The 56993-nt window shown below is 71.4% G+C and carries 51 protein-coding genes and 3 pseudogenes (1 of these 54 running past the window's edge); 27 read left to right on the top strand and 27 right to left on the bottom strand.

The window, feature by feature from the left end; genetic code table 11:
- The 3 genes and pseudogenes from E0504_RS34895 to E0504_RS34905 form a co-directional block, all read right to left on the bottom strand.
- Positions 1–202: pseudogene (locus tag E0504_RS34895) on the bottom strand (FadR family transcriptional regulator); the annotation flags it as partial.
- A 669-nt stretch (positions 203–871) separates the two neighbouring features.
- A complete protein-coding gene (locus E0504_RS34900) occupies positions 872–1411 on the bottom strand; it encodes a carboxymuconolactone decarboxylase family protein (protein WP_131626657.1) in 540 nt (179 codons plus the stop codon).
- The gene (locus E0504_RS34905; RefSeq protein WP_131626658.1) at positions 1411–1974 is read right to left on the bottom strand and encodes a peroxiredoxin; all 564 of its coding nucleotides are present in this window, start codon (positions 1972–1974) and stop codon (positions 1411–1413) included. The genes E0504_RS34900 and E0504_RS34905 overlap by 1 nt, the downstream gene beginning before the upstream one ends.
- A 110-nt stretch (positions 1975–2084) precedes the next feature.
- Here E0504_RS34905 and E0504_RS34910 point away from each other — a divergent pair, with 110 nt between their 5' ends.
- From E0504_RS34910 to E0504_RS34925, 4 genes are all read left to right on the top strand, one after another.
- Positions 2085–3047 carry a LysR substrate-binding domain-containing protein gene (locus E0504_RS34910; protein WP_071066807.1) on the top strand — a complete coding sequence of 321 codons (963 nt, stop codon included), beginning with the start codon at positions 2085–2087 and terminating at the stop codon, positions 3045–3047.
- 886 nt (positions 3048–3933) lie between these two features.
- On the top strand, positions 3934–6531 hold the full coding sequence (locus E0504_RS34915) for a carboxylate--amine ligase/circularly permuted type 2 ATP-grasp protein (RefSeq protein ID WP_112105392.1): 2598 nt from the start codon (positions 3934–3936) through the stop codon (positions 6529–6531).
- Positions 6532–6900: 369 nt separating this feature from the next.
- Entirely contained in the window at positions 6901–8682 is a 1782-nt protein-coding gene (locus E0504_RS34920; RefSeq protein ID WP_112105393.1) for an N-acetylglutaminylglutamine amidotransferase, read from the top strand.
- Positions 8683–11001 (top strand): prolyl oligopeptidase family serine peptidase, encoded by a 2319-nt coding sequence (locus E0504_RS34925; protein ID WP_112105394.1) that lies wholly within the window; start codon positions 8683–8685, stop codon positions 10999–11001.
- Positions 11002–11059: 58 nt separating this feature from the next.
- Here E0504_RS34925 and E0504_RS34930 read toward each other — a convergent pair whose 3' ends face one another.
- Positions 11060–11692, bottom strand: coding sequence for a GNAT family N-acetyltransferase (locus tag E0504_RS34930; protein WP_241832008.1), 633 nt, complete (start codon positions 11690–11692; stop codon positions 11060–11062).
- Positions 11693–11952: 260 nt separating this feature from the next.
- Between E0504_RS34930 and E0504_RS34935 the strand changes: the two genes are divergently transcribed.
- From E0504_RS34935 to E0504_RS34950, 4 genes are all read left to right on the top strand, one after another.
- Positions 11953–12378 (top strand): GNAT family N-acetyltransferase, encoded by a 426-nt coding sequence (locus E0504_RS34935; RefSeq protein WP_041255763.1) that lies wholly within the window; start codon positions 11953–11955, stop codon positions 12376–12378.
- Between the two features lie 508 nt (positions 12379–12886).
- Entirely contained in the window at positions 12887–14185 is a 1299-nt protein-coding gene (locus E0504_RS34940; protein WP_112105395.1) for a histidine kinase, read from the top strand.
- A 31-nt stretch (positions 14186–14216) separates the two neighbouring features.
- The gene (locus E0504_RS34945) at positions 14217–14954 is read left to right on the top strand and encodes a response regulator transcription factor (RefSeq protein ID WP_200835208.1); all 738 of its coding nucleotides are present in this window, start codon (positions 14217–14219) and stop codon (positions 14952–14954) included.
- Entirely contained in the window at positions 14947–15723 is a 777-nt protein-coding gene (locus E0504_RS34950) for a DUF4097 family beta strand repeat-containing protein (protein ID WP_112105396.1), read from the top strand. The genes E0504_RS34945 and E0504_RS34950 overlap by 8 nt, the downstream gene beginning before the upstream one ends.
- Positions 15724–15789: 66 nt before the next feature.
- On the opposite strand, the gene E0504_RS34955 is transcribed toward E0504_RS34950, so the two are convergent.
- On the bottom strand, positions 15790–16764 hold the full coding sequence (locus tag E0504_RS34955; RefSeq protein ID WP_235013779.1) for a pectate lyase: 975 nt from the start codon (positions 16762–16764) through the stop codon (positions 15790–15792).
- 842 nt (positions 16765–17606) lie between these two features.
- Between E0504_RS34955 and E0504_RS34965 the strand changes: the two genes are divergently transcribed.
- Positions 17607–18185 (top strand): TetR/AcrR family transcriptional regulator, encoded by a 579-nt coding sequence (locus tag E0504_RS34965; RefSeq protein WP_112105398.1) that lies wholly within the window; start codon positions 17607–17609, stop codon positions 18183–18185.
- 77 nt (positions 18186–18262) lie between these two features.
- Positions 18263–19045 carry an oxidoreductase gene (locus E0504_RS34970; RefSeq protein ID WP_071066815.1) on the top strand — a complete coding sequence of 261 codons (783 nt, stop codon included), beginning with the start codon at positions 18263–18265 and terminating at the stop codon, positions 19043–19045.
- Between the two features lie 190 nt (positions 19046–19235).
- On the opposite strand, the gene E0504_RS54495 is transcribed toward E0504_RS34970, so the two are convergent.
- Entirely contained in the window at positions 19236–19604 is a 369-nt protein-coding gene (locus tag E0504_RS54495; RefSeq protein ID WP_116430197.1) for a Tn3 family transposase, read from the bottom strand.
- Here E0504_RS54495 and E0504_RS34980 point away from each other — a divergent pair.
- Positions 19508–19978, top strand: a complete 471-nt coding sequence (locus E0504_RS34980; RefSeq protein ID WP_241832011.1) for a DUF3995 domain-containing protein — start codon at positions 19508–19510, stop codon at positions 19976–19978. The genes E0504_RS54495 and E0504_RS34980 overlap by 97 nt on opposite strands.
- Positions 19979–20040: 62 nt before the next feature.
- Here the strand turns inward: E0504_RS34980 and E0504_RS34985 are convergent.
- Together E0504_RS34985 and E0504_RS34990 are read right to left on the bottom strand one after the other, a co-directional pair.
- Positions 20041–20791: pseudogene (locus E0504_RS34985) on the bottom strand (nucleotidyltransferase domain-containing protein).
- Between the two features lie 99 nt (positions 20792–20890).
- Positions 20891–21670, bottom strand: coding sequence for a sporulation protein (locus E0504_RS34990; RefSeq protein ID WP_071066817.1), 780 nt, complete (start codon positions 21668–21670; stop codon positions 20891–20893).
- A 335-nt stretch (positions 21671–22005) separates the two neighbouring features.
- Here E0504_RS34990 and fdhD point away from each other — a divergent pair, with 335 nt between their 5' ends.
- Positions 22006–22866: a formate dehydrogenase accessory sulfurtransferase FdhD gene (gene fdhD / locus E0504_RS34995; protein ID WP_020459906.1), complete on the top strand. Its 861-nt coding sequence runs from the start codon at positions 22006–22008 to the stop codon at positions 22864–22866.
- 94 nt (positions 22867–22960) lie between these two features.
- Positions 22961–23533, top strand: coding sequence for a hypothetical protein (locus tag E0504_RS35000; RefSeq protein WP_112105400.1), 573 nt, complete (start codon positions 22961–22963; stop codon positions 23531–23533).
- Between the two features lie 64 nt (positions 23534–23597).
- On the opposite strand, the gene E0504_RS35005 is transcribed toward E0504_RS35000, so the two are convergent.
- Complete coding sequence (locus tag E0504_RS35005; RefSeq protein ID WP_112105401.1) at positions 23598–24632, bottom strand: aldo/keto reductase; 1035 nt, start codon at positions 24630–24632, stop codon at positions 23598–23600.
- A 686-nt stretch (positions 24633–25318) separates the two neighbouring features.
- Between E0504_RS35005 and E0504_RS35010 the strand changes: the two genes are divergently transcribed.
- From E0504_RS35010 to E0504_RS35020, 3 genes are all read left to right on the top strand, one after another.
- Positions 25319–26923 carry a TerD family protein gene (locus E0504_RS35010; RefSeq protein WP_131626659.1) on the top strand — a complete coding sequence of 535 codons (1605 nt, stop codon included), beginning with the start codon at positions 25319–25321 and terminating at the stop codon, positions 26921–26923.
- Positions 26924–27019: 96 nt separating this feature from the next.
- Complete coding sequence (locus E0504_RS35015; RefSeq protein WP_071066821.1) at positions 27020–27697, top strand: AIM24 family protein; 678 nt, start codon at positions 27020–27022, stop codon at positions 27695–27697.
- A 29-nt stretch (positions 27698–27726) separates the two neighbouring features.
- A complete protein-coding gene (locus E0504_RS35020) occupies positions 27727–28746 on the top strand; it encodes an AIM24 family protein (RefSeq protein WP_112108449.1) in 1020 nt (339 codons plus the stop codon).
- A 53-nt stretch (positions 28747–28799) separates the two neighbouring features.
- Here E0504_RS35020 and E0504_RS35025 read toward each other — a convergent pair whose 3' ends face one another.
- The 5 genes from E0504_RS35025 to E0504_RS35045 all read right to left on the bottom strand — a co-directional run bounded on the left by E0504_RS35025 (position 28800) and on the right by E0504_RS35045 (position 34199).
- On the bottom strand, positions 28800–29687 hold the full coding sequence (locus tag E0504_RS35025) for a DMT family transporter (RefSeq protein WP_112108451.1): 888 nt from the start codon (positions 29685–29687) through the stop codon (positions 28800–28802).
- A 297-nt stretch (positions 29688–29984) separates the two neighbouring features.
- Positions 29985–30848, bottom strand: coding sequence for a PfkB family carbohydrate kinase (locus E0504_RS35030; protein WP_160144339.1), 864 nt, complete (start codon positions 30846–30848; stop codon positions 29985–29987).
- On the bottom strand, positions 30842–32152 hold the full coding sequence (locus tag E0504_RS35035) for a TIR domain-containing protein (protein ID WP_131626660.1): 1311 nt from the start codon (positions 32150–32152) through the stop codon (positions 30842–30844). The genes E0504_RS35030 and E0504_RS35035 overlap by 7 nt, the downstream gene beginning before the upstream one ends.
- A gap of 305 nt (positions 32153–32457) precedes the next feature.
- Positions 32458–33216, bottom strand: coding sequence for an ABC transporter permease (locus tag E0504_RS35040; RefSeq protein WP_235014677.1), 759 nt, complete (start codon positions 33214–33216; stop codon positions 32458–32460).
- Positions 33216–34199, bottom strand: a complete 984-nt coding sequence (locus E0504_RS35045) for an ATP-binding cassette domain-containing protein (protein ID WP_112108450.1) — start codon at positions 34197–34199, stop codon at positions 33216–33218. Before E0504_RS35045 ends, E0504_RS35040 begins: the two co-directional genes overlap by 1 nt.
- Positions 34200–34281: 82 nt before the next feature.
- On the opposite strand from E0504_RS35045, the gene E0504_RS35050 reads away from it, so the two are divergent.
- Positions 34282–34986 (top strand): TetR/AcrR family transcriptional regulator, encoded by a 705-nt coding sequence (locus E0504_RS35050; RefSeq protein ID WP_112108445.1) that lies wholly within the window; start codon positions 34282–34284, stop codon positions 34984–34986.
- A gap of 187 nt (positions 34987–35173) precedes the next feature.
- The gene (locus E0504_RS35055) at positions 35174–35638 is read left to right on the top strand and encodes a flavodoxin family protein (RefSeq protein WP_112108444.1); all 465 of its coding nucleotides are present in this window, start codon (positions 35174–35176) and stop codon (positions 35636–35638) included.
- Between the two features lie 137 nt (positions 35639–35775).
- On the opposite strand, the gene E0504_RS51495 is transcribed toward E0504_RS35055, so the two are convergent.
- Positions 35776–36471: a hypothetical protein gene (locus E0504_RS51495; protein WP_207974636.1), complete on the bottom strand. Its 696-nt coding sequence runs from the start codon at positions 36469–36471 to the stop codon at positions 35776–35778.
- Positions 36472–36644: 173 nt separating this feature from the next.
- Positions 36645–37619, bottom strand: coding sequence for an LLM class flavin-dependent oxidoreductase (locus E0504_RS35070; protein WP_131626663.1), 975 nt, complete (start codon positions 37617–37619; stop codon positions 36645–36647).
- An 84-nt stretch (positions 37620–37703) separates the two neighbouring features.
- Here E0504_RS35070 and E0504_RS35075 point away from each other — a divergent pair, with 84 nt between their 5' ends.
- Entirely contained in the window at positions 37704–38483 is a 780-nt protein-coding gene (locus tag E0504_RS35075; protein WP_112108441.1) for a helix-turn-helix domain-containing protein, read from the top strand.
- Positions 38484–38599: 116 nt separating this feature from the next.
- Here E0504_RS35075 and E0504_RS35080 read toward each other — a convergent pair whose 3' ends face one another.
- Together E0504_RS35080 and E0504_RS35085 are read right to left on the bottom strand one after the other, a co-directional pair.
- Positions 38600–39064, bottom strand: a complete 465-nt coding sequence (locus E0504_RS35080; protein WP_131626664.1) for an SRPBCC family protein — start codon at positions 39062–39064, stop codon at positions 38600–38602.
- 241 nt (positions 39065–39305) lie between these two features.
- Positions 39306–40601 (bottom strand): annotated as a pseudogene (locus E0504_RS35085) (APC family permease); the annotation flags it as partial.
- Between the two features lie 954 nt (positions 40602–41555).
- Here E0504_RS35085 and E0504_RS35095 point away from each other — a divergent pair.
- Entirely contained in the window at positions 41556–43700 is a 2145-nt protein-coding gene (locus tag E0504_RS35095) for a diguanylate cyclase domain-containing protein (protein WP_243657761.1), read from the top strand.
- A 455-nt stretch (positions 43701–44155) separates the two neighbouring features.
- Here the strand turns inward: E0504_RS35095 and E0504_RS35105 are convergent, their stop codons facing one another.
- Both E0504_RS35105 and E0504_RS52530 read right to left on the bottom strand, forming a co-directional pair.
- Positions 44156–45517 (bottom strand): hypothetical protein, encoded by a 1362-nt coding sequence (locus E0504_RS35105; protein ID WP_131626667.1) that lies wholly within the window; start codon positions 45515–45517, stop codon positions 44156–44158.
- A 166-nt stretch (positions 45518–45683) separates the two neighbouring features.
- Positions 45684–45902, bottom strand: coding sequence for a hypothetical protein (locus E0504_RS52530; protein ID WP_243657762.1), 219 nt, complete (start codon positions 45900–45902; stop codon positions 45684–45686).
- Positions 45903–46134: 232 nt separating this feature from the next.
- Here E0504_RS52530 and E0504_RS35115 point away from each other — a divergent pair, with 232 nt between their 5' ends.
- Both E0504_RS35115 and E0504_RS35120 read left to right on the top strand, forming a co-directional pair.
- Entirely contained in the window at positions 46135–46527 is a 393-nt protein-coding gene (locus E0504_RS35115) for a nucleotidyltransferase domain-containing protein (RefSeq protein ID WP_071066835.1), read from the top strand.
- Between the two features lie 3 nt (positions 46528–46530).
- The gene (locus E0504_RS35120) at positions 46531–46953 is read left to right on the top strand and encodes a DUF86 domain-containing protein (protein WP_112108434.1); all 423 of its coding nucleotides are present in this window, start codon (positions 46531–46533) and stop codon (positions 46951–46953) included.
- Here the strand turns inward: E0504_RS35120 and E0504_RS35125 are convergent.
- The gene (locus tag E0504_RS35125) at positions 46929–47513 is read right to left on the bottom strand and encodes an LLM class flavin-dependent oxidoreductase (RefSeq protein WP_112108433.1); all 585 of its coding nucleotides are present in this window, start codon (positions 47511–47513) and stop codon (positions 46929–46931) included. The two genes, E0504_RS35120 and E0504_RS35125, sit on opposite strands and share 25 nt — an antisense overlap.
- A 125-nt stretch (positions 47514–47638) precedes the next feature.
- Between E0504_RS35125 and E0504_RS35130 the strand changes: the two genes are divergently transcribed.
- Positions 47639–47983 (top strand): helix-turn-helix transcriptional regulator, encoded by a 345-nt coding sequence (locus E0504_RS35130; protein ID WP_112108432.1) that lies wholly within the window; start codon positions 47639–47641, stop codon positions 47981–47983.
- A gap of 237 nt (positions 47984–48220) precedes the next feature.
- Here E0504_RS35130 and E0504_RS35135 read toward each other — a convergent pair whose 3' ends face one another.
- Together E0504_RS35135 and E0504_RS35140 are read right to left on the bottom strand one after the other, a co-directional pair.
- A complete protein-coding gene (locus E0504_RS35135; protein ID WP_131626668.1) occupies positions 48221–49390 on the bottom strand; it encodes a YncE family protein in 1170 nt (389 codons plus the stop codon).
- 385 nt (positions 49391–49775) lie between these two features.
- Positions 49776–50705: a class I SAM-dependent methyltransferase gene (locus tag E0504_RS35140; RefSeq protein WP_131626669.1), complete on the bottom strand. Its 930-nt coding sequence runs from the start codon at positions 50703–50705 to the stop codon at positions 49776–49778.
- Positions 50706–50850: 145 nt separating this feature from the next.
- On the opposite strand from E0504_RS35140, the gene E0504_RS35145 reads away from it, so the two are divergent.
- Complete coding sequence (locus tag E0504_RS35145; RefSeq protein ID WP_112108429.1) at positions 50851–52248, top strand: histidine kinase; 1398 nt, start codon at positions 50851–50853, stop codon at positions 52246–52248.
- Between the two features lie 13 nt (positions 52249–52261).
- Here E0504_RS35145 and E0504_RS35150 read toward each other — a convergent pair whose 3' ends face one another.
- Positions 52262–52918: a response regulator transcription factor gene (locus E0504_RS35150; RefSeq protein ID WP_243657763.1), complete on the bottom strand. Its 657-nt coding sequence runs from the start codon at positions 52916–52918 to the stop codon at positions 52262–52264.
- 210 nt (positions 52919–53128) lie between these two features.
- Here E0504_RS35150 and E0504_RS35155 point away from each other — a divergent pair, with 210 nt between their 5' ends.
- Positions 53129–54013, top strand: coding sequence for a sigma-70 family RNA polymerase sigma factor (locus E0504_RS35155; protein WP_112108427.1), 885 nt, complete (start codon positions 53129–53131; stop codon positions 54011–54013).
- A gap of 43 nt (positions 54014–54056) precedes the next feature.
- Here the strand turns inward: E0504_RS35155 and E0504_RS35160 are convergent, their stop codons facing one another.
- Positions 54057–54515, bottom strand: a complete 459-nt coding sequence (locus E0504_RS35160; protein ID WP_131626671.1) for a carboxymuconolactone decarboxylase family protein — start codon at positions 54513–54515, stop codon at positions 54057–54059.
- A 173-nt stretch (positions 54516–54688) separates the two neighbouring features.
- On the opposite strand from E0504_RS35160, the gene E0504_RS35165 reads away from it, so the two are divergent.
- On the top strand, positions 54689–54988 hold the full coding sequence (locus E0504_RS35165) for an NAD(P)-binding domain-containing protein (RefSeq protein ID WP_235014670.1): 300 nt from the start codon (positions 54689–54691) through the stop codon (positions 54986–54988).
- 4 nt (positions 54989–54992) lie between these two features.
- On the opposite strand, the gene E0504_RS35170 is transcribed toward E0504_RS35165, so the two are convergent.
- On the bottom strand, positions 54993–55520 hold the full coding sequence (locus tag E0504_RS35170; RefSeq protein WP_112108425.1) for a TetR/AcrR family transcriptional regulator: 528 nt from the start codon (positions 55518–55520) through the stop codon (positions 54993–54995).
- An 81-nt stretch (positions 55521–55601) separates the two neighbouring features.
- Between E0504_RS35170 and E0504_RS35175 the strand changes: the two genes are divergently transcribed.
- A complete protein-coding gene (locus E0504_RS35175) occupies positions 55602–56516 on the top strand; it encodes a TIGR03564 family F420-dependent LLM class oxidoreductase (RefSeq protein ID WP_112108424.1) in 915 nt (304 codons plus the stop codon).
- 202 nt (positions 56517–56718) lie between these two features.
- Here E0504_RS35175 and E0504_RS35180 read toward each other — a convergent pair whose 3' ends face one another.
- Positions 56719–56993 carry the 3' end of a hypothetical protein gene (locus E0504_RS35180; RefSeq protein WP_112108423.1) on the bottom strand. 613 nt of this gene lie beyond the right edge of the window, so 275 of the gene's 888 nt are visible here — the last part of the coding sequence; the start codon falls outside the window, past its right edge; its stop codon occupies positions 56719–56721.

Below are 56993 nucleotides of genomic sequence, written 5' to 3' on the forward strand. Positions count from 1 at the left end.
CGACGAGCTCGGCGGTCTTGGGTACGCGGACCTGCTGACCGACCTTGTTCTCGGGGAGCAGCGGGATCCGCGGTGGGCCGGCGGATCCGGCGCCGGATCCGCCGGACGCGGCCGTGACGGCACCCTCGCCGCCGCGCCGTGGCACCCGCAGCGCGTGCCCGCTGCGGGACGTGCTCACATTTGCCGGATTCAGTAACGCCATGATGATGGTCCCCCAGTTCCTCAAGCTGCCGGTGCCCGCTCGTTGTCGCGGCCGGCGGCATCCGTGTTGCCCTTGTCCACGCTCGTCGTCGGCGGTCGGCTCCGCCGGGAGGACCCGTCGGTGCCCGCCGCTGCCCGTCGGTGAGGCGATCCCGGTTGACCTGGCACCGTTGCGACCTGCGACTGTTGCTCAACTCCGACTACAAGGCGTGCTTGCGAAGTTGCATTGTGGCATCAGATGGACTGCCTGGTTGGGCTGGGAGGAATCAGACCACGGTGTAAACCAAAGATGGCTTGGCTCAATGGGGCGTCATGGTTACTCAAAGTGCTGAAGTGAGGATGCTCAGACCTTGTCGCCGCCGCGCCGGTGGGAGTCCGGTCAGCGGCCGGATCTGCGTGTTCTCCGGCCGTGGCGGTGCGATCCGGTGCCGGGGCGGTGTCCCGCGGCCCGTGGGCGGGAGTCTCTCGCGATCACGCTCGGTCGCCGGTCGGCAACCAGGGAGACCACGGCGAGTCGCGGCCGTCGCCGGCCGCGGGTGGCCCCGGACATGAGGTTGGCCCGGTGCCGCGGTCGGGGGGACCGCGACACCGGGCCTCGGTGAATATCAGCTGGGGGATGGCGGGCAGGGTGGGCGGGCGTCCGCCCGGCCCGCTCGACGGGGCAGGGGGCTCAGGCGGTGGCCGGCACCTGCTCGTGGCTCTCGATCGTCACGGCCACCGCGTGCACGACCGAGGCGACCCGGATCGCGTCCTGGATGACCTCGCGCGACACCCCCCGCCCACGCAGCTCGTGCTCATGGGCGGTCAGGCACATGCCGCAGCCGTTCACCGCCGACGCGGCCAGCGACCAGAGCTCGAAGTCGGCCTTGTCGACGCCGGGGTTGGCGATGGCGTTCATCCGCAGCCCGGCGCGCATCCTGGAGTACTCCTTGTCCTCCAGCAGGTGCAGCGTCCGGTAGTACACGTTGTTCATCGCCATCAGCGCGGCGGCCGTGCGAGCCGCCTTGGCGGCCTCGGGGCTGAGGTGCTCCAGCGCCTCGGCCTCGAGCTCGGTCAGGGTGGTCGCGCCGCGGCTGGCGATCGCCGACGTCAGAACGGTGCCCCACAGCTGCTGGTTGTTCAGCTGCGACTGGGAGGTCACCGAGCCGAGGTTGAGGCGCAGGTCCTTGGCGTAGTCGGGAAGCAGCTCCCGCAGTCGGGCGACTCCCATTACGCCGCGACCTCCGCCGGGGCCGGCGCCGCCGCACCCAGGGTGGCCTCTCCCTTCTGCCAGTTGCACGGGCACAGCTCGTCGGTCTGCAGCGCGTCGAGTACGCGCAGCACCTCGGCCGGGTTCCGGCCGACGCTGCCGGCGGTGACCATGACGAACTGGATGACGCCGTCCGGGTCGATGACGAAGGTCGCACGCTGCGCGACACCGTCGTCGCCGAGCACCCCGCAGGCCACGGCGAGCTCGCGCTTGATGTCGGACAGCATCGGGAAGGGGAGCTCACGCAGGTCGGAGTGGTTCTGCCGCCATGCGAGGTGGACGTACTCGTTGTCCGTCGAGACGCCGAGGATCTGCGCGTCGCGGTAGGCGAACTCGGAGTTGAGCCGGCCGAAGGCGGCGATCTCGGTCGGACAGACGAAGGTGAAGTCCTTCGGCCAGAAGAACACGACCCGCCACTGACCGGTGCGGCTGGTGGAGGTCTCCTGGACGAACGCGGTGTCGGGGTCGCTCGACACGACGCCGGTCAGGTCATAGGCGGGGAACACGTCGCCGACGGTCAGCACCTGGATGATCTCCTTTCGGTGTGCCCCGGAGTGGGACACGGGCTCCACTCTCGCGATCGGGGACTCAGAAGAGAAATCGAAAGATTCGGCAAGTCTGATAGCTTCTCTCTATGACTCAACCTCAGCCCACGCTCGCTCAGCTACGAGCCCTCGTGGGTGTCGCGGATCACCGGCACTTCGGTCGGGCCGCGACCTCGCTGCACGTCAGCCAGCCGACGCTGTCGAGCGCCGTCGCCGCGCTGGAGCGCACCCTGGGCATCCAGCTCGTCGAGCGGACGACCCGCAGCGTGCTGCTGACGCCGGTGGGGGAGGAGATCGTCCAGCGGGCGCGCGGGGTGCTCGGGGCCGTCGACGACATCGCCCAGCTCGCGGTGCGCGCGCGGGCGCCGCTGTCGGGCGACATCCGGCTCGGCGTCATCCCCACGGTGGCGCCCTACCTGCTGCCCCAGCTGCTGCCGTCGCTGCGGGCCCGCCGGCCGGAGGCGCGGCTGCGGCTGCGCGAGGCGCAGACGTCCGCGCTGCTGGAGGAGCTGCGCGGCGGCTCGCTGGACCTGGCGCTGCTCGCCCTGCCGACGGACGAGCCCGGGGTGGCCGAGCTGCCGCTCTACGACGAGGACTTCGTGCTCGTGACGCCCGTCGACCACCCGATGGCCGGCAGCGCCGCGCTGCCGGTCTCCTCCCTGTGCGGCCGGGACCTGCTCCTCCTCGAGGACGGCCACTGCTTCCGGGCGCAGGCCCTGGACGTCTGCCGCGAGGCCGGGGCACGCGAGCGCAGCGCGCTGCGCGCGGCGAGCCTGTCCACGATCGTGCAGATGGTCGCCGGCGGCCTGGGGCTGACGCTGATCCCGGCGGCGGCGGTGGGCGTCGAGGTGGGGGAGGGGCGCGGCCTGGCGACGGCGACCTTCCGTGACCCGGCGCCGCGCCGGCGCATCGGCCTCGCCTACCGGACGACCTCGGCCCGGGTGGCGGACTGGACCCTGCTCGCGGCCGAGATCCGCGAGGCGCTGCCCGGCACGGGCCTGGAGGTCACGCCGGTGCCCGCACCCGAGCGGACACCGGCTCCCGTCGGCTGACCCGGCCCGCCCGGGGGTCGACCGCGGCTGCTCTCCGTGACACCCGGCACGCGGCCGAGGCCCGCCCGCCGCCGCCCGCCCGGCCGCGCTCCGCCGGGCCTCCGCCCCGCCATGCCTCGCCCTCCGCGCGGTCCCAATCGGGATGGGAAACGTTGTGATCTCCGTGCCTGAATACCGTTTCCGTGGCCTGGAGCCGTTGCCGCGACGGTAAATCGGCCCGCGTTTGCGCGGGCGGTGGCTATTCGCCGGAATCGTCTCGCGTACCGCGCGTGGCCGGGTCAGCCGGTGCCCGCGCGGGCCGGATCGTCCGGTATCCGAAACCGGCCGGTGGCCCCGCGTCCGGGCGCCCTGGCGATCCGTGGCCGTCCGGTGGCCGATCCGTGGGCTGCTCCGTGGCTGATCCGTCGCGACACCCGTGGCGATGGAATGTGTGCCGCGGTGACCCCGGCGGAACCGTCGCGCGGGGTTCGGCCGGGTGCGTACCCGGCCGCCCGGAACATGCGCCGCGAGCAGGCAGGACGTGCTGCCCATGGGTGTTTCATCACGGTTTTAACAGGTTCCCTGTGGGTACCACAGCCGTGCCGGCCCAGGGGTGGACGCGTGCTCCGGCCGGCGCGCAGGGCGTTGCCCGCTCCCGGCCCCGGCCGCGTGAGCGGTGGCCGTCCGCGGATTCGGCCTGCATGGAACCGCCATGCGCGGCCGACCGCGCAGGATGAGGTACGGAGCCGACGTGAACATCGAGGACGGCGGCGCGGCCGCGGCGCGGGCGATTTCCGTGCCGGGCGCGGCACCATCGGAGACCGCTCCCGAAGAATTCCGATTCACGGCGACCTGTGACACACTCAGGACATATCGCCGTAACCCCTCGGGCCTAGTGTAGGTATTCATGAGCGACGCGCGGATCGCGGCCGTCGGTGTTGAAGAAGAATTCCACATTCTCGATCTCGCTACCAGACAGCTGGTACCCCGCGCGGAGGAGATTCTGCGCGGCCTCCCCGACGATCAGTTCTCCCCGGAGCTGCTGCGCTCCGTGGTCGAAACCAACAGCCGGCCCTGTACCGACCTCTCCGACCTCCGGGCGGACCTGCTCGACCTGCGCCGCCGCCTCGCCGCGGTCGCCGAGCCGCTGGGCCTCGGCCCCGCCGCGGCGGGAACGGTGCCGATCGTCGACATGTCCGTCCTCGACGTCTCGCGGGACGCGCGCTACATCCAGATGACCGAGGAGTACCAGCTCCTCGCGCGCGAGCAGCTCATCTGCGGCGCCCAGGTCCACGTCGACGTCGCCGACCGCGACCTGGCGATGGCCGTCACCGCCTGGGTGGCGCCCTGGCTGCCGATGCTGCTGGCGCTGTCGGCGAGCTCGCCGTTCTGGCGCGGCGCCGACAGCGGCTACGCGAGCATGCGGACGATGGTCTGGCAGCGCTGGCCGACCGCCGGCGTGGCCGGGCCGTTCCGCACCGCCGCCGAGTACGACCAGCTCGTGGCGGACCTGGTGAAGTCCGGCGTCATCAGCGACCCGGGCATGGTCTACTTCGACGTCCGGCCGTCCGCGCACCTGCCCACCGTCGAGCTGCGGATCTGCGACGCCTGCCCGGACGTCGACAACGTCATCCTGATCGCCGGCCTGTTCCGGGCGCTGGTGTGCCGGGCGATCGAGGCGGTCGAGGCGGGCGCACCGGCTCCGCCGCCGCGCGCCGAGCTGCTGCGCGCGGCGACCTGGCGCGCGGCCCGCTCCGGCATCGAGGGCGACCTCGTGGACCTGTCGGGCACCGGCAGCGTGCCGGCCGAGGAGCTGCTGCGCCGGCTGCTCACCGAGGTCCGTCCCGACCTGGAGAAGGTCGGGGACTGGGACCTGGTGCGTGACCTGGCCGAGGCGGCGGTGGGGCGGGGCAGCGCCGCGTCCCGCCAGCGCCGGGCTTTCGCCCGCCGCGGCCTGCTGACCGACGTCGCGGACCTCGTGCTGGCCGAGACGCGCGACTCGCCGGCGTCGGCGGTCCACCCGCCGGGCACCGTCCCGTCGGTGGGCGCGGGGGCAGCGCTGCCGCCGCTGCTGGACCGCTACCAGCCGTCCGGGTTCGACGAGGTCATCGCCGAGGGCGGTGGCGTCCGGCCGCACTACCGCGGTGTGGTGCGCACCCTGGACCGCCTCGGCCCGGCGGTGCTCGCCGAGCGCGGCGAGGCCATGCAGGCCGAGCAGATCGAACGTGGCGTGGTCTTCCGGGTGAACGGCGAGTCCGAGCGGCGCCCGTTCCCGTTCGACCTGGTTCCGCGGGTCGTCACCGCGGGCGACTGGGAACGCCTGCAGGCCGGGCTCACCCAGCGCGTGCGGGCACTGGAGGCGTTCCTGCGCGACACCTACTCCGAGCGCGCCGCGGTCGCCGACGGGGTGATCCCGGCCTGGCTGGTGAACGACTCGCCGGGGCTGCGCCACTCCGGTCGGGTCCTCTCCGGCGACGGGTCGCCGCGCTCCGGCGGCGTGCGGGTGACGGTGGCGGGCATCGACCTCGTCCGCGGCGCCGACGGCAAGTGGCTCGTGCTGGAGGACAACCTGCGGGTGCCGTCCGGGATCGCCTACGCGATCGAGGGCCGGCGGCTGACCCGGTCGGCGCTGCCTGAGCTCAACCCGCCCGGCGCCATCCTGGGGGTGGACGCGGTGCCGGCGCTGCTGCACGAGGCGCTGGTCGCGGCCGCCCCGCCGGCGGTGCGCGGCGAGCCCGCCGTCGCCGTCCTCACCGTCGGCGAGGAGGACTCCGCCTACTACGAGCACGCCTTCCTCGCCGAGGAGATGGGGGTGCCGCTGCTGACCCCGGCCGACATCCTGGTCGACGACGACGTGCTCTACGCCGTCGACGGCGGGCGGCGGCGCCGGATCGACGTCCTCTACCGGCGGGTGGACGAGGACGAGCTGACGGGACTGCCGGGCGCTGACGGGCTGCCACTGGGCCCCGGGCTGCTGCGCGCGGTGCGGGCCGGCACGCTCGCGCTGGCGAACGCGCTGGGCAACGGGGTCGCCGACGACAAGGTCGTCTACGCCTACGTCTCCCGGATGATCACCTACTACCTGGGTGAGCAGCCGCTGCTCGACGACGTCCCGACCTATGTGTGCGGTGACCAGGAGCAGTGCGCGCACGTCCTGGAGCACCTCGAACAGCTCGTCGTGAAGCCGGTGGACGGCTACGGGGGCTCCGGGGTGGTGATCGGCCCGCAGGCCGAGCCGTTCGAGCTGACCGAGGTCCGCGAGCGGATCCTGGCCGACCCGCGGGGCTGGATCGGCCAGGAGATGGTCGCCCTGTCGACCCATCCCACCTGGGTCGACGGTGAGCTCCAGCCGTGCGCGGTCGATCTGCGGGCCTTCGTCTACGCCGGCCGCGAGACGGCGGTGGTCGCACCGGCCGCCCTGAGCCGGGTCGCGCCGCCGGGCAGCCTGATCGTCAACTCGTCCCGGGGTGGCGGGTCGAAGGACACCTGGCTGCTGCGTCCCTGAGCGTGCCCGACGGCCGGCGGTCCCCTGGGCCGCCGGCTGTCGGCGTTCTGGCGGCACCCGCCGTGCGGCCGCGCGTCGGCGTGCGAGCGGGCGGGGGCGGGCCGCCGGGCACGTGGGTGTAGCCGGTTGTGGCGGTTGGTGGCGGATTGGCAGGTTCCGCGACCGGCGCTGTCGCGCACCGCAACATCCTTGTCATTGTGGTGAAACCTTGGCCGTCGAATGTGGTCCTCGGCATGGCACCGCGCCACCCGTCGTCATCGCGGGGCATCCGCCCCGTCGGTCCCGGCGGGTCCCCGGAACCGGGTGGGCGGACGTCGTCGAGGAGGGGAAGAACGGCCGTCTGACCAACCGATCGACGGGAGCTGGACCATGTGCGGGCTGAGCGGGGAGCTGAGGTTCGACGGCCGTGAGGCGGACGTCGCCGCGGTGGGGCGGATGACCGCCGCAATGGAGGCGCGGGGCCCGGACGGGGTCGGCCTGTGGGCCACCGGCCCGGTGGCGTTCGGCCACCGTCGGCTGAAGATCATTGATCTGTCGGAGCGGGGCGCCCAGCCCATGGTCGACACCGCGCTCGGCCTCACCGCGGTGTTCAACGGTTGCATCTACAACTACCAGGAGCTGCGCGACCGGCTCGTCGACGCCGGCTACCGCTTCTTCTCCACCTCCGACACCGAGGTGATCCTCAAGGCGTACCACCACTGGGGCCCCCGGTGCGTCGACCACTTCGCCGGCATGTTCGCCTTCGCCGTGTACGAGCGCGACACCGGCCGGCTCGTCCTCGTCCGCGACCGGCTCGGGATCAAGCCGCTCTACGTGACGCGCGACCCGCACCGCCTGCGGTTCGCCTCGACCCTGCCGGCCCTGCTCGCCGGCGGCGGGGTGTCCTCCGACATCGACCTGGTCGCCTTCCACCACTATCTGTCGTTCCACTCGGTGGTCCCGCCGCCGCACACGATCCTGGCCGGCGTGCGCAAACTGCCGCAGGCCACCATCCGGACCGTCGAGGCGGACGGCACGACCCGCGACGAGGTCTACTGGCGGCCCGACTCCACCCGTCAGGAGGAGCACGCCTCCTGGACGGCGGACGACTGGCGGGACGCGGTCGGCGAGCGGCTGCGCACCGCCGTGCGCCGGCGCATGGTCGCCGACGTCCCGGTCGGGGTGCTGCTCTCCGGCGGCCTGGACTCCAGCCTCATCGTCGCGCTGCTCGCCGAGGCCGGCCAGCGTGACCTCGCCACGTTCAGCGTCGGTTTCGAGGCCGCCGGCGGCGAGTCCGGCGACGAGTTCCACTACTCGGACATCATCGCCCGCCGCTTCGGCACCGACCACCACCAGATCCGCGTCCCCGGCGACCGGCTGCTGCCGGCGATCGACGCGGCCGTCGCCGCGATGAGCGAGCCGATGGTCAGCCACGACTGCGTCGCGTTCTACCTGCTCTCGCAGGAGGTGGCCCGGCACGTCAAGGTCGTGCAGTCCGGCCAGGGCGCGGACGAGGTCTTCGCCGGCTACTCCTGGTACCCGCCGCTGGCGACCGTCCCGCGCGGCGACGCCGTCGACGCCTACCTGCGGGTGTTCGCCGACCGGCCGCACGCCGATCTGCCGGCGATGGTCGAGTCGCACCACCTCATCGAGGGTGACGCCAGTCGGCACTTCGTCGCCGAGCGGTTCGCCGAGCCCGGCGCCGAGACCTCGGTCGACGCCGCGCTGCGCATCGACTCCACGGTGATGCTGGTCGACGACCCGGTGAAGCGGGTCGACAACATGACGATGGCGGCCGGCCTGGAGGCCCGCACGCCCTTCCTCGACCACGAACTCGTCGAGCTCGCCGCCGCGTGCCCGCCCGAGCTGAAGCTCGCCTCCGGCGGCAAGGGCGTGCTCAAGGACCTCAGCCGGCCGCTGATGCCGGTGGACGTCATCGACCGGCCGAAGGGGTACTTCCCGGTGCCGGCGATCCGCCACCTCGACGGCCCGTTCCTCGCCCGGGTCGCCGACGCGCTGACCGACCCGGTCGCCCGGAGCCGCGGGCTGTTCCGCAAGGACTGGGTCGACGAGATGCTCGCCGACCCGAACTCGAACCGTACGACGCTCGGGGCGAACGCGCTCTGGCAGGCCGCCCTGCTCGAGATGTGGCTGCAGACACAGGGGGTGTGAATGATCCGTCCGGTCGAGTCGGCGCTCACCGGCATCCCGTCCCGGACCGCCGCGGCGCGGTCTGAGACCACCGCGGCACCGGCTGGCGCCCTGCCGGCCGGTGCCGTCCCGGTCCAACCGGTGGACTCGCCGGTCCTGGGAGCGGCCGAGCCGCCGCTCCCGGCACCGCGGGACCTGGTGGACGAGTGGGCCGCGCCGCCGAGCGTGCGCGGGCCCTCACCCGGCCCGGACGGCTCGATCGTCTTCGTCGGGGACGCCACCGGACGCCCGGCCCTGTGGGTCCGCGCGGCCGACGGGACGGAGCGGGTCCTCGACACCGGCCCGGCGCACGTCCGGTCGGCGCTGTGGTCCCCGGACGGCGCCTGGATCGCGATCACCGTGGCCCCGGGCGGCGGGGAGCACACCGAGGTCCACCTTGTCCGCCCGGACGGCACGGCGGCGCACCGGCTGGCCGGTGGCGTCCGGCCCGGCACGGCGGGAGCCGTGGAGGCGTGCGCGGCCACGGTCTCCCGGTGGGCGGCGGGCGGCCGGCTGCTCGTGGTCACCGAGTCGGCCCGCTCCGGGCTGACCCACGCGGTCGCCGTCGACCCGGCCGGCCACCGCCGCCACCTCGCGGTGGGGCTGGCCCTGCAGGTCTGCGCCGTCCACGAGACCGCCGACCGGTGGCTGCTGCTCCTGCGGGAGGGCCCGCGGGGCGCCCGGCGTGTGCTGGTGGCCCGGGTGGACGCGCCCGACCCGCTGGCACCGGCCGCCGCCCCGCTCGAGGCGTTCCCGCTCAACGACGAGATGGCCGGCGGAGCGGCCGGCAGCGGGGGGACCGCCGGAGGGGTCGCGACCGAGGCGTTCGAGGTCGCGGGCGGCACCGCCACGGCCGTCTCAGGCACCTTCGCCGCGGACGCCTCGCGTGCCCTGCTCGCCTGCGACCTGGGCCGCGAGCGGCCGGGCCTGCTCGAGGTGCCCCTGGACCCGCACGGCCGGCCGGGGCCGACCCGACTGCTGGCCGGCCGGGACGACGCGGACCTGGAGCGCTTCCTCCTCCTCGCCCCGGCCACGGCCGTGCTCGGCTGGAACGTCGGCGGGCGCACCGAGCTCGCCGTCCACAGCCTGGACGACGGGACGTCGCGGGCCCTGCCGCCGCTGCCGCGCGAGGTGGTCACCGGCCTGCTCCCCGGGCCCGGCGGGGCGAGCCTGCTCCTGGCGCTGGACGGCTCCACCGTCCCCGGCGAGGTGTGGACCTGCGACCTGACCGGCACCGCGGCGGGCATTCCGCCCGGCACCGCGTCGGACGCCCCGGACGGCACCTCGGCGGGCACCTCGGACAGCGGCGTGCCGGCCTACCGCTGCCTGGTCTCGCACACGCCGACGGCGTACCCCACCGTCGAGATCACGGCCGTGGCCGCGAGCGGGACGCACACTGCGGGCCCGGGTCCGGGCCCGGACCCGGCGGGGGCGCCCGAGGTGCCCGGCGGGACGGAGGACGTGGGCTACCGGTTCGTCCGCCCGATCGCGCGCCGGTTCCTCGCGCACGACGGCCTGGAGCTCACCGGCTGGTGGTACCGCCCGCGGGTGGCCCCGGGGCCGGTGCCCACCCTGCTCTACTTCCACGGCGGCCCGGAGGCGCAGGAGCGCCCCGTCCTCAACCCGCTCTTCCACGCGCTGCTCGCCCGCGGCATCGCCGTGTTCGCGCCGAACGTGCGCGGCTCCACCGGGTTCGGTCGCTCGTTCGAGGAGGCCGACCACCTGGCCGGCCGCTTCGCCGGCATCGCCGACGTCGCGAGTGCCGTGACGCACCTGGTCACCGAGGGTCTGGCCGCGCCGGGCCACATCGGCGTGGCCGGCCGGTCCTACGGCGGGTACCTGACGCTGGCCGCGCTGGTCTGCCACCCCGAGCTGTTCGCCGTCGGTGTCGACGTGTGCGGGATGGCCGATCTGGAGACCTTCTACCGGCACACCGAACCGTGGATCGCCGCGCCGGCGGTCACCAAGTACGGCGACCCGGCGACCGACCGTGACCTGCTACGGGCGCTGTCGCCGCTGCACCGGATGGATGCGCTCGCGGCCCCGCTGCTGGTCGTGCACGGGGCCAACGACACCAACGTCCCCGTGTGTGAGGCCGAGCAGACCGTCGCCGCGGCCCGGGCCCGCGGGATCCCGTGCGAGTACCTGCTCTTCGAGGGCGAGGGTCACGAGGTCGCCGAGCGCGCGAACCGGCTGGTGTTCGTCCGCGCCGTGGTGGAGTTCGTCGCGGCCCGCCTGACCGGCGCGCAGACGCCGGCGGACACCCACGGCGAGGCCGTCCGACCGATCGAGGCCGTCTGACCGAATCGAGGCCGTCTGACCGATCGCGCCCGCGGCGGTCGGCAGCGGTTGGCGCCGGTCAGCGGCGGACGGACGGGCCGGTGGGCTGGTCCGCTCGTGCGCGTTCCAGCAGGAGCAGCTCGCCGGCCTCCTCGTCGTGCGCCCGGCCGATCACCGACAGGCCCAGCCGGCGCGCGACGCTGACCGACGCGTCGTGCGCCGGCGGGACGACGGCGAGCACCCGCCGGACCCGTGGGTCCTCGAACGCCCAGTCGAGCAGCAGCCGCCCGCCCTCGACCGCGTACCCGCGCCCGGCGAACTCGGGGTAGGTGGCGTAGCCGAGCTCTACGGTGCCGTCCGCGTCGGGCGGGCCGGACAGCGCCGGTGACCCGACCGCGGCCCCGGTGGCACGGTCGACGGCGAGCCAGGCCCACCAGCCCAGCTCGGCCGGGCTGGCCGCCAGGCGGTCGCGCGTCCGGGTGAGTGCGCCCTCCTCCAGCGGGGGAGCCGCCAGCGGGTCGGGGAAGACCGCCCCGGTGGCCCGCTGCGCGCCCGCGCGGTCGCCGCCGAGCAGCGCTCCCAGCGCCTCGACGGTCAGCGGCCGCAGGCACAGCCGCGGCCCGTTCAGCACCGGGCCGCCCCCGCCGACCGGCGCCGGGCCGCCTGCGCCGGGACGGGGTGAGTCGGGACAGTGTGGGTCGGCCGTCGACAACGCTGCTCCTGAAGGCATCCTGGGGTCTCTCTGTGTACGCCCGTCCGGTGTGGGCGGGCCCGCGTGACCGGCGCCGATCTCCCGGTCGCGCTGGGGACCCTAGCCGGGGGGTCCGACAGTTCGCGAGGCGTTTTCGGCCCGGGCGGCGTGTCCGAGCCACCGGACGAGTGCCGCGTCTCGGGCGCCGCACCCGGCGGGATGTACGCCGTCCACACAGCGCCGTCCACACATCACGCCATCGAGCTGTAACAATGCGTAATGTGAAGATAGAGGAGCTGGAGGCCGAACGCACCTGGCTGGCTTTCGATCCCATGCGGCAGCTGCGTCCTCATCTGACCTCGACCGGGTTCGTCAAGCTGGTGAACGAGGTGCAGCGTCCGCAGGGGTACCGCCTGGTGGGGTCGTGGGACGGCGAGACCGGGAGGGTCGTGGCGGCCGTCGGCTTCCGGGAGAGCAGCTCGCTCGCCTACGGCCGGCACCTGCTGGTGGACGACCTGACGACGATGCCCGGCATGCGCGGGCGCGGGCACGCCACCCGGCTGCTCGCCTGGGTCGAACGGGAGGCGAAGCGCCTGGGCTGCGCCCAGATCCACCTGGACGCCGGTACGCACCGCCACGAGGCCCACCGCCTCTATCTGCGCAACGGCTACATCATCCCGTCGTTCCACTTCGCCCGCCGCCTCTGAACCCTCCCCGCCGGCTCTGAGCTTCTCCGTCGGCTCCGGCCCCTCCGCCGTCGTGTGTCGCCCGTCCTGTCCCGGTACCCCGCCGTCCTCTCCCGCCATGGCGCATGATCATCGCGACCGGGGGGTGAAACCTGCTGTTAGCTGCACAAGCTCACCACCCGGCACGCGAGAACCACGACGTGCGAGAGGCGAGGCGGCATGACCAGGCGCTACCAGGCGCTCACATGCAACGGTGCGGTTAGCCCCCGGACGAACTGACGGGCCAGCTCCGTCGCCGGGGCCGGCACCGGCGATCTACCGTCGGCACAGACGGTCCTGACCCGCCCGTCGGGCCCGGGCCCGACGGGCGGACGCGGCAGCGGACGGAGCAAAGGTGAGCGAGGTGCAGGTCGGCGCGTCGGCGGCACCAACGCCGGATGGGCCGGCGGGACGGTCGGACCAACCGGCCGCCTCGCCGCCCGTGGCGATGGTGCCCGGAACAGTGGCGCCCGGAACAGTGGCGCGTGGGGTGCGTCGGGCGCTCGTGGACGCCGCGCGGGCGACCTACGGGCCGGCCGGCTGGACCGCCACCATCTTCGTGGCCCAGTCGGCGGTGGTCGCCACCGTGGCCTTCGTCGTGGTCCTCGTCGCGATCGCCGCCGGCATCCCGATGATGTTCGTGGCGCTTCTCGGCCTCCCGCTGGTGTGGTTCGCCCTGTTCAGCGCGCGGATGGCGGCGGTCGTGGACGCCTGGCGGTTCCGGGTGGTGCTCCGCCAGCGGCTGTGGCTTCGTCCCCCGCCGGGCTCGGTGCCCCCCGGGACGCCCCCCGCCGACACCCCGAGCTGGTTCCGCCGCGGCTGGCTCCGGCTGCGCGGCCCGGGGAACTGGCTGGAGGTCCTCTACGCCCTGGTCATCCTGCCGCTGTTCGGCTGGCTGGGCGCCTGGGTGGTCTTCTGCGCGTGGGGCGGCGGGCTGTCGTTCCTGATGTTCCCGCTGTACGGGCACGCGCTCGCCGACGGCGGCCGGGTCTTCGGGATGAACCTGGGCTACGGCGGCTCGCTGGCGTTCCACGTGGGCGTCGGGCTGGTCGTCCTGCTCGCCGCGCCGTGGATCGCCCGCGGGGTGGTCGCCGCGCACCTCGCGCTGGCGCGGCTGGTGCTCTCCCCACCGGGCGATCCCGAGCTGCTGGCCCGGGTGGACGACCTGGAGTCCAGCCGGGCCGGGATGGTCGCCGCGGCCGCCGCCGAGCGGCGCCGCATCGAGCGGGACCTGCACGACGGCGCCCAGCAGCGCCTCGTCGCCGTCGCGATGACCCTGGGCCGCGCCCAGGCGCGCTTCGCCGACGACCCGGACGGCGCCCACGGGCTCATCGCCGAAGCCCACGCGGAGACCAAGCGGGCGCTGGTCGAGTTGCGGGACCTGGCCCGCGGGATCCATCCGTCCGTGCTCACGGACCGCGGCCTGGACGCCGCGCTGTCGGGCCTCGCCGCCCGCTCCCCGGTACCCGTCACCCTCGACATAGAGGCCACACCGCGGCCGGACATCTCGACCGAGTCGGTGGCCTACTTCTTCGTCGCGGAGGCGCTGACCAACATCGCCCGCCACGCGCAGGCCCGGCACGTCCGCATCGCCGTGCGCCGGGCCGGGAACCGACTGACGGTCGAGGTGTCCGACGACGGGCGGGGCGGGGCCAGGGAGGGCGCCGGCTCCGGGATCGCCGGCCTGCGTGACCGCGCCCGCGCCGTCGACGGCGCGTTCGAACTCGTCAGCCCGCCCGGTGGCGGGACGACCCTGCGGATGGAGCTGCCATGCGGGGACGCGACATGACCGGGGCCGGCCGGCCCGGGGCGGTGACCCGGTGAACATCATGATCGCGGAGGACTCCGTGCTGCTGCGGGAGGGGCTGACCAGGCTCCTCGAGGAGGACGGCTGCACCGTCACCGCCGCGGTCGGGGACGGCGAGAGCCTGCTGCGGGCGGTCGCCCGGATCCAGCCGCAGGTGTGCGTCGTCGACGTCCGCCTGCCGCCGACCTTCACCGACGAGGGCATCCGCGCCGCGCTCGTCCTGCGCCGGCAGTGGCCGGACATCGCGGTGCTCGTGCTGTCCCAGTACGTCGAGGAGCGCTACGCCGTCGACCTGATCGCCGGGCAGGCACGGGGAGTCGGCTACCTGCTCAAGGACCGGGTTTCCGACGTCGCCGACTTCCGCGAGGCGCTGCACCGGATCGCCGCCGGCGGCACCGTGCTCGACCCGGAGGTCGTCACCCAGCTGTTGCTCCGCTCGCGCCGGCGGGACCCGCTCGCCAGCCTGACCAGACGGGAGTCCGAGGTGCTGGCGCTTATGGCGCAGGGCCGGTCGAACACCGCGATCGCGGCCGCGCTCATGGTCACCGAACGGGCGGTCGAGAAGCACGTGACCGGCATCTTCACCAAGTTCGATCTGGCCCCGGCCGAGGACGACCACCGTCGCGTGCTCGCCGTCCTGCGCTTCCTGGACTCCGCCGCCGCCGGCGGAGTCGGCGGCGCCGGCGCCCGCGGCGAGCGGCCGGCCCGTCCGGCGGGCGCGCGGGCGAGCGCGGGGCGCGGCGATGTCTGAGCCGGGCCGGCGGGCCGCGCTCGCCGTCGGCGCGCTGCTCGCCGTCGTGGGCACCGCGGTCTGCGGCGTGCAGACCGTCGACGAGACGTCCGGCGAGGTGCGGCGGGTGGAGCACCGGGTGTTCTCCGGTGACGTCCAGATGGTCCGGGTCCACACCAACTCCGGCCGCATCCAGATCGCGGGCGCTGCCGGGCGCGTCGTCGACGTCGAGGGCAGTCTCGCCGGGACGGTCTCCGTCCCGGCGATGTCGGCCGAGGTCCGTGACGGCGTCCTCACCCTCGACGCCGACTGCGGCGGGGGGTTCTGGGACTGCGAGGCGTCGTTCGCGGTCCGCGTGCCGGCGGGCATCCGGGTGGTCGCCGAAACGGGCTCCGGCGAGGTCGAGGCGACCAACCTGCTCTCCGCGGCGACACTGCGCAGCGGATCCGGGACTGTCCGGGTGGACGGTGCCCGTGCCCAGCTGACGATGTCGACGGCCTCGGGGAACCTGCGCGCGGTCGGCGTCACCGCCACCGAGGTCGACGCGTCCACGGCGTCGGGGAACGTGCGCATCGAGCTGGCCACCGCCCCCGAGGACGTCTCCGCGCACTCGGCGTCGGGCAACGTGCGGATCACCGTGCCGGACGACGGTGAGGTGTACGCGACCGAGGTCCACACCGGGTCGGGTAACACCCTGGTCGGTGTGCGAACGGACCCGCTGGCGACGCGCCGCCTGCGCGCGTCCACCAGCTCGGGGAACGCGGAGATCGACTACGCCGACCCGACCTGACCGGCCGGATCGGCGTAGCGGCCGGCCCGCCTACCGGTAGTCCTACCGGTAGTCCTACTGGTAGGACTACCGGTAGGCGATGTCGGACGGCGTGTAGCGGCAGTACGTCCCGTCCGCCCCGCTGCCCGTCTTCGTCGGCTCGGAGCCGCTGCTGTTGCCGGTGTAGCGGTCGCAGATACTGATCTTCCGGCTGCTGTCGCCGACGATGGTGACGCCGGACAGCTGGGCGGAGTCCCCGTAGTTCGTGTTGACGCCGACCAGCGTCTTGCCCGGCGCCGTCACGGTGACGTTGCGGACGACGACGTGCCGGGCGTACTGCTTCGAGCAGTTCCCGCACGACCGGTACAGCTTGCCGAAGTCCTGCACCTGGAAGTTCTGGATGACCATCGTGCCGGGCCCGTTGTGCTGGAACACCTTGTCCGAGGCGCCGCGGGCCCCGCCGCCGTCGATGGTCATGGTCTGTGCCGCGGACATGCCCCTGAACGTCGCCGCGTCCTCGCCGACGTCCTCCCACCACACGTTGCGCAGGGTGCAGGTGCCCTTGCAGTGGATGCCGTCCGCGGCCGGCGACCCGATGATCACGTTCTGGACCGTTCCGCCGTCGGCCACCTCGAAGATCGGGTCCTGGCCCTCCTCCTGGCCGCCGTCGCTGACGCCGGAGTAACGCCTGAGGCCGCCGTCGAACGTGCCCGTCACCGAGATGGTGCTGCTGACGTCCACGTCCGCGGTGGCGCGCGGCCAGCTCGGCAGCGGCCCCTGTGACGCGGGCGCGCCCGGGCTCGCGGAGGTCGTCGGCCCTGCGGTCGGTGCGGTGGTCGGGCTTGCGGGGGCCGACGGTCCGGCGCTCGGCGTCGCGGTGACCGGCGGCGCCGACGGCGACGGGCTACCCGGCCCGGCTGTCGGTGTCTGCGTGACCGGAGCGGTCGGGCCCGCGGTCGGCGAGGACGTCGGTGCCGGAGCGCCCCCGCCACCCACCGGGGTGCCGTCGAACGGCTGGCACCCGGCGAACAGCGTGCCGGCCCCGAGGGCCAGCGTCGCCATCAGGACGGGGACGCCCCACCCGGCCCGCGGACGCGCTCTGCGCGCCGGGCCGGCCGGTGCCGCCTCCCCGCTCGAGGTCGATTCCCCCCGGTACGTGTGTCTGGTGCTTGTTCGGCGTGCCACCAATGTCGTCCTTTCAGCGGCGGCCACCAGCCGACCCGTCTTCGCCCCTCCTCGGTGGATGCCGCTCTTCCGACGCTTCCACCCGAACTGTCGCTGTGGGGGGTCGGAAGGTTGCTCTCGGCGTCGCCACTTTCCGCACAACACAGAATGCTCGCGGTCACCCGGCGGGTTGAAGGAGCCTCGGGTCGTCGATCGACGATGAACTCGATGAGTTCTCGCGCCGGAACGGGTCTGCACAGTGAGCCGCTCGTCACGTGGAGTCCTGAGCAGGCATGACCCAGATACGCCAGAAACCCGCCACGAGATGATCTTGAGCGTCTGGCGGGTCGCTCACGGCGCCGAGGCCGCGGTGGTCTGGTCATCTCCTGCTCCCGCAGATGGAGGACCATGGACAGCATGGAGTCGTCGGTGACGCCCGCGCCGCCGATGGTCTTGCCGCGCTTGCGGGCGCTCTCGTGACCTTCGAGGGTTCGGTCGCGGATGTACTCGCGTTCCAACCGGCTGTCCACTGCGGTCGCGGTGTACGACCTCGGCGTCCGGATGCAACGTCAGCGTCCATCCGCATCATGACGTTCTGGTCGCGGCACGTCGCCGAGATCCTCGTCCCGGTTCCGCGCTGTTCGACCAACATCTTCAGTGGTCTTCAGGCTGGGCGTGGGGCTGACCGTCGAGAAGGACAGCTATTTGACCTCAAGGTCAAAATACTGTTGGGTAGCGCCATGGGTAGGCCGAAGCAGTTCGATCCGGACGTGGCGGTGGACCGCGCGATGGGCGTGTTCTGGCGCAAGGGGTACGCAGCGACGACGCCTCAGGACCTCGTGGACGAGATCGGCATCGGCAAGGGCAGCCTGTATAACACCTTCGGCAGTAAGCATGCATTGTTCGAACGGGCGCTGGCGCGCTACCAGGACTCGCAGGCCGAGTGGCTGGAGGCACTCCTCGACCATCCCGGTTCGACGAAGGACCGGCTGCGGGGCGCGCTGGAGGCGCTGGTCGAGCTCGACTTGGGCGATCCGGATCGGCGCGGCTGCATGGCGGTCAACACCGCCGCCGAGTCGGCTCCCTCGGACGCCAAGACGGCTGACACTGTGCGCAAGATGTTCGCGCGTACGGAGAGTGCGTTCCGGGCGACCGTCGAGGAAGGCCAGCGGGCCGGCGAGATCGACGGCGGCCGTGACGCGGCGGCGGTGGCCGCCTGGCTACTCGCGACGGTGATCGGCATGCGAGTACTGGCGAAGACCGCCGAGAATCCCACGCAGTTGAGGCGGGTCGTGGACGCAGCGATGGGGTCGCTCTAATCAGTGTTATCGCCCGACGCCCCTTTTTTGTGGACGTGTTTTGTACCTATAGTTCAAAAATCTGCAAGGAGTCTGACATGGAGCTCAATCTCGTCGGCAAGACAGCGGTCGTCACCGGGGCCAGCCGAGGTGTCGGCCTCGCGATCACATGGCAGCTCATCGCAGAGGGGGTCCGCGTAGTCGGTGCGGCCCGCACGATCACGGCCGAACTGAAGGATGCCGGCGCCCACCCGGTCGCGGTCGACCTCAGTACGCCGGAAGGCGCCGAGGAGTTGGAGGCGCAAGCGCTTGCCGAACTCGGCGGCGTGGACATCCTGGTCAACAACCTCGGCGGCGGAGACGCGTTCACCCTGAACGGGTTCCTCGCGACCGACGACGCCCTATGGGCGCAAAGCTTCGAGGTCAATCTGTTCGGCACGGTCCGGGTCACCCGACGACTGCTGCCGAGCATCCTGGAACGCCGCGGCTCGGTAGTGAACATCTCGTCGATGAGCGCGCGCCTGCCCGGCACGGGCCCGATCGAGTACGGCGTCGCAAAGGCGGGCCTCAACGCTTTCGGCAAAGCGCTGTCCGAGGAATTCGGACCCCAGGGCGTACGCGTGAACACCGTCTCCCCCGGCCCGACGCGTACCGGCATGTGGGAGGACGCTGACGGCTTCGGCGCCCGCCTCGCCGAGGCGAACGGCGTCGGGCACCGCGAGTTCGTGTCCGGGGTGCCCATGGCGATGGGCATGACCACCGGCCGCATGGTCGAACCCGACGAGGTCGCGGCCGTCGTCGCCTTCCTCGCCTCGGACCGCGCGGCAAGCATGACCGGCGCCGACTACCTCATTGAGGGCGGTGGCATCAAGACGGTGTGAGGCGCACGACGGGGGGACACTGGCATACGTTCGGGACCCGGCCTGCAGGTCTTGGGCGAATGCCGGTGGCCGCCTACGCGTCCTCCGTTTCCTGGTCGCCAGCCGGGTCGTGGAACGGCCGCAGCCCGCCGGCGGTGTCGGCGCTGGCCCAGCGTCCGCACTGCTCAGCGGGCATAGAGTGATTCTTCGGTTAGGGACTGGTCGGTGGCATCCACCGGAGTGCGTGGGCCTCACCGAAGCGGCGGATGTGCGCGGTCAGGTACGGCGAGATGTGGGCGAGATCTTCGGGGGCGATGACGTGGCCCTCCTCCTGGAGCTGGCGCACGATCTCGGCGATGTCCAGGGCATTGTGGAAGATGGCCGCGTTGGCGGCCAGGGCGTTGAACTTCGCGGTCTTCTCGTGCTCACCGACAACGACCCCGGCCAGGTGGCCGGGAGCCGTGACCGTGCCAGACTGCGGGCGTGAGCATCGCGGCGGTGAGTCGGTGGACGGGCGCGGCGGGCCTGGCGGGAGCCGGGGTCCTCCACGCGGCCTGGGGCGCCGGGTCGAGCTGGCCACTGGCCGACCGGGCGGCGCTCGCCGACGCCGTCGTCGGCCGGCCGGCCGTGCCCGGCGCCGGTCAGTGTTTCGCCGTCGCGGGTGCGCTGGTCGCGGCGGCCGCCGTCGTCGCGCACCCGCCCCGCCGCATACCGCGCCTGGACGCCCCGCACCGCGCCGGCGTGACCGGCGTCGCCGTGGTGCTCGCGAGCCGTGGGCTGCTGGGAGCGGCCGGCCGGACCGACCTGGTCTCCCGGGGCTCCGTCTCCGACCGGTTCCGCCGGCTGGACCGACGCTTCTACTCGCCGCTGTGCCTGGGCCTGGCGGGCCTGTCCGCCGCCGGCGTCCTGCTCGACCGCGCGGACGCCGCCCAGGACGCGGCGCCGGCCGGCTAGGAGCTCGTCCGCGTTGCTGGTCGGAACAAGGCTCCCGGGTAGCTGCGACGGGGCCCCGTCGGTTACCGCAGCATCGAGCTCCCGAAGGCGCGCACGGCGTTCACGGCCCCGGCGAGGGCGACGGGATCGATGGTCAGGCCGGCGATGATGCCGTCCACCTCGCGTATCCCGGCGCGGTCCAGCAACTGCTTCTCGTTGGTGACCCATTCGCCGCGCGCGGCGAGGATCGCGTGCGCGTACTCCGACGCGGCGACCGCGAGCAGACCCGCACACTGGGCCGAGCGCCCATACGGTACGTGGTTGCGCTCGGCATACCCGAGGGTCAGCGCCGCCCGGCCGGACCAGACCGGCGGTGCCGAGCGGCGCAGCGCCTCGGGATAGGCCGGCCTGGGCAGCGATCCGAACAGCACCCGGTTGACCGCGAGTTCGCCGACCACGAGACAGCTGGGGATGCCGGCCAGATGGAACATCAGCGGCTCGATGCGGAACTCACCGCATTCGGCCCTCGTGAGCTGCTCCTCCACGACGGCGAGATCACGGTAGTGGACGTCCACGGATCGGCCGGCGATGGTCAGCCACGCGCCGCCGTTGAACACACCACCGCCCCAGCCGCCGACCTCCGATACCGCACCCTCGTGACCGAGGTCTCGGAGCGTGCGGGTCGAAGCGGTCGCGGTAGTAGATCGCGAAGTCCCAGTCGCTGTTCGCTCGCTGGGTTGCCTGGGCGCGCGAGCCACCGAGCGCCACCGCCTCGACGGCGGGCAGGCCGATCAGCTCCCGGGCCACTTCGTCGAGGAAACGATCATCGTTCATGGTGCTCACCCCGTGTGGTGACCGGCCCAGTCCGGCAGACGCCGGCCGGGACCCGGCCGGCATCCGGCACGGCCCGGTCGGCACCAGACCGTGGCCCGGTCAGAACCAGCCGCGGCGCGCGCCGAGGGCCTGCAGCTGCTGGTGCAGCGCGCCGGCGAGCTGGTGGCGGTCGGTGTCGTGGTGGCCGACCCGGAACCGGCTGAGCTGGTCGCCGCCGGAGGAGAGCAGCCCGCCGCGGCGGTCCGCCTCCAGGACGACGTCCATCCCGTTGCCGTCGACGAGGAAGGTGACCTCCAGCTCCTTGATCCGCCGGGCGTACTCGCCGGACGGCTTGAGCTCGATCTCCTGGTAGAAGGGTAGGTCGGAGCCCTGCAGGCGGCCCTTCTCGACGTCCGCGGTGTGGAAGTGGAAGCCCAGGTCGCCGAGCGCGGCGAGCACCGCCTCCTGCACGGGCAGCGGGTGCACCGACACCGGGTCCAGGTCACCCGGGTCCAGCGCGCCGGGGATCGACAGCGTCGTCCGCACGCCGATCTTCATCCCGCGCAGGTGCCAGCCGGCGACGTCCGTGATCGGCGTCTGCCACGGCACCGGCAGCTCGAAGCGCCCGGACTGCTCCTGCCCGGGCTGGATGACGAAGCCGCCGCCGATCTGCTGCGTACCGAAGGTCACCTGCTCGTACCAGGTGGAGTCGTCGGTCTCGACCTCGACCGTCGCCTCCAGCGCGACGAGCACCTTCTCGATCTCCTGCTCGACCTTGCCACCCTTGATGGTGGTCAGTCCGGTCACCACTGCGCCGGGCAGTGCGTCCGGACGGTCCAGCACGGTCTCCACCTCGGCGGCGCCGACCCCGAGCCGCGACATGAACCGCTTCATTCCCATCCCTCTTCAACCCTTTCGTTCGAGAGTCCCGATCGTCCCGTGGCGGGCAGTGACGATCCCACAGCCCCACACTCCGCCCCATAGCTGTAGCAGGTGCACGCCGCCCCGCCGCCTCGCGTCGCCGAACAGACACCCCTGCCGCGCCCCGGACGTCCCCCGTCCCACAAACGTCACCTGGCCCGGAATGGCGGGCTCTGGCTGACGGTGGATGGTTTTCCGGTCGGGTGTCCCGACGCGCTCGGTCCGTCCTGATGCGATCGCCGAGGATGCCGTGAACGTGGCGTCGAAGGCTCGACATGATGGATTTCTCGTCCCTCCTGGGGGACCGTGTCGCTATGGGGCGAGCAAGCGCGCGACGCCGGGTCATGCGGGTGACTCTGGGGGCGGAGCCGACGCTTCGGCCCGACACCGTCGTCGGGGAGGAACCGCTCGAGATCCGGGTCGGCGGCCAGCCCCTGGCGGTCACCATGCGGACCCCGGGCGACGACATGGACCTCGCCGTGGGCTTCCTGATCGGGGAGGGCCTGATCGCGACCGCCGCGGACGTCGCGGGCATGCGCTACTGCGCCGGCAGCGAGGGCGCCGTCGACGGCGAGGGCCGGCTGACCTACAACGTGCTGGACGTGACCCTCGCCCCCGGCGTGCCCGAGCCGGAGGTCGACCTGCGGCGGAACTTCTACACCACGAGCTCGTGCGGGGTGTGCGGGCGGGCGAGCATCGACGCCGTGCGGCTGCGCGGGCGGTACGAGATCCGCGACGACCCGCTGCGCATCACCGCCGAGGTGCTCGTCGACCTGCCGGGACGGCTGCGCCGCGCGCAGCGGCTGTTCGCGACGACCGGCGGCCTGCACGCCGCCGCCCTCGCCGACGCCGACGGCGAGGTGCTGGCGGTGCGCGAGGACGTCGGCCGGCACAACGCGGTCGACAAGGTCGTCGGGTGGGCGGCGCGGGCGGGGATGGTGCCACTGCGGGGGCTGGTGCTGCTGGTCAGCGGCCGGGCGTCGTTCGAGCTGGTGCAGAAGGCGCTGCTGGCCGGGATCCCGGTGCTCGCCGCGGTGTCGGCGCCGTCGGCGCTCGCCGTCGACCTGGCGGAGGAGTCCGGGATGACGCTTGCCGGGTTCGTCCGCGGGTCGTCGATGAACCTCTACGCCGGGACGCACCGGGTGATCCTGCCGGCGGTCGCCGCGGCCCGGTGAGATCCCGTCCCGGGATGGGATCTGGGCATGTCGGAAGCGGACGAAGGGGACGAGGTCGCCGGGCCGTCCGAAGCACCGGATAGCATCCTCAACCGTGACCTGCATCGTCGGTGTGGAGCACGACGGACGGGTCGTGATCGGGGGAGACAGCGCCGGCGTAGCCGGCTGGTCGATCACGGTCCGGGCGGATACGAAGGTCTTCCGCAACGGCGAGTTCGTCATGGGCTTCACGGACTCGTTCCGGATGGGGCAGCTGCTTCGGTACAGCCTCGTCCCGCCCGTGCCGCACAGCTGGGACCTCGACCGCTTCATGGCGACCGAGTTCGTCTCGGTCGTCCGTGACTGCCTGCGCGACGGCGGTTTCGCCCGCAACGACGCCGGCAACGAGTCGGGTGGGCTGTTCCTCGTGGGTATCCGGGGGCAGCTGTACCGGATCGACTCCGACTACCAGATCGGCCGCACCCTCGACAACTACGACGCGGCGGGCTGCGGCGAGGAGTACGCGCGCGGGTCGCTGCACAGCACGGTGGGGGAGGAGCCCGAGGAACGGGTCCGCAAGGCCCTGGAGGCCGCCGCCCACCACTCGACCGGGGTCTGCCCGCCGTTCCACATCCTCTCCGACGACGCTCACGACCCCGGCGAGCACGGCGGTCAGCCACTCATGTAACCCGGTGCCGGCCCGCTCACAGCCGCGATTGCCTGAGCCGCGGCTCAGGCAATCGCGGCTGTGGTCAGGGGCGGCGCATCCGCTCCGCCGCGACGGCCGCCCACGAGGCGGGGCCGGTCAGCGGCTGGAAGTTCTCCGCGGCCGAGGTCAGCGCGTCGTACTCGGCGTCGGTCAGCTCGATGTCGGCGGCCGCCGCGTTGCTCTCCACCTGGGCCACGCTCGACGCCCCCGGGATCGCGACCACCGACGGATGGTGGATCACCCACGCCAGCGCGATCTGTGACGCGCTGGCGCCGTGCGCCGCTCCGACCTCGCGCAGCGTGTCCAGCAGGGGCGTCAGCCGGGCCAGGTTCTCGGTGAGAAACAGCGGGTTCGCCATCCGCACGGCGCCGGTGGGCCGGCTAGTGACGTCGTAGCGCCCGGAGAGCAGGCCCTGCGCCAGCGGGCTGTAGGCGATGATCAGGCGTCCTTCCCGGCGGGCGTACGGCAGCAGGTCACGCTCCGGCTCGCGGCGCACCAGGCTGTACTGGACCTGGTTGGACAGGACGCGGTCACCGAGCGCGGCCTCGGCGGCGCGCCAGCGCTCGAGCGAGTAGTTGCTGACCCCGACCTCGTCGACGAGGCCGACCCGGCGCAGCGCGGCCATCCCGCGCATCGTCGTGCCGTCCCGGACGACGGGGTTGGGCTGGTGCACCTGGTACAGGTCGATCGTGCGCACGCCGAGCCGGTTGGCGCTGCCGACCGCGCGCTGCTCGACGACCGGGGCCAGTGGCAGCACCGGGAAGATCTTGGTGGCGACGAACGCCTCCTCGGGTGCCACGGCCGTCTCGACGATCGACTTGTCGGTTCCCGGGTGCACCCCGTCGCCAGGGGCGGCCGCCAGCGCCTGGCCGAGAATGCGTTCGCTGCGCCCGAAGGCGTACATCTCGGCCGTGTCGAACAGCGTCACGCCGAGTTCCAGGGCGCGCCGGACGATCAGGGCCGCGTCGGTCTGTGCGTAGGCGGAGCCGTAGCCCCACTCCCGCGAGCCGAACTGCCAGGTCCCGAGCCCGATCTTGGAGATCTTCTTCGTGGTGGAGACGCCTGCCGCGTAGCGCATGAGAACAGTCAACGCCAGGTGCGCACCCGGGGCGAGGGCGGAGTCCGTTGTGTCATGGGGCGTGATGGGCGCCGGTGGGGTCGGATGCGCAGCCGTGGCAGGCCCGTCCTCGGCGGCTGGCCGGCAGGACGAGCCGCTCGCGCAGCTCCTGTCCTGGTATTCGGCTCTGCCCTCTCGCCGTTTGGTTTCTTCCTCGCCGTTTCGGGGGTCGATGTCGGCTGATTCCAGCCTGATAGGGCGAGAAGGTCAGCAAAGGGCAAGTAGGCCGCCTGATGCAATGGGCGTTTTGTCTAATAGATGACAGTATGTCCCGGACTGCTGTGGTCGGAGGTCGCTGTGGTCATCGGGGTTGGGGATCGCCGGCCCGGTGGCCGTACCCCCGGTGGCCGTACCCCCACGGCGCCACGGCGCGACGGCGCCACGGCGCGACGGCGCCACGGCGCGACGGCGCCACGGCGCGACGGCGCGACGGCGGCACGGCCGGCCGTCAGGCCCGGGGCGTGGAGGCGGAGGCGGTGGCGCGCTGTGTGTCCGCGGTCCGACAGCGCTCCGGGAACGGACAGGTTCTGCCGGGGGCCGTCCGGGCTGCTAGTTTTCCGGACAGTCCGGTTCGTGCGGGTGCGGTCGGGCCACGCGCGCGACGCTCGCGCGCCGATTCAGCCGGCACGCTGACGGGAGGGAGCGCGGTGGCAACGCAGTTCAGTCGAGGGCAGAAGTCCCAACTGTCGGCGATCACCGCTGGCACCGATCTGTACATCGGGATCCAGATCAACGCGCCGGGCGAGTGGGACGTGTCCTGTTTCGGGCTGGACGGTGCCGGCCGGCTCTCGGACGACCGGTACTTCGTCTTCTTCAACCAGCCGAACTCGCCGGAGTCCTCGATCCAGCTGCTCGGCGCCCAGTCCGGTGACAGCCAGTCGTTCCGGGTGACGCTCGACAAGGTCCCCGACGCGATCCAGAAGCTGTCGTTCTGCGCGGCGCTCGACGGCCCGGGCAGCGCCGCGCAGATCACGTCCGGATACCTGCGCATCGTGGCCGGTGGTACGGAGGTGCTCCGTTACGCGTTCACCGGCGCGGACTTCTCCGACGAGCGCGCGGTCATGATCGGCGACGTCTACCGCAAGGGTGTCTGGCGCGTGGCCGCGGTCGGCCAGGGGTTCCGGGGCGGGCTGGCGGAGCTGATCCGCAGCTTCGGCGGCGAAGTGGCCGACGAGCCCGAGCCGACCCCCGCGCCCGCCGGCCCGCCGCCGGGCGGCGTACCCGGGTTCGGCGCCCCGCCCGCCCCCGCTTTCGACCAGCAGAAGCCACCTGCCGCCCCGGGCTTCGGTGCCCCGCCCGGGGGACCGCCCCCGCCGGCGCCGGCTCATCCCGGCCAGGGCTACGGCCAGCCGCAGCCGGCGTACGGCCAGCCGCAGCCGGCGTACGGCCAGCCGCAGCCGGCGTACGGCCAGGCTGGCGGCGTGCAGCAGGGCTACGGCCAGCCGCCGCCCCCGCCGGCGATGCCCGGCGCCCAGGGGTTCGGCGCGCCCGGCCAACCGGCGCCGGGCCACCCGATGCCCGGCCAGCAGCCACCCGGTCAGCCGATGCCGGGCGGGTTCGGGCCCACGGAGGTCCTGCCGTCGCAGGCTCGCCCCGTCCAGCCCGGTGCCATGAACAGCCTCAACCCGTACCGCGAGGTGCCGACCGCGGGGCGCTGGACCCAGCAGAACAGCAAGCTGGTCAAGGTCACCCTGGGCCCGGAGGCGCTGGCGCTGCGCGGTTCGATGGTCGCCTACCAGGGCAACATCGAGTTCGACTACAAGAGCGGCGGGATCCGCGGGCTGATCGAGGAGAAGCTCACCGGCCAGGGCCTCAAGCTCATGACGTGCAAGGGCGACGGCGAGGTCTTCCTTGCCCAGGACGCCGCCGACCTGCACATCGTCGAGCTCGGCAACCAGTCGCTGTGCATCAACTCGAAGAACCTGCTGGCGATGGACGCCACCGTGCGCTCGGAGGTCCGACGCATCGAGAGCCCCGGCATCCCCGGCGGCGGCTTCTTCCACTTCGAGGTCTCCGGGCCCGGGTCGGTCGTCGTGATGACCAAGGGCACGCCGATGACCCTCAACGTCGCCGGTCCCACGTTCGCCGACATGAACGCACTGGTGGCGTGGACGTCCGGCATGCGGGTGAGCGTGTCCACCCAGGTCCGCATCTCCCGCCAGATCTACGCGGGAGCCAGCGGCGAGTCGTTCGCGTTGCAGTTCATGGGGTTCGCCGGCCACTTCGTCGTCGTCCAGCCGTATGAGGTCTGACCCCATGAGGTCGCAGCTGCGCGCCGGGATGGCTGAGATGCGCGCCGGGGCGATCCCGGGCGTTCCCGCGGGTGCGCGGGAAGAGGGGAGCAGGCCGTGCAGGGCAGCCTGATGAACAACTACGGCCCGACTCCGATCATGGACCGGATGAGCAGGCACGGGTCCAAGATCGCCAAGGTGGTCATGCAGCCGGGCCAGGACCTGTTCGCCCGGGTCGGCTCGATGATCGCCTACGAGGGCCTGATCGACTTCAACCCGCAGCCGCCGCAGCTCGGGCGGATCGCGTCCTCCTGGGCCACGGGCGAGGGCGTCCCGCTGATGACCGCGACCGGTCAGGGGCTGCTCTACCTGGCCGACTACGGCAAGGAGGTCATCGTCGCCCAGCTCGCCGGCGAGGGCCTGTCCATCAACGGCAAGAACGTCCTGGCCTTCGACGCGAACCTGCAGTGGGGGATCGAGCGGGTCAAGGGCGTGAACATGCTCTCCGGCATGGGCATGTTCAACGTCGTGGTCCGCGGCCACGGCTGGGTGGCGCTGACGGCCAAGGGCAACCCGATCATGCTGGACACCCGGGAGGCGCCGACGTTCGTCGACACCGACGCCCTCGTCGCCTATACCGACGGCCTGCGGGTCGAGCCGAGGCGCACCGCCCGGCTCGGCGGGCTGATCGGGCGCGGTTCGGGTGAGGCGTTCCAGCTCGGCTTCTCCGGCCAGGGCTTCGTCGTGGTGCAGCCGAGCGAGGACGAGCGGCCCTCGTTCTCGGCACGCGGCTGATCCGCCGGCGTGGGTGAGAGGATCTGATCATGACGCACGGCGGGATGTACGGCGGCCAGCCCGGCGGGATGCCCCCTGGCGGGTTTCCGCCCGGACCCGGTCCCGGCATGCCCGGAGGGATGCCTCCGGGTGGGATGCCCCCCGGGGGGATGCCGCCAGGAGGCCCCGGTGGGCCGGCGGGAGGGATCCGCAGCAGCCTGCTCGGCAACCCCGAGGTCACCAGCGGCGAGCGGTTCGCCCTGCAGAACGGCAAGATGCTCAAGGCGACCCTCGGCGCCCAGGGGATGCGCGAGTTCTACGCCCGGCGCGGCGCCATGGTCGCCTACCAGGGCGCCGCGACCTTCGACGCCCGCTGGGAGGGCTGGGGCTCCCGGTTCCGCAGCTTCTTCAGCGGCGGCGAGGGCCTGAACCTGATGAACGTCGCCGGCTCCGGCACGGTCTACCTCGCCAACCAGGCCCAGGACATCCACATCCTCGACCTGGCGGGTGACGGCCTGACCGTGGACGGCAAGAACGTGCTCGCGTTCGACGCCGGCCTGAACTGGGATCTCGTCCGTGTCGACAGCCAGGTGGGCATCGCCGGCGTCGGCGGTTACCAGATCGAGCTGCGCGGCAACGGCCAGGCCGTCGTGTGCACCTCGGGCGCCCCGCTGGTGATGCGTGTGACCACCCAGAACTACTACTTCGCGGACGCCGACGCCGTCGTCGGCTGGTCGTCGAGCCTGCAGGTCTCGATGCAGGCCGCGGTCACCTCCAGCGCGGCCTGGAAGCCGCGGGGCAACACCGGGGAGAGCTGGCAGCTCCAGTTCTCCGGCGAGGGCTATGTGATCGTCCAGCCCTGCGAGCTGCTGCCGCCCTACAACGCGCTCGCCGGCTCCGGCCTGGCCGGGCAGTTCGGGCTGGGCCAGGGCGGGTTCGCCGGCAACCAGCTCGGCGGGCACGGCGGCGGCCACGGCGGCCACGGCGGGGGCCCGGGCGGGTTCGGTGGCGGCGGCCCCGGTGGGCTCGGCGGCTTCGGCGGGCTGTTCGGAAACCAGGGCCGCCACTGACCGGACCGGGCTCGCGCCCCCGCCCGGCCCTCGCCCGGTGCCGGCCCGGCTGGTCAGGGCAACTGGCTGCTGGGGCGGGGCAGCGTCGGCGTGCGGGCCAGCAGCACGACCCCGGTGACGATCAGCGCGGCCCCCACGGTTACGCCGAGTAGCTGGAAGGTGGTGCTCGGCACCGGGGCGGCGTAGAGCAGCACCGCCAGCAGGCAGGAGATCATCGGGTTGGTGATGTTCATGGCGGTGAGCGCGGGGGCGAGCGGTCCGCTGGCGTAGGCGGCCTGCCCGAGGAGCAGGCTGGACAGCGTGGCCGCGGCGAGCCCGAAGCCACACCAGTCGGCCGCCGTCGCCACGAAGCCGTCCGTCACGAGCCGGTCCGCGGATTCCTTCATGAGGACGGCGGTCAGCGCGTAGACCATGCCCGCGGCCACCCCGAACAGCACGGCCCGGGCGGTGGGCGACCGTCCGAGAGACACCATGGTCAGCACCCCGGCGACGAGCACCATCGCCCCGATGGTGAGGAGCAGCCGTGGCCGGTCGACCCCGCCCGCCGCCGGCAGGTCGCCCCGGGCCGACAGCAGGGCGGCCAGCCCGGCGCAGATCCCCGCCGCACCCCACCAGGCCGTGGCGGACATCCGCCGGCCCGTGCCGATCAGGCCGAGCGGGAGCGCGAACAGCAGCTGGCAGACCATCAGCGGCTGCACCTCGGCCACCGACCCCAGGTGCAGCGCGGCGGCCTGCACGCAGAACCCGCTGATGTTCGCCGTCCAGCCCAGCACCCACAGCCTGTCCTGGACGAGCTCGGCCAGCAGCCCCACTCCGGGTACGGCGTGCGCGCTGTCGGCGCGCTTCGCGAAACTGCTCCGCCCGGCGGCGCGTTGCTGCAGGGCGGCGGACGAGGCGAACAGAAAGGACGCCAGCAGACTGACGGGGACGACGGCGGGCATGGTCACCCAACCAGGATGACTACCGGACAGACAAGATCACGGGATCGGAATTGTCACAGAACTGGAGCGAACCGCGCAGGACGGCCACCAGGCGGCCCGGGCCAACCCGCTGACCTCGGCGCATGCCCGGATCGGCGCGACCGGCCCCACCCCCGCCGGACCACCGAGCACCGAACACGACGCGCTGACGAAGACAACGGCATCCACCCAGGTGGGATCACTTCCATCGGCGCCCGCCGCCGTCCGCCTCGGCATGCCGAGGCGCGAGGGCGTGCCGGCGAAGTAATGGTGCGGTGTCTATATTTCCCGTGAGGCAGAAAAAGTCGCGGCGTCGGGGAGGCCGTCGTTCCCGAGCGCCGAACATTTCCGCGCCGCGGTCCAGGACGCGATACGGAAGGCTTCTTCCGTCGACGCTCCGGTCGCAATTGCCCAGGCGAAGGCGCCGTGGAAGGTGTCGCCTGCGCCACAGCTGTCGACCACCGTTACCGGATGGGAGTCGTACGAGTGTGCGCCGGAGGCGTCCAGGTAAATTCCGCCCAGTTCACCACGCGTTGCGGCAAGCACCGCCGGCTGAAAATCGGAGTAGACCTTGCGCATGCCGTCCTCGAGGCTCTCCTTGGGGTGCCTTGCGCTGAAGAACTTCTCCGGGGCGATGATGTAATCTACTCCAGAAAGAAACTCTTCGCTTGACTCCCGGTACGATCCTGTATCGATGATCACGGGTATTTCGAACTTGCGGCAGGAATCGATCGCGGCTCGGCTGAGCACCGGATCGGTACAGTCCAGCAGGGCCGCCGCCGCACCGCGGAGAGTATCGTCCACTGCATCGAGAAGCCGGTGGTTCACCCGTGGCTGAGGCGTCCAGATGATGGTGCGGCTGCCGCTGTCGTCGGCGACCATCACGCAGGAGTGCTGGCTCGGCTGGTCTTCGGGGAAAAGGGTCAGGCTCAGCGGTTCACGGCCGAACTCGGCTCGCAGGACGTCGGCATGCAGATCATTTCCGCACATCCCCAGAACGCGGACATCGCCGCCGAGGCGTCCGGCGGCGATCGCACTCCGTCCCGCTGGCCCGCCAGCGACGACACGGTGGGCCTTTGCCGCATTGGTGCTGCCCTCGACCGGGTGGCTCTCCAGCACGTACAGATAGTCGATCGTCACCATGCCGACCATGGCGATGACAGGCGACCTCGCTGGCTGAACCTGTGAAGAATCCACTCGCAACCCTCCTCGGCGGACGCGGGCACGCGCGCCTTCTTGATGTCCGCGGCCTCGGCCACCGCTCGCGTCCCCACGATCACGGCATGGTCGTGTCGGCGCAGCAGCGTCGCGGGAATCCCGGCCGTCTCCGGATAGTGGGCCATCTGGTGAATGATCCGTGCCTTGCTCCGGTCGAATCCGAGGAGCATGAGTCCCGGGGACTCGAGGGCCGTGCCGAGACCCACCGTGATCACGGAACGTGACGGCTGGTTCGGATCGATGTACTTCCTGCCCTGCTCGCTCAGCTCCACGATTCGACAGCCGTCGCTGACGATCTCTTCGGGGTCGGAGTACGAACCGACCTCGTAGCCGAGCACCTCGCCGGCAGGGGAGACCGACACGGCGTGCACTGCGGGTGGCCAGAGCCGCAGCACTCGTTGCGTCCGGAGGATGGGATCGTCGTCTGTGATCTGACCCGTCAAGAGATTCAGCTGACTCTCGCTCGGGCCCAGCCCTTTCTCGTTCAGTGGCTCGATCAAGGTCTCGACCACGTGGCGAGTGCGTGACGTGTAGTGGCGCTCGTGCACGCCGAAGGCCTCGGTGTCTGAAACGAGACGTGCGTCACCGAAAGGGCGTGGTGCGTAGTCTCCGGCTACTCGGAGCATCCCTCGGAAGAGCTGCGTGGCGGCTCTTCCGGTGGGCAGGACAAGGCTCCGGTCCGGCGATTCCTGTGCAATGCGAAAATAGCTGTGTGCGGCAGCGTCGGCCGCGACCCTTTCATTCTCGAAGGCGATGAACTCGGCCGGCCAGCCCTCGACCGGGGCCTCCGTCGCGGGCAGGGCCGTCCGATCGATCTCGTTCGGTTCCAGAACTCTGCCCGGCGAGACCGGGCTCTTGAGGTCCTGAACAAGCGTGTCAAGTGTGGTGTCGCGCTTGTCGAGCCAGTCGATCCACTGGGTCGCGTTCAGAAAGTATCCCAGTTTCTCGGGTTCGACCTTCTCGAGTCGCACCCAGTAGATCGGTATGCGCGCTTTGTCTGCGAGTAGTATTTCCCTCTTCACGTGCATACTCGAGTCGGCGGACGAACAGAACAGTAAGACGAGGGCAGTCGAGTTTTTGATGGCCCGTGAGATCTCGGCATCCCAGTCTGACCCTGGCGGGACGTCGCGGGGGGCGTACCAGGTAGTGATCGTGTGGCGGGCGAAGTAGGCGGCCAGATGCTGTACGACGGCCTTTTTGCTGCTGTGATAGCTGATGAAGACGGCCATGCGGACTCCGCCCCGTCGCGAAGATCAGAATCGGTGCTGCGACGTATGGTACCCGCACGTGCCGCGAAAGTGCCCGTATCTCGTCGGGATCCCGGTGCGTTCAACCGGGTCGGCGCCAAAATGGCCGTCCAGGCCCGTAGTCGATTGGATGGATCCGAGGGTGTACTGGTAAAATTCCGCGCCGGTCGCGTCCCGGCCGGGTCGAGTCCCGCAACGCGGCGAACGCGGCGTACGTCTGCGGCAGGCGGTGTTGCTCCGCCTCACGTCGGTACTGGCGCGTACGCCGCCGGGGACACATCTGGTTCCTAGACCGTAGCTGTGCGGAAGGTGCGGACCGCCCAGGTGAGCGTGAGCCAGGTGAGAGCGCCGACCACGAGGAAACCCTCGGCGACCGTCCGGTCTGACACGATCCCGGCGGACAGCAGGCGCGCGGCCTGGACCGTGTAGTAGAGCGGGTCGAGGTGAGCGAGGCCGCGCAGCCAACCGGGCGCGAGGGACAGCGGGAGCAGGATGCCGGACGGCAGGGTGAGCGGCAGCTGCAGCCCGGTGACCACGGCGGCGAGGCTGCCGATGTCGCGCAGGGTGACTCCGAGCGCGGCCGACCAGGCGGAAACGGTGGCCGTGAGCAGACACAGCAGGCAGAGCATCAGCGCCGTCCCACCGGCGTCGGGGTGGTAGCCGAACGGCACGGCGACGCCGATCACGATCAGTGCCGGTACGACGAACCGGACCGTGTCACGCAGGACGCTGCCCATCACCAGGGCGAAGCGACTCACCGGAGTGACGCGGAGGCGCTCGATCACGCCGGTCTGCAGCTCGGCGACGACGATCCAGCCGGCGCCCATGCCGGCGCCGAAGGCCATCAGGCAGAGGATTCCGGGGATGAAGACGGCGAGTACCCCGTCGCCGGCAAAGCCGGGGCCGCTGGCGAGTGGCCGCAGTACAGGCGCGAAGAAGGCGAGATAGAGCAGCGGCGTCATGAGGCCCATGAGGACCCAGACAGGTTCGCGCAGGGTTTCCAGGATCTTCCGCCACCACAGCAGTCGCAGCTCGCGGGCAAGCATCACGCCACCGACCTCGATTCGGTCGAGTGCTCGGCGCCGGCACCGGCGTCGCGCAGGGCGCGTCCGGTCCTGGCGAGGAAGACGTCGTCGAGGGAGGCTTCGGACAGCGAGAGCGTCTCCGGCGCGGTCCCGCGCGAGCGCAGGACGTCGAGCAGGAGCGGGAGCGTCCGGGTGCCGTCGACCACGGCGAGGCGGACCGTGTCGCCGTCGATGCGCGTCTCTTTGACGCAGCGCAGGTCGTTGAGTTCGGCCGCGAGCCGATCAAGCGGCACTGGCCCAGGCCTGAGCCTCAGCACGACTGTGTCGCCGGCGAGGCCCCGCTTCAGCTGCGCGGGGCTGCCTTCGGCGACGATCCGGCCGCCGTCGATGATCGCGATCCGGTCGGCGAGCTCGTCCGCTTCGTCGAGGTAGTGGGTGGTGACGAAGATCGTCGTGCCGGCGGCGCGCAGGGCGCGAAGCTGCTCCCAGAGGTTGGCGCGGTTCTGCGGATCGAGGCCGGTCGTGGGTTCGTCGAGGAAGAACAGCTCAGGGCGGTGCATGAGCCCGAGCGCGACCTCGAGCCGTCGCCGCTGCCCACCCGAGTAGGTGCCCACCCGCCGATCGACGAAGTCCGCCAGGGCGAACGTCTCGATCAGTTCGCCGGCCCGCCTGACGACCTCCGGCCGGCGCGCACCGTACAGCTGGCCCTGCAACAGGAGGTTCTCGCGGCCGGTGGCCGGCAGATCGGCCCCACCGACCTGACCGACGTACCCGATCCGGCGCCGTACCCCCGCGGGATCCTGCGCGACGTCGATGCCGGCGACGAGCGCCTGCCCGCCACCGATGGGCAGGAGCATCCTCAGCGTCGTCGTCTTGCCGGCACCGTTCGGACCGAGGAACGCGAACACCTCGCCCGCCGGCACGCGCAGGTCGACCCCGCGTACCGCGTCGACGGTCCGGCCGTGGGCGGGGAAGGACCTGCGCAACCCCCGAGTGATGACCATGTCGTCCACGGCGACATGGTCATCCAAAAAGATGGCACTGTCAATCATTCGAGTGATTATTGTCCTCGGCTAGGGTACGACCATGAGCGGGGCGCAGTCACCGGCCGGAGAGGGTGGACGTCCACCAGCGAAGCGTCCGCCTGCCGGAGGTCGCCGACGGGCGCCGGCCCGCGAAGAGCGCCAGCGCGACGCCGACCGTTCGCGGGAGCGCCTGCTGGCCGCCGCCCTGGACGAGTTCTCGGCGCGCGGGTGGGCCGGCGCCCGGGTGAACGCGATCGCCGCCCGCGCCGACCTGAACCCGCAGCTGATCACCTACTACTTCGGTGGCAAGGAGGGTCTCTACCGCGCGCTCCAGCAGCGGTGGCTCGAGCAGGAGGCCACGCTCACCGAGCCGCGATCCGGCCTCGCCGACCTCGTGGCCGCCTACCAGGAGGCGAGCTTCGCCGACCCCCGCATGACCCGCCTGCTGCTGTGGGCGGGCCTGGGTGAGCACGCCGACGCCGGGCAGCGACCGCCGGACCAGCCCGACGAGCGCGAGGACCTCAGCGACCTGGAGCGGCGCCAGGCCGAAGGCGAGATCGCGGCCGACCTCGACCCGGGCCTGCTCCAGCTCGCGCTCATGGGGGCCGGCGTGGTCCCGATCGCTCTTCCCCAGGTGGTCCGGCGCATCACCGGTCTCGACCCCGACGATCCCGGCTTCCAGGCCCGCTACAGCGAGCTGATGCAGCGGCTGGTCCGCCACCTCGCCGGCGATCCCGCCGCGTCGGTGGGGCCGGAGGCGACCTGATGCGTGAGGGTCGTCGGCGGACCGGTTGACGCGGCTGACCGACGGCTTGGCTCAGGCGCGGATCCGCCACCACGCCCCCGCCCGTCCTTCAGGGACTCCTCCAGATCGGCGAGCGCGTCCTGGACCCCGCCGCCCTCGCCGAGGTGCGCGCGGCCGGCCGCCGCTGCCGCCCCACCGGGGCCATAACATGGCCGCGATGCCGATGCTCCTGGTCGTCCACCACACCCCGTCACCGACGATGCAGGCGATGTTGGAGGCGGTGCTCGTCGGCGCCCGGGATGACGCGATCGAGGGTGTCGACGTCGTCGTCCGTCCGGCGCTGGCCGCGACAGCGGTCGACGTCCTCGCCGCCGACGGCTACCTGCTCGGCACGCCTGCCAACATCGGCTACATGTCGGGCGCGCTCAAGCACTTCTTCGACCAGATCTACTATCCGTGTCTGGACGCTACGGTGGGTCGTTCCTACGCCCTGTACGTGCACGGCAACAACGACACGACTGGTGCTGTCCGGGCGGTGGAGTCGATCGCGACCGGCCTCCGCTGGAAGCGGCTGCGCGACCCGGTCAGCGTCGTCGGCGACCTGGACGCCGCAGCCCGCGAGGCCTGCTGGGAACTCGGCGCGACGACGGCGGCCAGCCTGATGCCGGTTTGATCGGCACGGACCGGCTGCCCGCCCGGCCCGGCAGGGACCCGGCGATGGTCAGGACACCCGTTTCCGGCCGCCCTCGCCCGCCGGCCCGCCTGCGGCGGCCGGGCGTGACGCGCTGCGCTGTCGGTCGCGGCATCCGATCATGACGGCCATGAGGTGGTCCGAACGCGGATCACCGCCGTCGGACTGGCGATCCCGCCGACCTCGACGGTTACTCCATTCGACGTGTTCCTCTCGCCGTTGTGGCAGGTCAGCTGGGAAGACGCCGTCGTGCTCACGCTCAGGGTCGATGTGCAGCCGCCATCGGAGCGGAAATTTCCGCCATCGAGCGCGATGACCATGTGCACCGTGTCCTTCTCGATGAGGGTCACATGGATCTCGGTGGCGCCGGACGTTGCCGGGAGTGCGATGTCTGTCGGGGCCGTGACCTGGACCTCGCATTCACCGTCGGTACACGCGTTCAGATCCGTCCCGTCCTTCGCGACCGGCATTGTCGGTGATGCCGAGGTGGGTGACGGCGTGGACGGGCCGATCGAAGCAGGGGAGCGCGTCGGAGAAGGCGAGCGCGCCTGCGCTCCGTCGTCCGTGCCGTCCGAGGAGCACGCCGCCGACACGGCTGCCACCAGCAAGACCGCGAGGAAGCTGGAAGGACGAATATGTAGCTGCGTCTGCATTCGTTGATCTAACTGCAGGTATCGAGGTTCGCGTCGGCTGATAGCACGCGTCGCTCGAGGATTCCGGGGCGATGCCGCCGCCGGAGGGTTGTGGGCGGCGGCGTGTGGCCGCCCCGCGCGCCCGGTGCGGATCGCGACGCGGGCGGACTCGGACATCGACATCGCTGCCTACTTCGGCGGGCCGCAGCCACCGAACCTCCGCGCCGTCACCGACGACCTTTCCGTGCTGCGCCGCGAGGCAGACGCCGGCGACGAGCGCCGCGCGGACCCGATCTGGCTGCGTGGCGTCAAGTACACCTTCGTGACAGCGATCGAGTGTGAGGCCTCACGGACGGTCAGGACCCTCCCGGTGCGGACGCGTGATCCGCTGATGCCCGGAGGGCGGGGATCAGGGCGCCGATCCGCTCCAGCTGGTCGAACTGGGAGCGCAGGTCCAGAGCACCAAGGCGGGTGACGATGTGGCGTGCGCCGCCGGCGACGTACCGGTCCAAGCCCTCGAGGACCTGGTCGGCGGAGCCGGTGACCACCGCCTGGATCTTTTCCAGCTCCTCCAGCGGCATCCCGTAGGCGGCCCGCGCGTAGTCGTCCAGCGCCCGCCGGCCGCGCTCGACGTCGTCATCGATTCGTATCGAGACGAACAGCGCGGGTGTGATGTCCTCGGCGGCACGGCCGGCGTCGGCCGCCGCCGTGCGGATGTTCCGCAGCCCGGACGCGTAGTCGGCGGGGTCGGGCGGATAGGGCAGCCACCCGTCGTACGTCCGGCCGGTGCGGGCCAGCGCGGCCGGGGTCGCGCCGCCGAGCCAGATCGGCGGGCCGCCTGCCTGGAACGGCCTGGTCGCGGGCGGGATGCCGGTGAACCTGAGGATCTCGCCGTGGAAGGAGCCGGCACCGTTCCACAGCGCCCGCCACAACGCGACCGTCTCGTCCAGCCGGGCGAAGCGCCGTTCCCACGGGACCTCGGAAAGGGTGTAAAAGGGCCGTCCGAAACGGCCGGGGAAGCCCGAGCCCACCGTCACCGTGAGCCGGCCGCCGGACAGCAGGTCGATCGACGCCAAAGACTGCGCGGCCTGGATCGGCCTTCGCAGGAACGGCAGCAGCGCGCCCGTTCCCAGGGTCACGGTCTCGGTCGCCGGGGCGAGCGCGGCCAACATCGTCAGCGCCTCGATACGCGGGCTGATCAGCGAGTCATTGACGAAGAGCGAGGAGAAACCCAGGCGTTCGGCCCTGCGCCCGAACGCGACCAGCTCTCGAGGGTCCCCGTCCGCGCCCCACTGGGCGGCTCCGGTCGGAAGCAGTACACCGATGTCCATGGCAGTGATGCTTGTGACCGGGGCGGACAGCGACAATTCCCGATGAGGAATGGCGCGGGATGCCACTGCCGGTAGAACAGGTCCGTGGACTTCCCTCGCGCGCTACGCGAACGCCGTACCCGCCGGCATCTCAGCCAGCTCGACCTGGCGCTGCGGGCGGGCACCACCCAGCGGCACCTCAGCTTCATCGAGTCCGGCAGGTCCGTCCCCGGCCGGAACATGGTCGTACGCCTGGCCGAGTCACTCGAACTGCCGCTGCGGGAGCGCAATGAGCTGCTGTTGGCTGCCGGGTACGCGCCCGTCTACCCGCAGAGCCGGCTCGACGACCCGGCGTTGGCCCCTGTGCGCACCGCGATCGACCACATCGTCCGCGGGCACCTGCCGTACCCGGCGCTGGTCGTGGACCGTAACGGCGACATGGTCGCCGCGAACGACGCGTTCGATCTGATCACCGAGGGCGCGGCGCCTGAGCTGGTCGGTCCGGGCAAGAACATCTACCGCCTCGCGCTGCATCCCGAGGGCCTGGCGCCCCGCATCCGCAACTTCGCCGAATGGGCGCGCCACATCCTGGCGCGCCTCGGCCACGTGGCGGAGCTGCGCGCCGAACTTACGAGGTACGTCCCCGAGCTGGCGCCGTCCGACGGGCAGCTCGGTTTCGCCGTCCCGCTTCACCTGGGGTCATCGCGCGGTGAGCTGCGCCTGATGACGACCGTGACGACCTTCGCCACCGCCGTCGATGTGACCCTCGCCGAGCTGAAGTTGGAGGCGTTCCTGCCGGTCGACCCGGCGACGGCCAAGGCCCTCTCGGTCGCCGCCGGGGCGGTGTCTCCCGCGACTCCCGGTCAGGCTCCTGGGAACATGTAGCCGACCTTGCTCCGGCCGCCGTCGTCGAGCACAGCGAACTCCAGGCCGCCTCCCGCCACAGTCAGTGGACGAGGCCCCTCGAAGGTCACCCGCGCAGAACGGGGAGACGGTCGTGATCACGTGCCGGCGGACAGTTCGAGTACCTCCTTCATCTCCTTGATGCCGTGTGCGGTGCGGGCCTCGATCAGGCCCGCCAGGCTGTCGGGGAGGAGGTCCGTGATCCAGAGAAGTCGGCTGTGCCTGTCGCCGTCGGGTAGGACCTGGAAGGAGGCATGGTGGTGGCGTAGGGGCGGTCTGGCTCCCTCGACGACCGCGTAGACGAGTCGGCGTACCTCGTCATCGACGGCGACGATGAGCTCTCGCACCAGGTGCCCGTCCGGCATGGTCAGCGTCCTGACGTCCCCGTCGAGGCTGACATCCAGCACCCGTCCCGGTAGCAGCCGCCGATGCACCGCTCCCACGTCGCGCAGGACGTCCCACACCTCTTCTGGAGGCAGGGCGACAACGACTTCGTGCCGGATGGAAGCGATGTTGATCTCCTGGTCGGAGGCGGTGTCGTGTGGGGGGATCTCCAGGACCATATTGGCCGTCGAGCGTGAAGGCGTGGCTGGCTGACCCAGTGTGATCGACCGACGTAGAGGCCATCGCGACCGGCCTGCGCTGGAAGCGGCTGCTGTGACGGGGCGGTCTGGCGGCACCGGATAACTCACACGCGCGGAACCGGCCGCTGACAACTTTCTGGGCGAGGATGAGGACGGCGGCGAGCGCGAGCAGGCCGAGGGCGCGCAGGTAGACGGTGCCCTCGCGGTGGACCAGCGGGGTGGCCAGCGCCGCGCAGGACAGCGCGCCGAGTGCCGGGGCCCAGGTGGGGGCACGGTAGGCGCCCGGCGGGACGGGCTCGCGGCGCAGCACCAGCGCGCTGGTGTTGACGACGAAGAAGACCAGCAGCAGGAGCAGGACGGTGGTGTCGGCAAGGCCGGCCAGCTGGCCGGTGCTGGACAGCGCCACCGTCAGGGCCGTCACGAAGCCGATCGCTATCGGCGGGGTGCGTCGGCCGGGCAGCACCCGCGCGAAGACGGTCGGGATCGTGCCCTGGGCAGCCATGCCGTAGACGAGACGGGAGGCCATCACCATGTTCATCAGGGCGGTGTTGGCGACCGCGACCAGCGCGACCGCGGCGAACAGCTTCGACGGCACCGGCACGTCGGAGGCCTTCACCACTTCCAGCAGCGGGGCACCGGAGCCGGTGAGAATGTCGGGATCCACCAGCATCGCGCAGGTGAACGCGACGAACAGGTAGACCGTGCCGGCGATGAACATGCCGCCGAACAGCGCCCGGGGCAGGTCCCGGCGCGGCCGGCGGGCCTCCTCGACGAGGTTCACCGAGTTCTCGAAGCCGAGCATCGCGTAGAACGCGAGCGTCGTGCCGGCGAGCAGGGCGAGCGGCGCAGGCCCCTCGGCACGCAGCTCGAAGGCCCGTCCCGGTTCGCCCGCTCCGGTAGCCAGCGCGTGCACGCCGATCCCGACGATCAGCAACAGCCCGGTCAGCTCGATCACGGTGAGCACAAGGTTCACCCGGGCCGACTCCCCGATCCCACGGGCGTTGAGAACCGCGGTCAGCAGGATGAACACGACCGCGACGACGACCGTCGGGGCCGCCACGAACTCCGCGAGGTATTTGCCCCCGATGGCCCGCGCGGCCGTGGCGGTGGAGGTGATCCCGGCGGCCAGCACGGTGAAGCCGACCATGAAGGTGAGAAACGGGCGGCGGAACGCCTCGTTGGCGTAGAGCGCTGCTCCGGCCGCCCGGGGGTACTTGCCGACAAGCTCGGCGTAGGCCGTCCCGGTGAGGAACGCCAGTGCGAAGGCGATCAGGAACGGTGCCCAGATCATCCCGCCGACGTCGGCGGCGATCTGCCCGGTGAGCGCGTAGATCCCCGATCCGAGGACGTCACCGAGCACGAGGAACAACAGCATCCGCCCACTCAGGACACGCGCCAGGGTGGGCTGTGCGGCGTGCGCCGTTCGTCCGGTCACCGCCGTCTCGTCATCGGTTGTCCTGTCCCCGCGGGCTTGGCCGGCCGTCGTCCGGCCGATAGCGGTCGGACGCCCGTTCATCGTGTGGGTGCCCCTGATCCGCGGGCTGGTCGCTGCCCGCCACGCCGCCGGGAGAGCCGGGCCGACGTCCCCCGGGCCGAATACTGACACCGTGCCCGCCAGCCCGCCTGTTGGAGCTTGCCCAGCTCAGATGGTCACGATCGGGAACTGTCGGACCCGGCGTGGACGATGACGGCGCTTCGCCCAGGGCGCCCCCCCGCGCCGCCGGCGGGCCGGTCATCCTCCCGACCGGGGCCCCGGCTGGGCGGCCCGGTCGGCCCGGTCGGCCCGGTCGGCTCGCCGAAACCCGCCTGTCGCTCCGGGGGGCGCCCCCGGTGACAACGGGCGTTCCGGCTGGAGACATGTAATGCCAAGTTGCATCACACCGGGCCGGATGCCGAGCGTGTGCCGGAGCTCATGGACGAGCTGTGTGGCTGGCTCCAGGGTGGATCGCCAGGCCGTTTCGGTCTGATCGGCACTGGGATCGGGGCGAGGAACGCACGGAGGGCGTATCGGGCATCCTCGGCTCGTTGGCGGTCTTCGTCCGCCCGTACTAATGTACGTGCCATCGCTCTGGGTATATATGGCGTCGCTTTCGGTTGGATGGGTCCGAGGGAGGTTCGTCGCGGCGATCCATTCCGGCTGGCAGGACGATCCAGGCCAGATGGGCGGAAATGATCCCAGGCGGAGAGGACGATGTCGCGCGCGGAGATCGCTCGAGCGGCCGCGGCGGAGTGCGACGCACCGAACTGCGGCGCGGCCGTTTTCCGCCGAATAGTCTGTGTGTGGGCGGCAGTCGCGCCCGCAGTCATGCTTGCTTCCTTCGTCCTTCCCTCGCGCACCGCTGACCTGGTGGTCCGCGCCTGCGGCATGGCCGCTATAGCGTTCCAGGGTGGGTGCGAACTGTGGTCGGCACGGCGAGCGAGGGGTGGCGAGCGACGTTGGCGACTGCTCCTTCTCGCCGGATGGATCACGGTGGCAGCCGGCCTGGTCATCACTTCCGTCAGGGCGTTGTTCTCGGGCCAGAGCCCGGTGCCACCCTTGTCGGGGACGGAACCGGCGTATCTGGCGTTCATTCCAGCATCCGTTGCCGCGCTGCTGGCTTTTCCCACCGACCCACTCAGCCCGGAGGACGAGCCGGTGCGCCGAGCCGGCCAGCACGGCACCCATTGGCGGACTGTCACCGTCATGGACGCGGTGCTCCTCGCCGGCTCGCTGAGCCTGCTCGGCTGGGTGGTCGTCCTCCAGCCTCTGGTGCGTGCGCGAGCACCCGCACCAGTTAGTCTCGCGGCCTTGTTGGCGTTCGGCATCGGATGTCTCCTGCTACTGATCACCGTCCTGCTCGTAGCGGCGTTCCGGCGCCCGCGCCAGAAGAAGCCGTTCGCATTGCTCGGTGGCGGGCTGGCCTCCATCACCATACTTCTGCACGTGTCGCTCTACTTCATCGCGAGCGGCCAGCCGGAGCCCCTGCAACTCGAAGCCGCCAACGCCATTGGCACTGTGATGATCGGGCTTGCCTGCATCGCGCCACCACGGCCATCGACTGGCTCTGTAGTTGCCGCTGCCCCCCTAAGTCTCGAATCCGCTCCTGACTCGTGGCGCGTCCGGTGGGCTGGCTGGCGGGCCGGACCCGGCGTACGTTGGGTGAGGATATTCCTCCCGTACGTTCCGCTGTCCGCGCTGGGCGTGCTGGCGGTCATTCAGATGTCAACCGAGGCGCGGGTCGAACCGATCGAGATATACGGCATCTTCGCGCTCGTGCTGATGGTGCTGATCCGGCAGATGCTGACTTTGGCGGACAACCAGAAGCTGCTGGACAGGGTTCAGCGCAGCCGTCGCCAGCTGCGCCACCAGGCGCTCCATGACCCGCTGACCGGGCTGGCGAACCGTGTGCTGTTCGGTGACCGGGTGGAAGAGGCGGTCGCTCGGCGAGCCCGCGGCCGGCCGGCTCTGCTCTTCTGCGATCTCGATGACTTCAAGAGTGTCAACGACACCCTGGGTCATCCGGCCGGGGACGAATTGCTGAGGATAACCGCTCGGCGGCTGCTTGGTTGCGTACCGCCCTCGGACACGGTCGCCCGTCTCGGTGGCGACGAGTTCGCGGTTCTTTTGGCGGACGATGCCGCGGACGCCGAGGCGGTCGGCAAGAGGGTGGCCGCGGTGGTCCGGGCACCGTGCTTTCTCGCCGGGCAGCCGTGCGCCATTCACGCGAGCCTTGGCCTGACAGTCGCCGTGCCGGCATCCTCGATAAGTGCCGAGGACCTGGTCCAGCAGGCGGATCTCGCCATGTACGCAGCCAAGCGGCGGGGGAAAAACAGTCTGGTCGTCTACGATCCTGAAATCTTCGCTCACGGCCGGTCGCCGACGGCGCAACTCGCGCTGTCCCAGTTGTTGCGGGGCGATCCCGCCGGCGGCGTCATCGATGTCCTCTATCAGCCGATCGTCGATCTGACCCGCCATCACACGGTCGCGTTTCAGGCTTCAACGTGCTGGCACCATCCGACGCTCGGGTCGTTCACGGCAGAGCAGACGGTCACGGTCGCGACCGGAGTGGGGCTAAGAGCACAGCTCGAACAGTTGATCCTCGGCCGCGCCTGCCATGATATCGGCCACTACCGAAGGCAGACAGGGCAGAACGTCGCCGTCTGCGTCGGCGTTTCGGCGGCGAGGCCGGCTGGTGACTTACTGCCCGACGTCGAGGCGGCGCTGGCGGCCTCCCGCCTCCCCGCCCAGGCCCTGATCCTCAGGCTTACGGACATGGAGTGCCTCGACGAGGAGGCCGCGCGCAGCCTGCGGACATGCGTCACCCGTGGCCTGCGCCTCGCGCTGAACGCCATCGCCAGGAACCAGAGCACCTTTCTGGCGCTCGACGAGCTGCCGATCCAGATACTCATGTTCGACAGCTACTACGCCGGCGGCCTGACGGGCAGCGCCAACCGGGCCGACCTGCTCCGCCGGGCACTGCTCGCCCTCGCCAGGGACCTCGGTCTCACGGTCGTTGCCACCGGCGTCCAGAACCGAGAGCAGGCACGCACATTGGCGCGCCACGGCTGCCGCTTCGGACAAGGACAGTTCTTCGGACCGCCAGCCGCACTGCCTGGTCAGCCGCGGCAACAGTGACATTGCAGGTGCGGTCCGTGGCGTCGAGACCATCACGACTGGTCTGAGATGGAAGCGGTTGCGTGAGCCGATCACCATCGTCGGTGAGCTGACCGCTGCGGACCGCGAGGCCTGCTGGGATCTCGGCGCCACGGCCCCGCGAGCCTTGTGATGTAGGCGAGGCGCTGCGGCCCTGCTCCGTGCGGGCCGGGCCGGACGGTTCCTTGCCGTGGACCTCGGTCGCTCCGCTCTGCTCGGCTTGTCCCGGAGGCTGATGCGACTGCCGATGGAGTGGTTGATCGCTGATGCGACGTCGGTGGCATGGGGTTGGCCTGGGGCCCGGCCTACCAGCGCCGCGCCGCCCCACCTCTACAGCGTCCTGACCGTTGGCTCTACGGCGTCCTGACCGTCGGCGAGGAAAGTGCGCGCCCGCGGGGCGCGTCGCCGGACGGAACAGGCGTTGCCGACCGGGCATGTCAGAACGTCGTGGCCTCGTACGAGACGTACGCCAGGGTGTCGACGTCGCTGCTGAACCGGTCGAAGCAGTGGAAGTGGACCGTGACGTCACCCGTCGGTACGGCCGTGGCCCCGGCGGTTCCCGGGCTGGGCGGGTTCGTCGTCCAGCCATCGACGGCGCAGCGCGGCGCGCCGCGGCCAGCCTCGTCGACTGGCGTGACCTGGACGTGTCCTGCCCCGCCCTCGACATCGGGAAAGATCGCCTCGTACCGGCCGATCGCGGTCCGAACGATCCAGTTGTCCGCGCCCGCGCCCGCGCCCGCGCCATTCAGCGATCGAGCGGCGTCGGCTCGGACCCGGGCGCCGATCGGCGGCACGTCGAGTCGACCCGAGCCCGTCCCGTTTCGGTCGTCACCGGCGAGGCGGACACCGTTGACGAGGTAGGCAAGGTGGGTGGACGACCTTTCGTCGCCGCCGGCCGGCGACCCGGCGTAGGTCAGCGCGAACGGCACGTCAGCAAGGGCCCCGTCGCGGATGCAACCGACCGTGACCGTCGCAGTGTCGTGACCGTCGTCGACCGCGACGACGTCGGTCGGCGCGCAGAAGACGTCACCTTCGCCGAGCGCGTTCACCTGCAGGTTTCCCGCCATCCGACCGAAACCTTCCGCCACCAGGCGGACTTCGTGCCGACCCCGGGCGAGCCGGACCACCTCGACCGTGCCCTCCCCTGAACTCCAGCCGTCTGTGAGCCGCATCGGCTCGGCCTGCTGGTCCGAGGCCGCAGCGGATGTCGAGGACGCGGCAGGCGGCACTGGTCCAGCAGCGATCGACGGCGCAGCAGGGGGCGAGGGTCTGTCGATCCGCAGGTACGCGAACACCTCGTCGTGTCCCGGGTCGCCGGGCAGCCGGTAGGCGAACATCACCGAGAACGCTGCGTCCGCCGGCTCTCCGCCCGCCCCGACGCATACGACGTCGACCTGTTCGTCGCCCCGGTGGTCGTCCCAGTCGCTCGCCCGGCAGGTCACCGCGTCGTCGCCGATCGCGGTCACCACCGCCGCGCCATGCCGGTCCGGGATCCCGCTGCCCTCGAACAGCACCCGATAGGCGCCGGGTGCCAGCCGGACGCCCCGGTCCGGCGGCGGCGGGAAATCGCCGGCCGCCGGCGGCGCCCGATCCTCGTCGGTCGACAGGTCCTGCTCTTCGCCGATCGGGGCGTTGCGCAGGTCGACGAGGGCCGCTTCGTAGCCGGACTGGTAGTGGTCGCCCTCCGCATCGGGCTTGGTCTGGAATCGGAACGAGCCGACGAGGGCAACGACGGCCGCGATCACGATCGAGACCGCGACCGACGCCTCTGCCCGGTCGACGTCGCGCGACCAGGCCACCAGCCTCGCAGTGGGCCTGGACCCTCGGCCCGGCGCTTCGGCATCCTGCGCCGCATCGGGCTCGGCGTCCTGCGTCGTGTCGGCGTCGTCCGGTCGATCGGTACGGAGTCCGTGCCGTCGGTTCCCGCGTCGCCAGCCCAGACGTCGTCAGTCCCGTCGACCATGCTCACTCCCGCATGAATGGCAGCACCGCGCCGCGGACCTGTCCGATTCTGCTCAATCTGGACGACAGGGGCGCGTGACCCGTGATGCGCGAACACGGCACGGCCGCGGAAGCGCCACTTGGTCGCGGCTGCTCCGTCGTGCTCATCGCCTTGTAGAGGCCCTGGATCGCCTCCATCGCGTGCGGGAGCACCATCGCCGGGTTGGCCATCCGTGATTGCATCGTCAACTCTCCTCCTGGGGCGTCCGCCCACTCGACTGACGAGTCACGGCTATGACGGATCGGAGCGACGGAAGGTAACGCGCACGGGGCTCGGTCGGACGGCCTTTCTGCGATGCCGCCGCCGGAGGGGGCTTGTGGGCGGCGGCGTGTGGCCGCCCCGCGCGCCCGGTGCGGATCGCGACGCGGGCGGAGGTGAATGCCGCACGGCCGTCCCGTCTGCGAAGATCGGGGTGTGGACGAGACATTCGCACGCACGGCGACGCACGACGCTGTCGCCGTTCTGCGTCAGGCGGGCGCGCGGTTCGCCTACCTGCACGGCAGTCGCGCTGTCGGGCGCCAGCGGGCGGACTCGGACATCGACATCGCTGCCTACTTCGGCGGGCCGCGGCCTCCCAACGCCTTCGACGTACTTCTGCCGCCTGGAGTCGACCTCCTCGTCCTGGACAACGCTCCGCTCGAGCTTGCCGGCCGGGTCGCCGTCGGCGGAACACTGCTCTTCGAAGACGACCGGGCCGCGCGCGTGCACTGGGAGGCGATGACCAGAAAGATCTACTTCGACGAACTCCCACGGATCACTCGCTCCCACCGGGAGTTCGCCGCCGCCCTGCTGCCCAGGACCGTGTAACCGGTGGTCGACCAGGTCCGGGTGCTGCGCCTGCTCCGCGCCGTCACCGACGACCTTTCCGTGCTGCGCCGCGAGGCAGACGCCGGCGACGAGCGCCGCGCGGACCCGATCTGGCTGCGCGGCGTCAAGTACACCTTCGTGACAGCGATCGAGGCTTGCGTCGACGTCGCGCAGCACATCTGCGCGGCGCGGGGCTGGGGACCACCAGCGGACAACGGCGACGCGGTCCGCCTTCTCGGCGATCACGGAGCGATGGACCCGGCACTCGCCCGGTCGCTCCGCAAGGCCGTCGGCTTCAGGAACGTCCTCGTCCATGACTACATCGACGTCAACGACGAGATCGTCATCGCCCGACTGAGGGCCCTCGACGACCTTGACGAATTCGTCCGGGAAATGGTCGTCTATGTGTCCGAGGCGGACGCGTAGCCCACGGCCTCGGGAAGGTGCGACGGTAGCCGCCGGGTGAGGATCCCGTGGTGAAGGGCCGGATTCAGGTACCCGGTCACGAGGTAGGGATGGGCCCCGGCGGAGCGGGTTGCCGCGAGAGCAAGCGCCTTCGGGCGCAGCGCGGCCAGGACACGGGAGCCGGCCGGCACCGGCTCCGGCGCCGTGTCGAGGGTGTCGAGAAAGCCGGCCAGGTATCGCAGGGGCCGGGTGTACGTCCTGCCGAGCGCCGCCACGCTGGGGGCGTGGCTGGCGCCGAGGCCGAGCAGGAGCCGGTCCGGGTACGTCCGTGCGACCTCGTGGAAGGCGGCGGCGAGCGCGGTGGCCTCGGTGGCCCACACGTTGACGATCGCGGTGGCCACGACCATCCTGCGGGACGCCGCGAGCAGCTGTGCTGGCTGGCGCAGCTCGGGGGCGGAGGCGCCGAGCCACAGCGCCCCGTGCCCGAGCTCGTCGAGCTCCGCCGCCGCCTCGGCGGCATCCGGCGTGTTCCAGGCGAAAGACGGGGACCAGATGCCCACCCGTCCCAGCGTCGGCGTCATGGCAGCTCTCCACGATGCGTGCGAGCACCCTCACGGGTGGCAGTGTTCGATCTGGGTCGAACACTTCAACTGTACGATGGCGGTCGAACAGTTGGGAGATTGGTGAAAGTGGGGCTGAGGGGAGAATGGCGACGAAGTCGAGACGGGTACTCGGCCTGCGGCACACGGACCCGGGCGAGGTGAGCCTGCAGGAGGCGCTCGAGGCGCTGGCCGACCCGGTGCGCCGGTCGATCGTGCGGACGTTGGCGGGCGAGGCGGACTTCGCCCGTACCTGCGGCACCTTCGACCTGCCGGTGTCGAAGGCCACCGCCAGTCACCACTTCGCCGTTCTGCGCGCCACCGGCCTGCTCGAACAGGTCGACCAGGGTCCGCGTCGACTCAACCGGCTGCGCCGGGCCGAGTTCGACGCCCGCTTCCCGGGCCTGCTCGCCCTGGTTCTCGCCGAGGGCGAGCCGGCCGCCACGCACTGAGGGCCGCCTGTCCGGGTCGGTGTAGGACAGGCCGGGCTCCGGTTGCCGCCAGGAGGTGCGCACTCCCGACAACCGGGTCGTTGCGAACGCGACTGGCCGAGACTGAGCCAGTCCGTGCTCATAATCGCCGCTTCCAGGCGCGTGCCAGGCGGCCGACCCCGGCGTCGGGCGGAGTCACGGCCCGACGCCCAACCGGCTGACTCGCACCTCGCTCGGGCGGTGAGGGTGGGCCCGCCGCTACTTCTTCAGGACCGCCACGCCGAGTGGATTGCCGCCGACGGGGACCGTCGCGACGACGGCGCCGCGCTTCAGGTCGATCACCGAGACGTCACCTGACCAGAAGTTACTGGTGTAGGCACGGGGCTGGCGATGGTCGTCGTCCAACGCCACGGTGTTGGGGGAGTCACCGACGGGAATCTCGGCAATGACCGTGTTTGTCCTCAGGTCGAGCACCGTGACGTTGTTGCTCAGCTGCTCGGGAATATAGGCGCGCGGCGCGCGCGGATTGTCGTCGATAGCGAGGAACGACGGCCCGATGTCCTCCGCTGGGAGGGTGATCGTGGCGACCACCTTGTTGCTGGTCGCGTCGATCACCGACACGGTGTTGTCGAAAAGGTTGGTGACATAGACACGCGGGTGGACGGGACGGTCGAGGACGGCGACACCGTACGGTCCTGCGCCGGCGGGGATGGTCGCGACGACCTTGTTGGTGACGACGTCGATCGCTGACACGGTGTTGTCGTCGGTGTTGGCGACATAGACCCGGGGCCGGGGCAGGCTGTCGGCGACCGCCACACCGTACGGTCCTGCGCCGACGGGAATGGTCGCGACGACCTCGTTCGTCGTGAGATCGATCGCCGAGACGATGTTCGCGGAGACGCCGGTGACGTAGGCGCGCGGTCGCGACATCCTGTCGGTGACCGCCACCTTGACCGCTCCCGCATCCTGTCCTGGCAGCAGCGGGACGCCGCCGACCGTCCTGTTGTCCCGGGGGTCGATCACTGTGAGACCGTCAATATAGTCCTCTGTCCCGAAGCCGTTTGTCCCGGCGACGTAGACACGCCCGCCGAGCTTTTTGGTCGCCGCTATGCCCTCCGGGTCGTCGTGAGGAATCGTGGCGACGAGGTTGTTGCTCCGCGCGTCGATGACCGAAACGTTGGAGGCGCCCCAGTTGGCGACATAGACCCGCGTCGAACCGACCCCTCCTCCCTCCGGGCGGGGCAGCGCGATACCAGCCTGGCCTGGTATCGCGGCTTCCATCGGACGGGGAAACACCTTCACCGCCGGACCGGGCCTCGCGGCTTCCGCCCGGCTCGGCACCCCGGCCAGGACAAGGGTCGCGACGACAGCCTGCACCCCCAGCGCGAGGAGCCGCTTTCTCCGGGAGCTGTCGCTTCTGCCAGTCAATCTCCTCAGGTCACGTCTTCGAGTCGACACCGCTTCCTCCGGTATTGATGACGACCCTGCCGCGCGGCGCACGCCGTCGACAGAGGATTACTGGAAGTAGTCGACGCGAATCTAGTGAGATTGCAAAGAGTTTGCCTTTTTTGCCTGATTTGGCGCTGCTTTCTCGGCGCGCCGTTTCGACCTCGCCGCCGACGCCTGGAACGCGCTGGCCGAGAGATGGGCGGCTTGAGATCGTTCCCGCGCCGACACCGATGACGCTGGTGGGCGAGGGCGACGGTGTGGCCGCCGTCGCCGAGACGGAAATGCCGGTGCTGACGGGCCGCCCTGGTACGTGCCGCGCTGGAACGAACCCGGCGATGAACCGGCGCCGCCCCGAGGGGGCGGATCAGGCCGATGCCTCGGCGCGACGCCGCCGCGGTCGGACCGGGTCCGGCGTGAACACCAGCAGGAAGGAGTAGTAGAAGCTCTCCTCGCCGATCGTCTTCTGCTCCGCCACCCGGAGGCCGGCCGTGCCGGCCCGGCGCATCACCTCGAACGGATCCACCGGCGTTATGCGTAACGCCACGACGGCACCGTCCACCCAGACCTTGTAAAGCGGGTTGTCCCGGGTGTATCCGGGGTTGATGTCGGTGACGATCAGTGACCCGCCCGGCCGGAGCAGCCTTCTGAGCGCGCCGAAGTCGGGCGGCTCCGGCATCGAGGACAGCACCAGGGACAGCATGATGACGTCGTAGGAATGGGCCTCGAGCTGACCGAGTGCGCGGTTCATGTCGTCGACCACGACCTCGGAGCCGCGCCCGAGCGGATGACCCCAGAGATTCCGGCGGAATTCGGCCGCCATCGCCGGGCAGTTGTCGACGTACGTCCAGTTCATCGTCGTGTCATTGAAGAAATGGATCGCGATGACCTTGCCCGTGCCGCCGCCGAGGTCGAGCACCTTGAGGCCGGGCCGCTGGTCGCGGATGGCCTGCAACTGCGCGACGGTCGCGAGATGTGTCGACACCAGGTTCCCGGAGTTGCGCAGGTCGTAGTTCGATGCGATTTCCTGGTAGAAGTCGCGGGACTGGTCCACTCCATACTCGCGCTGGGGCGCCGCGGCACCGCCGGTGGTACCGCCGCGGCCGCCCAGCCAGCCTGAACGCGACCTCCGGGACGCGAACGGGGTCAGCCGGCGCCCGATCTGCGGCGGCCAGAACGAAATCGAGCGCCCCTGCCAGAACGCCGCCACGAACAGGAACGCCGCGAACACACCGACGGTCGCGGCGGCCCAGGGCGCTGCCGGGCCGAACACCTCGAACACGTTCGATACGTCCATAGTCACCCCGTGGTCGCGGTTGTCGGATCAGAATGGCCTGTCCGTGCGTTCCCGCCGGCTCGCCGGAGGGATCCTGGAACCGAGCATCAGATACAGCACCCCCGGTGGTGAGGGTGGAGTGTCCCGGGAGAGAAGGACATCTGACATGGACGCGACACGCTGGGTGCCCGACGCCGGAATTCAGGCGCTGGTGGCCGGCGCCGGCGAGCTGATGTCCGGGCTGTGCGGCGACCTGCTTGCCGCGGGATACGAGGCGAGGTCGGCCCCCACCGGCGCGGCCGCGCTCACGACACTCGGCGAGGCGCCCTACGACCTGATCTTCATCGATGGGGGACTGCCGGACTGCGCCGACCTGTGCCGCCAGATCCGGGCCCGGCCTCAGCACACCGACCTGTACATCACCCTCGTGGTGCCGGCCGGCGAACAGACCCTGCCCGACGGCGTGGACGACTACCTGATCAGCCCGTTCGACCGGCTCCAACTGCTGGCCCGGGCGTCTGCCGGCGTGCGCAGCGCCCAACTCCACCGCAACGAGACCCGCCTGCGGACGCTGCTCACGAACGCCCCGGGCGCCATCTACCGCTGCGCCAACGACCTCAGTTGGACGATGGAGCTGATCAGCGACGACATCGAGCGCATCTCCGGGTATCCGGCCACCGATTTCGTCGACAGCGCGGTGCGCAGTTTCGCCAGCGTCATCCACCCCGACGACCGGGAGATGGTGGAGCGCGCCGTTACCGAGGGAACCCGGCAGGGCAGGGCGTTCGTGCTCGAATACCGCATCGTCCGGGCCGACGGAACCGTCGCCTGGGTCCGCGAGCGCGGCCAGGAAGTGCACAGCGGCAACGGCCGGAGCTGGTTGGACGGGGTGATCTTCGACATCACCGAGTGGAAGCTGACCGAGGATCAGTTGGAGCAGTCGCGCCGCCAGCTCGCCGTGGCCGACGAACGCCAACGTATCGCCCGAGAACTGCACGACGGGGTGATCCAGTCACTGTCCGGGGTCCTGCTGACGCTCCAGGCGGCCGAGACACTGGCCGACCAGCCTGACGCGACCCGCGCCCGCCTGGCCGACAGCGTCGACCGCATCGACATCGCGATCCAGGAAATCCGGGATTACGTCTTCAACCTGCGCCCGGGGCTGCCGCCCGACCGGCACCTCTACGACGAGCTCCAGGCCCTGGCGGAGAGCTTCCAGCGTGATACGGGGATTGTCGTCGCCGTCGACCGCGATCCGACGGTCACAGCCGAGCTTGCCCCGCAGGCCGGCGACATCCTTCAGATCGCCCGGGAGGCGCTGTCCAACGTCCGCCGGCACGCGCAGGCCACGACCTGCCGGCTGAGCCTCATCCGGGCGACGGGCACGGCGGTGCTTGAGATCGACGACGACGGGCGCGGATTCGACCTGGCCGCGGCGGCCGGGCGGGGCCAGGGGCTGCGGAACCTCAGCGAGCGGTCGGCGAACCTGCGCGGCCGGCTCGACATCGAGTCCGGTGCGGAGGGCAGCACGGTGACGGTGCGGATACCACTTCCGCCGGGATGAGTGAGCCGTCCGCCTACCGGGTGCCCCGGCGGGCCAGGAAAGCCGCCGCCTCGCCCCGCCGGGAAAGGCCGAGCTTCTGAAGAATGACCGACACGTAATTGCGGGCGGTCTTCTCGGCCAGATTCAGATGGAGGCCGATCTCCCGGTTGGTCCGGCCGGCCGTCACGAGCGCCAGGATGCGCCTTTCCTGGGCCGACAGCCGGCTTAGCCGCTCGTCGGCTCCCGACGGTTCGCGGGCCGCCCCGAGCCGGATCTGTTCCAGCAGTACCCCGGTGACCGTCTTGTCGACCACGTGCTGGCCGTCGCCGACCGCCCGGACCGCCGAGACCAACTCATCGCGCCGGATCTGTTTCAACACGTAGCCGCTCGCGCCGGCCTGGATCGACGAGATGAGCGCCTGCTCGTCGGGGAACGATGTCAGCATCAGGACCCGGACGTCGGGAAACCGGGTCCGGACGGTCCTGGTCGCCTCGATGCCGCTGCTGTCGTCCAGCCGGATGTCCATCACGACCACATCCGGACGGTGGTCGCGGACCACCTCGACAGCGGTTGAGGCGGAGGTGGCTTCGGCGACCACGACGATGTCCGGGTGGGCTTCCAGCATGGTACGGACGCCCTGACGGACGATTTCATGGTCGTCCACGAGGATCACACGCAGACGGTCGACCACGACGACATGATCGCATGACCTCGGCCGTCTGTGGCCTTTTACCAAAGCCAAGCTCTGAATGTCAACGGCTGCGCGTGGCCGAGTGATCAGATCCGGGCCGCGCCGGCCCCTGGATGGGCACCGGAGGTCGGGGCGCGGTGATGCGCGTGTTACGTCGGCCTGATCATCCGCGTCAGGGTCGTGACGGTGGATGGCGAGACAAGGGCGATCATGACTGGACAGGACTGGCTGGCCGCGCGGTTCGACGAACATCGGGCGCATCTGCGCTCGGTCGCGTATCGGATGCTCGGCTCGTTGCACGAGGCGGACGACGCGGTGCAGGAGTCCTGGTTGCGGTTCAGCTCGGCCGACACCAGCGACGTGGCGAACCTGCGCGGTTGGCTGACCACGGTCACCGGCCGGGTCTGCCTGGACATGCTGCGGTCGCGCGGCACGCGGCGAGAACGGTCGTTGGACGTCCACGTGCCGGACCCGATCGTGAGCCCGGCCGACGGCGTCGACCCTGAGCGGGAGGCGCTGCTCGCGGAGTCGGTGGGGCTCGCGCTGCACGTGGTCCTGGGGACTCTCACCCCTGCTGAGCGGCTGGCCTTCGTGCTGCATGACATGTTCGCGGTGCCGTTCGACGACATCGCGGCGATGCTCGGCAGGTCGACGGCGGCGACCAAGCAGTTGGCGAGCCGGGCCCGGGGGCGGATCCGGGCCGGCGGGCCGCTGCCGGAGGCGGACCTGGCCCAGCAGCACGAAGCGGTCCGCGCGTTCTTCGAAGCGGCCCGTGGAGGTGACTTCGACGCGCTCGTCGCGCTCCTCGCGCCGGATGTCGAGATGCGTTCGGACGGCGGCGCCGCGCGTCCGCGGGCCTCTGCGGTGCTCCGGGGAGCGGCGTCGGTCGCCGGCCGGGCGCTGATGTTCGCCCGGCCGGACGCCGAGGTTCACCCGGCCCTGGTCAACGGGGCCGCTGGCGTGGTCGTCACCGTGGGCGGTCGGGCAGTCTCGATCATGGGATTCACGGTCCGGGACCGGCTGATCGTCGCGGTCGATGTGCTCGCCGACGTCGACCGGTTGGGGCGGTTCGAGTTGTCCGCCTTCGAGCGCTGACGGCAGGGCGGCCCGAGCGGGGGCCGGGCCGCCCCGCTGTTCCTCAGCCCCAGTTGGCGCCTGCCGGTTCCTTGATCGTGGTGTTGATCCGGTTGAAGAAGTTCGTGGTCGCGATCATCAGAATGATCGCCGCGAGCTGCTTGTCGTCGTAGTGCCCGCGGGCCTCGTCCCAGAGCTCGTCGGTGACCTGACCGGGCCGGTCGCTGAGTCGGGTGGCCGCCTCGGTGAGGGCGAGGGCGGCCCGTTCGGCGTCGTCGAAAAGCGGAGACTCGTACCACGCCGCCACGGCGAGCAGGCGGTCCGCGCTCTCGCCGGCCTTCGTGGCTCCGGTCACCCCGGCGTGCACGCACGCGCTGCAGCCGTTGATCTGGCTGGCTCGCAGGTGCACCAGCTCCAGCGTCCGCTGTGCCACGCCGCCCGTGCTCATCGCCTTGTAGAGGCCCTGGATCGCCTCCATCGCGTGCGGGAGCACCATCGCCGGGTTGGCCATCCGTGATTGCATCGTCAACTCTCCTCCTGGGGCGTCCGCCCACTCGACTGACGAGTCACGGCTATGACGGATCGGAGCGACGGAAGGTAACGCGCACGGGGCCTCTGTCGCGGGACTGTGGACTCGTGTCCGTGGCGACCACCGCGCAGGCGCACAGACCTCCGAGCACGGAAGGTGGACGGCGGATGGTGACAGTGGCGATCGTGAGTCCCGGCGCGATGGGCTCGGCGCTGGGGCGCGGCTACGTCGAGGGCGGGGGCAGGGTCATAGCCCGCGTGGCGGGCCGATCAGAGCGGACCCGCGCGCTCGCCCACGGACTGGAACTGGCCGACTCCCCGGAGGAGGCGGTTGGCGCGGCGGACATCGTTCTGTCGGTGGTTCCGCCCGGCGAGGCGCTCGCGGTGGCCGGGATGATCCGACGGTCGGCTGCCGCAGCGGGCGTCTCGCCGCTGGTCGCGGATCTCAACGGCGGGGTTGGGTCGTAGGCCGTCACCGCGCAGCCCGCAGGCCGTCGAGCATGACGGTGACGAGGTGGTCGTCGGCGCGGGCTCCCGGCCGGCAGACCATGAGGTTCAGCAGCCCGACGACATCGCGGGACGGGATGTCCGGGCGCAGCGTCCGCTCCCGCTGGGCCTGTTCCACGATGGCTGCGAGCAGGGCGTCGGCCTCGGCCGTCAGGCTGGCCACCGTCGGTGCGGTGGCCACCCCCTCGGCCAGCGTCTTGACCAGGGCCAGCGGCAGCTTGGTGCAGTGCTCGATGATGCGCAGCAGGACCTGCCAGCGGGGGAGGTCCCGTGCCGCCTCGGCGCGGCCGAACGCGAGGAAGCGCTCGAGGGTGTCGGCCGCGATGGTCTCCAGCAGGGCCGCCCGATCGGGGAAGTGCCGGTAGAGCGTCCCCACTCCGAGCCCGGCCGCGCTTGCGATCTCCTCCATGGAGACAGCCGCGCCACGCTCGGTGAACAGCTCGCGTGCGGCGGCGGAGATCAGCTCGCGGTTGCGTCGGGCGTCGGATCGCACAGCCTGGCTCCCCCCGGAATCTGAGCCCTCAGATTACTGTCCAAGGGGAAGCGGAACATCCGATTCATCTTGGAGGCATCGATGCGGTTGGGTGTTTACGTGGGCGGGGCCGGCTCCACCCTGGAGGAGATGATCGGGCAGGCGTGCGCGGCCGCCGACGCCGGCCTCGACAGCGCCTTCTTCAGCCAGATCACCGCGTGGGACGCGCTCACCGTCGCCGCGCTCGCGGGGCAGCGGGTGCCGGGCATCGAGCTCGGCACCGCCGTCGTGCAGACCTACCCCCGCCACCCGCTCGTGCTCGCCGGGCAGGCGCTCACCGCCCAGGTGGCAACGGGTCACCGGGTCACCCTCGGGGTCGGGCCTAGCCACCGGCACTTCATCGAGGGCGCCTTCGGCCACTCCTACGACCAGCCGGCGCGGCACACCCGGGAGTACCTGTCCGCCCTGCGTCCGCTGCTGCGCGGGGAGCACGTCGAGCACCGTGGATCCTTCCTGACCGTGGCGGGACAGGTCGAGGTGCCCGGTGCCACCGCCGTCCCGGTCCTGCTGGCCGCGCTCGGGCCGGTCATGCTGCGCGTCGCCGGCGAGCTGGCCGACGGGACGGTGACGGTGTGGGCCGGTCCCGAGGCCATCGCCGGGCATGTCGTGCCGACGATCACCCGTGCCGCCGCGGCGGCGGGCCGGCCCGCCCCGCGGATCGTGGCCGCCGTCCCGATCAGCGTCACCGCCGATCCGGAGGGGGTGCGGCAGGCGGTCGAGGCGCACGTGGGCTTCGCCGCCAGCTTCCCGGCCTACCGCACGATCCTGGCGCGGGACGGCAGGGCGGCTGTGCGGGAGACGGTCGTCGCCGGAGACGAGGCGACCGTCGCGTCGTCGATCCGGCAGTTCGCCGACGCCGGGGTGACCGATCTGCTGGCCAGCCTCGTCGGCAGCGACGAAGATCGACGGCGGACCCTGCGGTGGCTCGGGTCGCGGCGTCGGGCCGACTGGAATTAGCTGAACGACCAGGCGGGATCGGCGCCTTCGTCGCCACCGGCCTGGTCGGCGGATTCGTGCCGGTGGTGGCCACCCAGATGTTGTGGGGGCTGTCCTGGACGTTCGCCAGCGGCGCGGACGTGGCCTGGATCAGCCCGGACGTCCGACGGTTCCTGCCGAGGGCGCGTTCTGGACGGCCTCCGGTCGGGGATGCGCCTACCGGTCAGCCGGCCCCCGGCTGACCGGTGGACGGCTCGCCGCGTGGGTCGGGGACGCCGACGGGGTTGGGCCAGAGCAGGAGGGGGGCGGTGGCCTGGGCGATCGGGGCCAGCAGGGCTGCGGTGCGCCGGGCGGCGTCCGGGCCGAGCGTGTCCCAGGGGGAGCGCGCGAGTCGGTCCGTCGTCGCCTCCAGTTCGCGGGCCGCGCGGAGGGCCGCGTCGGTCGGCGTGCCGGTGGGGTCCAGCCATCCGCGGGCGCGCAGCCGGTCGGCGGCGGCGT

The sequence above is a fragment of the Parafrankia sp. BMG5.11 genome (genome assembly GCF_004337455.1).

Bases quoted from the DNA above. Each gene is read 5' to 3' on its own strand.
- E0504_RS34900 (WP_131626657.1), bottom strand. From the start codon at position 1,411: ATGGGAGTCGCCCGACTGCGGGAGCTGCTTCCCGACTACGCCAAGGAC.
- E0504_RS34910 (WP_071066807.1), top strand. From the start codon at position 2,085: ATGACTCAACCTCAGCCCACGCTCGCTCAGCTACGAGCCCTCGTGGGT.
- E0504_RS34915 (WP_112105392.1), top strand. From the start codon at position 3,934: ATGAGCGACGCGCGGATCGCGGCCGTCGGTGTTGAAGAAGAATTCCAC.
- E0504_RS34920 (WP_112105393.1), top strand. From the start codon at position 6,901: ATGTGCGGGCTGAGCGGGGAGCTGAGGTTCGACGGCCGTGAGGCGGAC.
- E0504_RS34925 (WP_112105394.1), top strand. From the start codon at position 8,683: ATGATCCGTCCGGTCGAGTCGGCGCTCACCGGCATCCCGTCCCGGACC.
- E0504_RS34950 (WP_112105396.1), top strand. From the start codon at position 14,947: ATGTCTGAGCCGGGCCGGCGGGCCGCGCTCGCCGTCGGCGCGCTGCTC.
- E0504_RS34955 (WP_235013779.1), bottom strand. From the start codon at position 16,764: ATGGCGACGCTGGCCCTCGGGGCCGGCACGCTGTTCGCCGGGTGCCAG.
- E0504_RS34965 (WP_112105398.1), top strand. From the start codon at position 17,607: ATGGGTAGGCCGAAGCAGTTCGATCCGGACGTGGCGGTGGACCGCGCG.
- E0504_RS34970 (WP_071066815.1), top strand. From the start codon at position 18,263: ATGGAGCTCAATCTCGTCGGCAAGACAGCGGTCGTCACCGGGGCCAGC.
- E0504_RS34990 (WP_071066817.1), bottom strand. From the start codon at position 21,670: ATGGGAATGAAGCGGTTCATGTCGCGGCTCGGGGTCGGCGCCGCCGAG.
- fdhD (WP_020459906.1), top strand. From the start codon at position 22,006: ATGGGGCGAGCAAGCGCGCGACGCCGGGTCATGCGGGTGACTCTGGGG.
- E0504_RS35005 (WP_112105401.1), bottom strand. From the start codon at position 24,632: ATGCGCTACGCGGCAGGCGTCTCCACCACGAAGAAGATCTCCAAGATC.
- E0504_RS35020 (WP_112108449.1), top strand. From the start codon at position 27,727: ATGACGCACGGCGGGATGTACGGCGGCCAGCCCGGCGGGATGCCCCCT.
- E0504_RS35025 (WP_112108451.1), bottom strand. From the start codon at position 29,687: ATGCCCGCCGTCGTCCCCGTCAGTCTGCTGGCGTCCTTTCTGTTCGCC.
- E0504_RS35030 (WP_160144339.1), bottom strand. From the start codon at position 30,848: ATGGTGACGATCGACTATCTGTACGTGCTGGAGAGCCACCCGGTCGAG.
- E0504_RS35035 (WP_131626660.1), bottom strand. From the start codon at position 32,152: ATGGCCGTCTTCATCAGCTATCACAGCAGCAAAAAGGCCGTCGTACAG.
- E0504_RS35040 (WP_235014677.1), bottom strand. From the start codon at position 33,216: ATGCTTGCCCGCGAGCTGCGACTGCTGTGGTGGCGGAAGATCCTGGAA.
- E0504_RS35045 (WP_112108450.1), bottom strand. From the start codon at position 34,199: ATGGTCATCACTCGGGGGTTGCGCAGGTCCTTCCCCGCCCACGGCCGG.
- E0504_RS35050 (WP_112108445.1), top strand. From the start codon at position 34,282: ATGAGCGGGGCGCAGTCACCGGCCGGAGAGGGTGGACGTCCACCAGCG.
- E0504_RS35055 (WP_112108444.1), top strand. From the start codon at position 35,174: ATGGCCGCGATGCCGATGCTCCTGGTCGTCCACCACACCCCGTCACCG.
- E0504_RS51495 (WP_207974636.1), bottom strand. From the start codon at position 36,471: ATGTCGATGTCCGAGTCCGCCCGCGTCGCGATCCGCACCGGGCGCGCG.
- E0504_RS35070 (WP_131626663.1), bottom strand. From the start codon at position 37,619: ATGGACATCGGTGTACTGCTTCCGACCGGAGCCGCCCAGTGGGGCGCG.
- E0504_RS35080 (WP_131626664.1), bottom strand. From the start codon at position 39,064: ATGGTCCTGGAGATCCCCCCACACGACACCGCCTCCGACCAGGAGATC.
- E0504_RS52530 (WP_243657762.1), bottom strand. From the start codon at position 45,902: ATGCAATCACGGATGGCCAACCCGGCGATGGTGCTCCCGCACGCGATG.
- E0504_RS35125 (WP_112108433.1), bottom strand. From the start codon at position 47,513: ATGACGCCGACGCTGGGACGGGTGGGCATCTGGTCCCCGTCTTTCGCC.
- E0504_RS35130 (WP_112108432.1), top strand. From the start codon at position 47,639: ATGGCGACGAAGTCGAGACGGGTACTCGGCCTGCGGCACACGGACCCG.
- E0504_RS35140 (WP_131626669.1), bottom strand. From the start codon at position 50,705: ATGGACGTATCGAACGTGTTCGAGGTGTTCGGCCCGGCAGCGCCCTGG.
- E0504_RS35145 (WP_112108429.1), top strand. From the start codon at position 50,851: ATGGACGCGACACGCTGGGTGCCCGACGCCGGAATTCAGGCGCTGGTG.
- E0504_RS35155 (WP_112108427.1), top strand. From the start codon at position 53,129: ATGACTGGACAGGACTGGCTGGCCGCGCGGTTCGACGAACATCGGGCG.
- E0504_RS35160 (WP_131626671.1), bottom strand. From the start codon at position 54,515: ATGCAATCACGGATGGCCAACCCGGCGATGGTGCTCCCGCACGCGATG.
- E0504_RS35165 (WP_235014670.1), top strand. From the start codon at position 54,689: ATGGTGACAGTGGCGATCGTGAGTCCCGGCGCGATGGGCTCGGCGCTG.
- E0504_RS35175 (WP_112108424.1), top strand. From the start codon at position 55,602: ATGCGGTTGGGTGTTTACGTGGGCGGGGCCGGCTCCACCCTGGAGGAG.